This is a genomic window from Pseudomonas petrae, assembly GCF_021728295.1.
Classification (GTDB): domain Bacteria; phylum Pseudomonadota; class Gammaproteobacteria; order Pseudomonadales; family Pseudomonadaceae; genus Aquipseudomonas; species Aquipseudomonas petrae.
The window spans coordinates 115,344-168,384 of record NZ_JAKJXE010000011.1 but is presented as its reverse complement, the minus strand read 5'-3'; the positions used below and the strand labels follow the sequence as shown (position 1 = coordinate 168,384).

At 59.6% G+C, this 53,041-nt stretch carries 66 protein-coding genes and 2 tRNA genes (2 of these 68 only partly in view); 52 read left to right on the top strand and 16 right to left on the bottom strand.

Going from position 1 to position 53,041, the window contains the following annotated elements; all coding sequences use genetic code 11:
* The 11 genes in view from L4G42_RS19665 to L4G42_RS19615 are tightly spaced (each overlapping or abutting the next) and all read left to right on the top strand, a layout consistent with a single transcriptional unit that may run on beyond the window.
* Positions 1–223, top strand: the final stretch of a protein-coding gene (locus L4G42_RS19665) for a Cro/CI family transcriptional regulator (RefSeq protein ID WP_237261106.1). 239 nt of this gene lie to the left of the window's left edge; the window shows 223 of its 462 coding nt (coding positions 240–462); its start codon lies off the left edge, out of view; its stop codon occupies positions 221–223.
* Positions 220–471 (top strand): hypothetical protein, encoded by a 252-nt coding sequence (locus L4G42_RS19660; protein ID WP_237261104.1) that lies wholly within the window; start codon positions 220–222, stop codon positions 469–471. The genes L4G42_RS19665 and L4G42_RS19660 overlap by 4 nt, the downstream gene beginning before the upstream one ends.
* Positions 468–956 (top strand): hypothetical protein, encoded by a 489-nt coding sequence (locus L4G42_RS19655; RefSeq protein ID WP_237261102.1) that lies wholly within the window; start codon positions 468–470, stop codon positions 954–956. Before L4G42_RS19660 ends, L4G42_RS19655 begins: the two co-directional genes overlap by 4 nt.
* Positions 953–1,714: an ORF6N domain-containing protein gene (locus tag L4G42_RS19650; RefSeq protein WP_237261100.1), complete on the top strand. Its 762-nt coding sequence runs from the start codon at positions 953–955 to the stop codon at positions 1,712–1,714. Before L4G42_RS19655 ends, L4G42_RS19650 begins: the two co-directional genes overlap by 4 nt.
* Positions 1,711–2,022, top strand: coding sequence for a hypothetical protein (locus L4G42_RS19645; protein WP_237249941.1), 312 nt, complete (start codon positions 1,711–1,713; stop codon positions 2,020–2,022). The genes L4G42_RS19650 and L4G42_RS19645 overlap by 4 nt, the downstream gene beginning before the upstream one ends.
* Positions 2,019–2,615: a hypothetical protein gene (locus tag L4G42_RS19640; protein ID WP_237249940.1), complete on the top strand. Its 597-nt coding sequence runs from the start codon at positions 2,019–2,021 to the stop codon at positions 2,613–2,615. The genes L4G42_RS19645 and L4G42_RS19640 overlap by 4 nt, the downstream gene beginning before the upstream one ends.
* A complete protein-coding gene (locus tag L4G42_RS19635) occupies positions 2,612–3,439 on the top strand; it encodes a helix-turn-helix domain-containing protein (RefSeq protein WP_237261097.1) in 828 nt (275 codons plus the stop codon). The genes L4G42_RS19640 and L4G42_RS19635 overlap by 4 nt, the downstream gene beginning before the upstream one ends.
* Positions 3,436–4,218: an ATP-binding protein gene (locus L4G42_RS19630; protein WP_237261095.1), complete on the top strand. Its 783-nt coding sequence runs from the start codon at positions 3,436–3,438 to the stop codon at positions 4,216–4,218. Before L4G42_RS19635 ends, L4G42_RS19630 begins: the two co-directional genes overlap by 4 nt.
* A complete protein-coding gene (locus L4G42_RS19625; protein ID WP_237261093.1) occupies positions 4,215–5,591 on the top strand; it encodes a replicative DNA helicase in 1,377 nt (458 codons plus the stop codon). Before L4G42_RS19630 ends, L4G42_RS19625 begins: the two co-directional genes overlap by 4 nt.
* Positions 5,584–5,871, top strand: coding sequence for a hypothetical protein (locus L4G42_RS19620; RefSeq protein WP_237261091.1), 288 nt, complete (start codon positions 5,584–5,586; stop codon positions 5,869–5,871). Before L4G42_RS19625 ends, L4G42_RS19620 begins: the two co-directional genes overlap by 8 nt.
* Positions 5,868–6,251, top strand: a complete 384-nt coding sequence (locus L4G42_RS19615) for an antiterminator Q family protein (RefSeq protein ID WP_237255048.1) — start codon at positions 5,868–5,870, stop codon at positions 6,249–6,251. Before L4G42_RS19620 ends, L4G42_RS19615 begins: the two co-directional genes overlap by 4 nt.
* Before the next feature lie 836 nt (positions 6,252–7,087).
* Here L4G42_RS19615 and L4G42_RS19610 read toward each other — a convergent pair.
* The gene (locus L4G42_RS19610; protein ID WP_237255047.1) at positions 7,088–7,417 is read right to left on the bottom strand and encodes a hypothetical protein; all 330 of its coding nucleotides are present in this window, start codon (positions 7,415–7,417) and stop codon (positions 7,088–7,090) included.
* Between the two features lie 114 nt (positions 7,418–7,531).
* Here L4G42_RS19610 and L4G42_RS19605 point away from each other — a divergent pair, with 114 nt between their 5' ends.
* The 32 genes from L4G42_RS19605 to L4G42_RS19450 all read left to right on the top strand — a co-directional run bounded on the left by L4G42_RS19605 (position 7,532) and on the right by L4G42_RS19450 (position 32,461).
* Positions 7,532–7,903 (top strand): chemotaxis protein, encoded by a 372-nt coding sequence (locus tag L4G42_RS19605; RefSeq protein ID WP_237255046.1) that lies wholly within the window; start codon positions 7,532–7,534, stop codon positions 7,901–7,903.
* The gene (locus tag L4G42_RS19600) at positions 7,903–8,241 is read left to right on the top strand and encodes a hypothetical protein (RefSeq protein WP_237261089.1); all 339 of its coding nucleotides are present in this window, start codon (positions 7,903–7,905) and stop codon (positions 8,239–8,241) included. Before L4G42_RS19605 ends, L4G42_RS19600 begins: the two co-directional genes overlap by 1 nt.
* Positions 8,241–8,738 carry a DUF2514 family protein gene (locus L4G42_RS19595; protein ID WP_237261087.1) on the top strand — a complete coding sequence of 166 codons (498 nt, stop codon included), beginning with the start codon at positions 8,241–8,243 and terminating at the stop codon, positions 8,736–8,738. The genes L4G42_RS19600 and L4G42_RS19595 overlap by 1 nt, the downstream gene beginning before the upstream one ends.
* Positions 8,739–8,868: 130 nt before the next feature.
* Complete coding sequence (locus L4G42_RS19590) at positions 8,869–9,255, top strand: hypothetical protein (RefSeq protein WP_237261085.1); 387 nt, start codon at positions 8,869–8,871, stop codon at positions 9,253–9,255.
* A gap of 60 nt (positions 9,256–9,315) precedes the next feature.
* Positions 9,316–9,648: a hypothetical protein gene (locus L4G42_RS19585; RefSeq protein ID WP_237261083.1), complete on the top strand. Its 333-nt coding sequence runs from the start codon at positions 9,316–9,318 to the stop codon at positions 9,646–9,648.
* A 51-nt stretch (positions 9,649–9,699) separates the two neighbouring features.
* Complete coding sequence (locus L4G42_RS19580) at positions 9,700–9,984, top strand: HNH endonuclease (RefSeq protein ID WP_237261131.1); 285 nt, start codon at positions 9,700–9,702, stop codon at positions 9,982–9,984.
* Between the two features lie 215 nt (positions 9,985–10,199).
* On the top strand, positions 10,200–10,622 hold the full coding sequence (locus L4G42_RS19575) for a terminase (RefSeq protein WP_037015252.1): 423 nt from the start codon (positions 10,200–10,202) through the stop codon (positions 10,620–10,622).
* 27 nt (positions 10,623–10,649) lie between these two features.
* Positions 10,650–12,404 carry a terminase large subunit gene (locus L4G42_RS19570; RefSeq protein WP_237261081.1) on the top strand — a complete coding sequence of 585 codons (1,755 nt, stop codon included), beginning with the start codon at positions 10,650–10,652 and terminating at the stop codon, positions 12,402–12,404.
* Positions 12,404–13,672, top strand: coding sequence for a phage portal protein (locus tag L4G42_RS19565; protein WP_237261079.1), 1,269 nt, complete (start codon positions 12,404–12,406; stop codon positions 13,670–13,672). Before L4G42_RS19570 ends, L4G42_RS19565 begins: the two co-directional genes overlap by 1 nt.
* An 18-nt stretch (positions 13,673–13,690) precedes the next feature.
* Positions 13,691–14,353 carry an HK97 family phage prohead protease gene (locus L4G42_RS19560; protein ID WP_237261077.1) on the top strand — a complete coding sequence of 221 codons (663 nt, stop codon included), beginning with the start codon at positions 13,691–13,693 and terminating at the stop codon, positions 14,351–14,353.
* Between the two features lie 2 nt (positions 14,354–14,355).
* Positions 14,356–15,519, top strand: coding sequence for a phage major capsid protein (locus tag L4G42_RS19555; protein ID WP_237261075.1), 1,164 nt, complete (start codon positions 14,356–14,358; stop codon positions 15,517–15,519).
* Between the two features lie 37 nt (positions 15,520–15,556).
* A complete protein-coding gene (locus tag L4G42_RS19550) occupies positions 15,557–15,748 on the top strand; it encodes a hypothetical protein (RefSeq protein ID WP_237261073.1) in 192 nt (63 codons plus the stop codon).
* Positions 15,745–16,104 (top strand): head-tail connector protein, encoded by a 360-nt coding sequence (locus tag L4G42_RS19545; protein WP_237261071.1) that lies wholly within the window; start codon positions 15,745–15,747, stop codon positions 16,102–16,104. Before L4G42_RS19550 ends, L4G42_RS19545 begins: the two co-directional genes overlap by 4 nt.
* Positions 16,074–16,406 (top strand): phage head closure protein, encoded by a 333-nt coding sequence (locus L4G42_RS19540; RefSeq protein ID WP_237261069.1) that lies wholly within the window; start codon positions 16,074–16,076, stop codon positions 16,404–16,406. The genes L4G42_RS19545 and L4G42_RS19540 overlap by 31 nt, the downstream gene beginning before the upstream one ends.
* The gene (locus L4G42_RS19535) at positions 16,399–16,842 is read left to right on the top strand and encodes an HK97-gp10 family putative phage morphogenesis protein (RefSeq protein WP_237261068.1); all 444 of its coding nucleotides are present in this window, start codon (positions 16,399–16,401) and stop codon (positions 16,840–16,842) included. The genes L4G42_RS19540 and L4G42_RS19535 overlap by 8 nt, the downstream gene beginning before the upstream one ends.
* Entirely contained in the window at positions 16,842–17,207 is a 366-nt protein-coding gene (locus tag L4G42_RS19530; RefSeq protein ID WP_237261066.1) for a DUF3168 domain-containing protein, read from the top strand. Before L4G42_RS19535 ends, L4G42_RS19530 begins: the two co-directional genes overlap by 1 nt.
* A gap of 86 nt (positions 17,208–17,293) precedes the next feature.
* The gene (locus L4G42_RS19525) at positions 17,294–18,022 is read left to right on the top strand and encodes a phage tail tube protein (RefSeq protein ID WP_237261064.1); all 729 of its coding nucleotides are present in this window, start codon (positions 17,294–17,296) and stop codon (positions 18,020–18,022) included.
* A 9-nt stretch (positions 18,023–18,031) separates the two neighbouring features.
* Positions 18,032–18,466, top strand: coding sequence for a phage tail assembly chaperone family protein, TAC (locus L4G42_RS19520; protein ID WP_237261062.1), 435 nt, complete (start codon positions 18,032–18,034; stop codon positions 18,464–18,466).
* Positions 18,463–18,693 carry a phage tail assembly protein T gene (locus tag L4G42_RS19515; protein WP_074892756.1) on the top strand — a complete coding sequence of 77 codons (231 nt, stop codon included), beginning with the start codon at positions 18,463–18,465 and terminating at the stop codon, positions 18,691–18,693. Before L4G42_RS19520 ends, L4G42_RS19515 begins: the two co-directional genes overlap by 4 nt.
* A 3-nt stretch (positions 18,694–18,696) precedes the next feature.
* A complete protein-coding gene (locus L4G42_RS19510) occupies positions 18,697–21,603 on the top strand; it encodes a phage tail tape measure protein (RefSeq protein ID WP_237261059.1) in 2,907 nt (968 codons plus the stop codon).
* Positions 21,593–21,931 (top strand): phage tail protein, encoded by a 339-nt coding sequence (locus L4G42_RS19505; protein WP_133773234.1) that lies wholly within the window; start codon positions 21,593–21,595, stop codon positions 21,929–21,931. Before L4G42_RS19510 ends, L4G42_RS19505 begins: the two co-directional genes overlap by 11 nt.
* A gap of 7 nt (positions 21,932–21,938) precedes the next feature.
* On the top strand, positions 21,939–22,688 hold the full coding sequence (locus L4G42_RS19500) for a phage minor tail protein L (RefSeq protein ID WP_237261058.1): 750 nt from the start codon (positions 21,939–21,941) through the stop codon (positions 22,686–22,688).
* 2 nt (positions 22,689–22,690) lie between these two features.
* A complete protein-coding gene (locus L4G42_RS19495; RefSeq protein ID WP_237261056.1) occupies positions 22,691–23,446 on the top strand; it encodes a C40 family peptidase in 756 nt (251 codons plus the stop codon).
* A 32-nt stretch (positions 23,447–23,478) separates the two neighbouring features.
* Entirely contained in the window at positions 23,479–23,829 is a 351-nt protein-coding gene (locus tag L4G42_RS19490) for a hypothetical protein (RefSeq protein WP_237261054.1), read from the top strand.
* A 43-nt stretch (positions 23,830–23,872) separates the two neighbouring features.
* Positions 23,873–24,484, top strand: coding sequence for a tail assembly protein (locus L4G42_RS19485; protein WP_237261052.1), 612 nt, complete (start codon positions 23,873–23,875; stop codon positions 24,482–24,484).
* A gap of 57 nt (positions 24,485–24,541) precedes the next feature.
* Positions 24,542–28,159, top strand: a complete 3,618-nt coding sequence (locus L4G42_RS19480) for a TipJ family phage tail tip protein (RefSeq protein WP_237261050.1) — start codon at positions 24,542–24,544, stop codon at positions 28,157–28,159.
* A 47-nt stretch (positions 28,160–28,206) separates the two neighbouring features.
* Positions 28,207–28,548: a hypothetical protein gene (locus L4G42_RS19475; protein WP_237261049.1), complete on the top strand. Its 342-nt coding sequence runs from the start codon at positions 28,207–28,209 to the stop codon at positions 28,546–28,548.
* On the top strand, positions 28,548–29,267 hold the full coding sequence (locus L4G42_RS19470; protein ID WP_237261047.1) for a hypothetical protein: 720 nt from the start codon (positions 28,548–28,550) through the stop codon (positions 29,265–29,267). Before L4G42_RS19475 ends, L4G42_RS19470 begins: the two co-directional genes overlap by 1 nt.
* A 72-nt stretch (positions 29,268–29,339) precedes the next feature.
* Positions 29,340–30,503 carry a tail fiber domain-containing protein gene (locus L4G42_RS19465; protein ID WP_237261045.1) on the top strand — a complete coding sequence of 388 codons (1,164 nt, stop codon included), beginning with the start codon at positions 29,340–29,342 and terminating at the stop codon, positions 30,501–30,503.
* A 62-nt stretch (positions 30,504–30,565) separates the two neighbouring features.
* Positions 30,566–30,991, top strand: a complete 426-nt coding sequence (locus L4G42_RS19460) for a cell wall hydrolase (RefSeq protein ID WP_237261043.1) — start codon at positions 30,566–30,568, stop codon at positions 30,989–30,991.
* Between the two features lie 10 nt (positions 30,992–31,001).
* Positions 31,002–31,220, top strand: coding sequence for a hypothetical protein (locus tag L4G42_RS19455; RefSeq protein WP_237261041.1), 219 nt, complete (start codon positions 31,002–31,004; stop codon positions 31,218–31,220).
* On the top strand, positions 31,217–32,461 hold the full coding sequence (locus L4G42_RS19450; protein WP_237261038.1) for an SGNH/GDSL hydrolase family protein: 1,245 nt from the start codon (positions 31,217–31,219) through the stop codon (positions 32,459–32,461). The genes L4G42_RS19455 and L4G42_RS19450 overlap by 4 nt, the downstream gene beginning before the upstream one ends.
* A gap of 448 nt (positions 32,462–32,909) precedes the next feature.
* Here the strand turns inward: L4G42_RS19450 and L4G42_RS19445 are convergent, their stop codons facing one another.
* From L4G42_RS19445 to L4G42_RS19410, 8 genes are all read right to left on the bottom strand, one after another.
* The gene (locus L4G42_RS19445; protein ID WP_237261036.1) at positions 32,910–33,107 is read right to left on the bottom strand and encodes a hypothetical protein; all 198 of its coding nucleotides are present in this window, start codon (positions 33,105–33,107) and stop codon (positions 32,910–32,912) included.
* 109 nt (positions 33,108–33,216) lie between these two features.
* Positions 33,217–33,456, bottom strand: coding sequence for a hypothetical protein (locus tag L4G42_RS19440; RefSeq protein ID WP_237261034.1), 240 nt, complete (start codon positions 33,454–33,456; stop codon positions 33,217–33,219).
* 171 nt (positions 33,457–33,627) lie between these two features.
* A tRNA-Thr gene (locus L4G42_RS19435) sits at positions 33,628–33,703 on the bottom strand.
* Between the two features lie 294 nt (positions 33,704–33,997).
* The gene (locus tag L4G42_RS19430) at positions 33,998–35,203 is read right to left on the bottom strand and encodes a methyltransferase (protein WP_237259207.1); all 1,206 of its coding nucleotides are present in this window, start codon (positions 35,201–35,203) and stop codon (positions 33,998–34,000) included.
* A gap of 157 nt (positions 35,204–35,360) precedes the next feature.
* On the bottom strand, positions 35,361–36,050 hold the full coding sequence (locus L4G42_RS19425; RefSeq protein WP_237253328.1) for an ABC transporter permease: 690 nt from the start codon (positions 36,048–36,050) through the stop codon (positions 35,361–35,363).
* Complete coding sequence (locus L4G42_RS19420) at positions 36,047–36,742, bottom strand: ABC transporter permease (RefSeq protein ID WP_237253327.1); 696 nt, start codon at positions 36,740–36,742, stop codon at positions 36,047–36,049. Before L4G42_RS19420 ends, L4G42_RS19425 begins: the two co-directional genes overlap by 4 nt.
* A 67-nt stretch (positions 36,743–36,809) precedes the next feature.
* Positions 36,810–37,574, bottom strand: coding sequence for an ABC transporter substrate-binding protein (locus L4G42_RS19415; protein ID WP_133773601.1), 765 nt, complete (start codon positions 37,572–37,574; stop codon positions 36,810–36,812).
* Between the two features lie 13 nt (positions 37,575–37,587).
* Positions 37,588–38,361 carry an ABC transporter ATP-binding protein gene (locus L4G42_RS19410; RefSeq protein ID WP_237253325.1) on the bottom strand — a complete coding sequence of 258 codons (774 nt, stop codon included), beginning with the start codon at positions 38,359–38,361 and terminating at the stop codon, positions 37,588–37,590.
* Positions 38,362–38,857: 496 nt separating this feature from the next.
* On the opposite strand from L4G42_RS19410, the gene gabP reads away from it, so the two are divergent.
* The gene (gene gabP, locus L4G42_RS19405) at positions 38,858–40,249 is read left to right on the top strand and encodes a GABA permease (RefSeq protein ID WP_237253324.1); all 1,392 of its coding nucleotides are present in this window, start codon (positions 38,858–38,860) and stop codon (positions 40,247–40,249) included.
* 173 nt (positions 40,250–40,422) lie between these two features.
* Here the strand turns inward: gabP and L4G42_RS19400 are convergent, their stop codons facing one another.
* From L4G42_RS19400 to L4G42_RS19390, 3 genes are all read right to left on the bottom strand, one after another.
* Positions 40,423–40,974, bottom strand: coding sequence for a cytochrome b (locus L4G42_RS19400; RefSeq protein ID WP_237253323.1), 552 nt, complete (start codon positions 40,972–40,974; stop codon positions 40,423–40,425).
* 90 nt (positions 40,975–41,064) lie between these two features.
* Positions 41,065–41,559: a hypothetical protein gene (locus tag L4G42_RS19395; protein ID WP_237253322.1), complete on the bottom strand. Its 495-nt coding sequence runs from the start codon at positions 41,557–41,559 to the stop codon at positions 41,065–41,067.
* A gap of 64 nt (positions 41,560–41,623) precedes the next feature.
* Complete coding sequence (locus L4G42_RS19390) at positions 41,624–42,283, bottom strand: hypothetical protein (protein WP_237253321.1); 660 nt, start codon at positions 42,281–42,283, stop codon at positions 41,624–41,626.
* 310 nt (positions 42,284–42,593) lie between these two features.
* Here L4G42_RS19390 and L4G42_RS19385 point away from each other — a divergent pair, with 310 nt between their 5' ends.
* A complete protein-coding gene (locus tag L4G42_RS19385) occupies positions 42,594–43,010 on the top strand; it encodes a glycine zipper domain-containing protein (protein WP_237253320.1) in 417 nt (138 codons plus the stop codon).
* Positions 43,011–43,254: 244 nt separating this feature from the next.
* On the opposite strand, the gene L4G42_RS19380 is transcribed toward L4G42_RS19385, so the two are convergent.
* The 4 genes from L4G42_RS19380 to L4G42_RS19365 form a co-directional block, all read right to left on the bottom strand.
* Positions 43,255–43,330 (bottom strand) — tRNA-Phe (locus tag L4G42_RS19380).
* Between the two features lie 102 nt (positions 43,331–43,432).
* The gene (locus L4G42_RS19375; protein WP_122534024.1) at positions 43,433–43,705 is read right to left on the bottom strand and encodes an oxidative damage protection protein; all 273 of its coding nucleotides are present in this window, start codon (positions 43,703–43,705) and stop codon (positions 43,433–43,435) included.
* A complete protein-coding gene (gene mutY, locus L4G42_RS19370; RefSeq protein ID WP_237253319.1) occupies positions 43,702–44,769 on the bottom strand; it encodes an A/G-specific adenine glycosylase in 1,068 nt (355 codons plus the stop codon). Before mutY ends, L4G42_RS19375 begins: the two co-directional genes overlap by 4 nt.
* Before the next feature lie 171 nt (positions 44,770–44,940).
* A complete protein-coding gene (locus L4G42_RS19365; protein ID WP_237253318.1) occupies positions 44,941–47,169 on the bottom strand; it encodes an AsmA family protein in 2,229 nt (742 codons plus the stop codon).
* A 331-nt stretch (positions 47,170–47,500) separates the two neighbouring features.
* Between L4G42_RS19365 and L4G42_RS19360 the strand changes: the two genes are divergently transcribed.
* The 7 genes from L4G42_RS19360 to L4G42_RS19330 form a co-directional block, all read left to right on the top strand.
* Entirely contained in the window at positions 47,501–49,162 is a 1,662-nt protein-coding gene (locus tag L4G42_RS19360; RefSeq protein ID WP_237253317.1) for an OFA family MFS transporter, read from the top strand.
* A gap of 290 nt (positions 49,163–49,452) precedes the next feature.
* Positions 49,453–50,046 carry an imidazoleglycerol-phosphate dehydratase HisB gene (gene hisB, locus L4G42_RS19355; RefSeq protein ID WP_065987388.1) on the top strand — a complete coding sequence of 198 codons (594 nt, stop codon included), beginning with the start codon at positions 49,453–49,455 and terminating at the stop codon, positions 50,044–50,046.
* Complete coding sequence (gene hisH, locus L4G42_RS19350; RefSeq protein ID WP_237253316.1) at positions 50,046–50,684, top strand: imidazole glycerol phosphate synthase subunit HisH; 639 nt, start codon at positions 50,046–50,048, stop codon at positions 50,682–50,684. Before hisB ends, hisH begins: the two co-directional genes overlap by 1 nt.
* Positions 50,684–50,944, top strand: coding sequence for a DUF2164 domain-containing protein (locus tag L4G42_RS19345; RefSeq protein ID WP_237253315.1), 261 nt, complete (start codon positions 50,684–50,686; stop codon positions 50,942–50,944). The genes hisH and L4G42_RS19345 overlap by 1 nt, the downstream gene beginning before the upstream one ends.
* A gap of 77 nt (positions 50,945–51,021) precedes the next feature.
* Positions 51,022–51,759, top strand: coding sequence for a 1-(5-phosphoribosyl)-5-[(5-phosphoribosylamino)methylideneamino]imidazole-4-carboxamide isomerase (gene hisA, locus L4G42_RS19340; RefSeq protein WP_237253314.1), 738 nt, complete (start codon positions 51,022–51,024; stop codon positions 51,757–51,759).
* A 121-nt stretch (positions 51,760–51,880) separates the two neighbouring features.
* On the top strand, positions 51,881–52,651 hold the full coding sequence (gene hisF, locus L4G42_RS19335; RefSeq protein WP_237253313.1) for an imidazole glycerol phosphate synthase subunit HisF: 771 nt from the start codon (positions 51,881–51,883) through the stop codon (positions 52,649–52,651).
* Between the two features lie 125 nt (positions 52,652–52,776).
* Positions 52,777–53,041, top strand: partial view of a substrate-binding periplasmic protein gene (locus L4G42_RS19330; RefSeq protein ID WP_237253312.1) — the 5' portion only. It continues 491 nt past the right edge of the window; the window shows 265 of its 756 coding nt (coding positions 1–265); its start codon is at positions 52,777–52,779; the stop codon falls past the right edge of the window.

The window sequence follows — 53,041 nt, the reverse complement described above, 5'->3', positions numbered from 1 at the left end:
GCCAAATTGTGGCGCGGAGAGTGAGGTTGCCGGCGTATCGCTAGCTGACTTCGCTAAAGGCCGGCAGATCGCAGCCGCGGAGCAGCTCGGTATCACTCAACAGGCGCTGAACACAGCTCTCAAACTGAAGCGCCAGATCCGGGTCAATGTCTTCGATGACGGCCGTGTGGCCGCGGTAGAGGTCAAGACGTTTCCTTCACCTGGTCGGAGGAAACGCAAATGACAGCCAAAAAGCTCTCATTCGACGACTTCGACGACCTGGCTGAGCAGATGATCAATCTCGCTTTCGAGCACTCCACCAAAACATTAGAGCCGGTAGGGGCTGTTCTTGGGGGAGTGATGTACCACCTCGCCCTTGAGGTGATGCTTAACGACTGTCCCGAACATCTATTCCACGCACTCATTACCGTCGCAGCCGATGGCTACCGTGATCTCGGGCGCATGGCGATGGAAGCGGAGGTAGCTGAATGAACATTGGATGGTTTGTTCACGCGCCGACCCACAAGCCCGACAGCCGCTGGGGTTTGTGCGGTCCGTTTCTCATTTCGGAGGAAGGGCAGGAAGCGCTCAGGGTTTTCAAAGCCAATCGGCGCTTCTCAGGTCTTTCACTGGCTTACCGAGTTATCCCCGACATCAGCCAGGAAATTCTGGAGGACTTGTCATGGGCAAAAGCCTGTATGGAGCGCGAGCTAGTGCTTGTCGCGCGCCGCAAGTACACGCCTGACCCAGTGGCCAGCTTTGCCTATCACGCTTTCGTCGAAACGCTTGTCCAGCCTCAAGGGCTTGACCGCGCCGATGACGCATACCGCCGATTTTATCGCCGGCTCAATGGCCTCCTGAATGCAAACCAGATCGGCAAGCAGCAGTTCAATGACGTCGTGGATGCTGCCATCAATGATCAATCGGAACGGCGTCTTGCCGCTAAGCAATCACAGTTCGCGGAGGCCGGCCAATGAATATCGTCATCAACTCCACCGAGCTGCCCATCGTCGAGTACCGCGGCCAGCGCGTCGTTACATTCGCGATGATCGATGAGATTCATGGGCGCCCTGAAGGCACTGCAAGTCGGACGTTCACCACGCATAAGGAAAAGCTGCGTGAGGACGTTGATTACTTCTTGGCAGACGTAAGCCAAAAGGACGTTTTGCGTTGTTTTGGAATTGAAGTACCGAACCGCGGGCTTACCCTAATCGCAGAAGACGGTTACCTAATGTTGGTCAAGCCGTTCACGGACGATCTGGCGTGGGATGTCCAGCGTCAACTGGTTAACCGGTACTTCCGCCCAGCGCCGCCCGCCGAAATGTCCCGCCTTGAACTCTTGGAAATCGCCCTCTCGTCTGAGCGTGAAAAGCTCCGCGTGACGGCCGAACGTGACGAAGCTGTTCGGACCAAAGCCGAGATCGGCAGCCGCCGCGAAGCAACCGCGATGGCCACTGCAAGCGCCGCAGTACGACAGGTGCAAAAGCTCAAGGACGACCTGGGCCTCGGCACCCGCCAAGCCGCCGTGCTGGCGGTTGAGAAGGTTGCAGGACGGAAGTTCGGCGTCTCTGGTTACGTCCCTCTGCGACGCTGGTGCAAGGAGCGCGGCGTAACAGCCCCCAAAGTATTCCACCCAACTTTTGGCTTCGTTCGCTGCTGGCCAGCCGGTGCGTGGCTGGACGTTTATCAAATTGATCTGGCTGACCTGTTTGGCGGCGACGGAGAACAAGCATGAAATCGAAACTCACCCACGACCAACTGATGACTCTCATCGCCGAGGCTGCCATTGATTTCCAGATGGCCGAGATCCTGCGCAATTCCTTGAAGCGCGAGCTCAGCGATATGTACGCGACTTACTTCCAGGCCCACGGCCGTCCCGGCAATGGCGAGCGCGGGCGGTTCGACTTTGAAGACCCCGCCTATCAAGGCGTAGTTCGGTTCACTGAGGGCGCCTACAGCCGTTGGTTTGATCAGCGGACATTGACAACGAAGTTCAAACGCAAGCTGCGCAACCTTGTCGTGCGACTGGAGCGTGCCCAATGAGCAATGTCTTGAGCTTTACCCCGCCAGTTGTTGAAGTGATCGACGAGGAAAACTTCGAGAAGTATGCCGATGCTGCGTTGCTCCTCAAGTGCTTTGAAGTCATCAAAGACACCCTCGATGTGATCTGCGAGCCCGAATACACCATTGAGATGGAGGACGATACGCACATCGCCCTGATCGAGGCGTTCTGGGCAATCAAGGTCCTGTTCAAACGCAAGACCGGCCACGACGCCAAACAGGTCGCGCAGGAGCACTGGGAGGCTATGCGGCGGCACCTGCTGGAAGGAGCTCCTCTGCCAGAACAGCGCATTCCCATCGTCACCGTACCTGGCAATCCTCATCCGCCCAGCGCCTTCGATGACCTCACGAACCTGCAACTGGCGACCGCCAGCCTCAGTTATGCCCGGCGAGTTAGCGAGTCGATTATGACCCACTCGCCGCAGGCATTGGACATGGCGGAGGCGCGGTTGCTGTCGATTGACGCCACGACCGCCATGCACGTCTTGAAGCAGCGCCTGACCGGTGGATCAACCCCGGACGACGCGCCAGCAACGGTAAGGCGCGCTACGCCGGCTGGGGAGACTCTGCATTGAGTATTCAATCAATGGTCTGGGCCCTGGAACAACGAGACATCCAGGATTCCAGCTGTCGCCACGTTCTGCTGTGCTTGGCGAACTATGCAGGATCTGACGGTCGTGGAGCCTTCCCATCGGCGCTGACGCTGGCGAACGATACCGGATTATCCGAGCGCACGGTTCGTTACAAACTCGACGCCCTTGAAGATGCCGGCTTAATTCAGCGAGGGAATCAGGCGATCGCAGCGGCGTACATCGACCGTCATGATCGTCGTCCTGTGGTGTACGACATGGTCGAAAAACGGGGTGCAGCTGGTGCACCCCGCTCCGAACGGGGTGCAAATGAAGACGCAACGGGGTGCAACTCACAACAGAACGGGGTGCAAATAAAGACAGAACGGGGTGCAGAATCTGCACCCAATACGTCATCTATCCGTCAATTATCCGTTAATAAACCAAAAGAACGCGCAGACAAGTCTGCTGCTGATGACGGAACGATCAGGACGGTTAAGTTCGATCCCCTGACAGCAAAGCCTGAAAACGTCAGCGAACGATCATGGGCGGACTATTGCGAGATGCGTAAGTCGATCCGCGCACCTCTGACGGCAGGAGCCTGCAAGATAGCGGCGAAACAATTGGCGAATCACTCTGATCCAGACGCGGTGCTCGACAAGTCGACGATGAGTAGTTGGCGAGGCCTTTTCCCTGAGAGCGTATTGCCCGGCACAAGCGCCAAGAACGGCAAGCCATCCCGTCACACCGGTTTCGACCAGATCGATTACGAGGAAGGGCTCGAGCTGGACGATCAGGGTAACTATCGCATCGCAGGTAACGGCCAATGACCATCAAGCACACAATCGAAACCGCGATGCGTGAGTGCGCGGATCATGGGCAGTTCACTGATTCACTGGTTGAACAGTTCGGCGCTGAGCCGCACTGGTACGGCTGCCCGCGCTGTAACTTTGACAAGCGCCACTCAAGCGACGACGTTGTCCGCTCCGTAGGCGTGACGATCCACCGCGCCAGGCTGATGAACGAACGCCTGCTCGACGCTGGTATCCCGTTGCGCTTTCAGACCTGTTCCTTGGACACATGGGTTGCCGGGCAGGATCAGGAAAAGCTTCGCGCTTGGCACTACGCAACCGGCTACGTTGAGGCTTTCGCCGAAAACTTCCCGCTCGGGCGATCGATGATGCTGCTGGGCCAAGTCGGTACCGGCAAGACTCACCTGGCCGCTGGCATCCTGCAGCAGGTCATCCGCGAGTTTGCCGCCCAAGGGCTGGCAGGCCTCTACACCACTGCGGGCGGGATCATTCGCAGCATCAAAGACACCTTCGGCAACCGGGAGCGCACTGAGTCCCAGGTCTACGCTGACCTGATTGCCCCGCACCTGCTGGTGGTCGATGAAGTGGGTGTGCAGCACGGCACTGACTTCGAGCGAACCGTGCTGTTTGAGGTCATCAACGGGCGCTACGAGCAGATGAAACCCACCATCGTGGTGAGCAACCTGGGCATGGCGGATCTGCGCACTTGCCTGGGGGATCGTGCTGTCGATCGCTTGCGGGACAAAGGCGGTCTGGTGGTGCTGTTTCGCTGGGCCTCGGCGCGAGGTGCCGTATGAGTCGCGATCTGCATAGCATCCCTGCCGAGCACGGTCTGCTAGGCGCGATCTTTGTTGACCCGTCGTTGGTGGATGATATCGCCAGCAAAGTCAGCATCGAGGACATTTACGCGGAAGAGAACGCCGTGTTGTATCAGGCGATACTGGACTGTCATGCCGCCGGCGATCTGATCAACGTAGTGACGGTGTGCGAGTACCGCGAATGGCTGCCCAATGGGGATAGCTTACTGTCTCACGCCGCCCAGGTGCAGATGAACGCTCAAGGTACATCGAGCTGGAAGACCTTCGCCCGCGTGATCCGTGAGCGTGCGATTTTGCGCAAGGTGGTGGAAGCCGCCCAAGCCATCACCGAATCGGCCCGCGAGAATTTGCCTGTCGCCGAAATCATCGCTAGCGGCCAGCAGGCGATGGCCGACCTTCGCGACCTGGACGACGGCGAGCCCGATTACCACAAGGTCAGCGACATCCTGACCACCGTGATCGACGCCATCGACTCCAAGTTCACCGGCAATGCACCGAAAGGGCTGTCCAGCAGCGTTCCTGATCTGGACAAGCTGATTCGTGGCCTTCGCCCCGGCAACATGGTGGTAATCGCTGGCCTTCCTGCGTCGGGCAAGACGATCCTCGGTGTCCAGATGGCCCAGCACGTCACCACACAGCTCGCTGGCGCTGGTTTGGTGTTCAGTCTGGAGATGTCCAAGGAAGAACTCGTCACGCGCAACATAGCGTCTCTGGGGAGCGTTGATCTGACCCGGCTCGATGAGGGGGACACACTGCAGGACGACGACTGGCCGAAGATCACCGGCGCGGTGGACAAGCTTCACAAGGCCCGGCTGTACATCAGCGATCAGGTCGGTATGACGGTCGCCCGAATCCGTTCGATTGCGCGCCAGTGTCAGCGCCGCGAAGGACTGGACGTGATCGTGGTGGATTACATCACCTTGATCGCGGGCGCTGGCGGGCAGAACCGCACGCTCGAAGTCGGCAAGATATCCACTTCCCTGAAGAACCTGGCCAAGGAGCTGAAGGTGCCGGTGATCGTACTGGCGCAGCTGAACCGTGGGCCAACCAATCGCCCGGACAAGCGGCCACGCCCAAGCGACATTCGCGACAGCGGCCAGATCGAGCAGGACGCCGACGTCGTGATCCTGGTGCACCGCGATATGGAAAGCGAAGAGGGCAAGAACGGTGTCACCGAATTGATCGTCGGCAAGTGCCGTCACGGCAAACAGGGCACCTGCCTTGTGCAGCAGCAGGGAAAGTTCGTGCGCTTCGTGCCGTTCGGTGGCAAGCCGCCCAGCGACGAAGAGGTCGAGATGGGCAGGGTGCTGAAGTTCACCGGCCGCACCAAGGGGAGGAAAGATCATGAGTAACGTATCTGCGGACCTGCCGCGTAAAAACATGACGACCGTCGAGCGCAAGTTTCTGAAAGTGGGCAACCGGATGTTGCTCGAGGAGACCCATGGCCGGATCGCATCGGCAGCGCTGATGGATATCGTGTCTGACTGGCACGGAACACCCGGCCAGATAGGATTCGAGGCTTATGCAAAAGCGTGGGTGCTGGAAGGCAACGCCAAAAACAAACACGCCGACAAGCTGCTTCGCGATTTGCTTGGCCTGAATAGTGAACCAGATCCGAGGAAGGCAGCATGATGACTCGCAAACCGTTGGGGCGTCCGTTGGGAGACACCGAATACTTGCTCGAGCAGTGGGGGTGGTGGCGTATGGATGGGATGGGGATTCCCACCTATGTGTCGCCGATGATGGCTGTGATGCGAGACGCAATGCCTGTCGCGGCCAAGTCTTACTCCATCACCGACGACTGGGCGACGGCGATCGATAGCGCCCTGGCCAAGCTCATTGCGCGCGACCAGCAGATCGGGGAAGTCATCTGGTTCTACTTCGGTGCGAAGTGGACGATGGTTCGCGTTGGTAAGCGCTATGGACTGAGTGAAGCTAAAGCTCGGGAGTTGAAACAGGCGGGGGTGGCGTGGATTGACTGCGCCGTCAGGGAGGTCCGCGACGCAGCCTAATGGCGTGTAAAGCTGTCAGCGTGTCTGATAGCTTTACAGGCCCTCCGCGACGTGGCGCGTTTTGACGTCCATCAGTGGTAGTCCACTTGGAACACGAGTGGCTACCTTATATTTTTCGTCCAGCCATGCGACTAGGTCTTCTGCTCGGTAAGGCGCGCGCCCTGGTGTGGCCTCGAGCCGCACCGCAATACGGTCGCGGTTCGTGTCATCGACCTTGTACCCACGGAGCTCAAGGTATTGATCGATGAAGTGCTCAACGTCCCAAGCTTTAGTTACCGAAATGAAAATGCCCGGGAGCTTTCCCGTATAGCGCTTCCTGTCTGAACGATGCCACGGCATATAAATTATCTCTGTGATGTGTATCCGCCACTATGCCAGATTGAGGCTAAGTGCCACTACGCAATCCGATGGCCGGGCTGGTGGAACAGACGCCCAGCGAAAGATTTTCAGAAAACACTTTTCCGCGCGGAATAACTCTGTTTTCATGGCACGGTGTTCATCGCATTCAGCGCGACACGCACTAGAAGCCCGGCCAATGTGTCGGGCTTTTTTGTGCCCCTAATTCGCCGACGACGTGACGTTTTCGGCCTGGCTTGCTCGTGACGAGTTGGCCGCACCAGCCTCGGCTGGTTTTATTTGTTGCGGGACGCCATAGCCAGGGTGGTTCCTTCGGGAGTGGCCTGGACGCGATAAAGCCGGTAGTCACGCGTACGGAAAGAACACCGGCAGTCATTGGACCCTTTACCTCGAGTGTGCTGGGGGTGGCTTTGGCGGGCAGCGTGGGAAGACACGCGCAACATTTCAAGGGCTCGCCATCTCGGCGGGCCCTTTTGCGTTCACAGCGGCTTGCGACCCGATCGAACGTCGTGGATGTCGTTGAGAAGAAATTTAACGAACTCCAAACCGAGTACGGAGAAATAGATGGCTCCCAATATCTCCCATCGGCCGACCGGGTCATCCGTAACGGCGAATGAAATGATCTGGTACACGCACATAGCGAGGATGAAAAGGGTAGCCCCAAATCTAGCCGCAAAGCTGACCAGCTTCCTCATTACCTTCCCCATGTTCTGGGTGATGGTCGCAACGAGGTCGGACTGGTTGACCTGGTGCGTGATAACTCCTGCCGCAATTGTTGCAAGCATCGTGATCCATAGATCCTTTGGCATTCGATAGTCCTTTGAATGGTTGACCGGCGTGAGAGCCAGGAAGACTAATCCAAAAACTAGCGAATGCATTTTTTCCATTGCGCCAAAAGGCGATCAGTTCGAATCGGAGTAGCGATGGACCCAACCGACCTCGGCCCAGGCACAGCTACCTGGCTGGGTGGCACTGGGACTGTATTGCTCGGCGGCTTCTTGTGGCTGAAGCGGTTCCTCGCCAAGGAAGCGACTGAGCGGGCCATGGACAACGCCGACATTGGCACAGTCCGCCGCCTGAATGAATTGCTCGACTCGGAGCGAGCTCGTGCGAACGCCGCCGAGGCTCGCGCTGACCAGTTCGCCAAAGAACGAAACGACGCTGTCGCTGCTGTAGGACGGATGGAGGGGAAGATCGAAGCCCTGACGAGCCAGGTCGCCCAGCTCACCCAGCAGGTCACCCAACAAAGCGACGAGATCACTCATCTGCGAACAAGGTTGGGAGGAATCAACTGATGGAAGGATGCACATTCAACTTCATCGCCCGCCACTGGTGGAAGCGAGTCGAGGTATGGGTTATCGCCATGCTGATTGTCGTTGGCTCGTTCTCACTGGGGTTTGGCGCATCGCAGTGGTCGCTCGCCAGCTGGTACAGCAGCCAAGTCACCCAAGTGCGGACCGCTTACGACGAAGCGCTCAAACAGCGCGACCTTCGTCTGACCAAGCTTGCCGACAGCACGAAGGAAGCGGCGGGCAAGGTTGAAGCCGCCGCTGACAGTGCGAGCAAGGCAGCCGAGAAGGCAGACAAGGCCGCCGACAAAGTCAACGAGGCAGTTGACCGAGTCACGCCTTGATGGGTGCGCTCAAGCTGGTTCCTATCTGGGCATGGGTGCTGCTGGCCCTTGCGACTGCGACCGGCTATCTGTACCTGCGGCTGGACCACACAAAAACGGACCTTGCCGCCGTCACGGGCGAACGTGACGTTGCCAACGCCCGCGCTGCATCGATCGGCAAGACGCTGAGCCTGCAACGCCAACTCACTGAAGATTCGAACAAGGCGACAGACCATGCGACCGAACAGGCTGAACACGTTACGGCTGCCGTTGTTGTTGCTGATGACCGCGCTCGCAGCCTGCAGCAGCAAGTCACCGATCTGCTTGCCAACCGAAAGCGTTGTTCTACCGACCATGCCAGCACAGGCAAGACAAGAGACGACCTCGCCGCTGTGCTCGCCGACCTGCGTCGAAGCGCTGACGAAGAAGCGGGAAGCCTGGCAGCAGCGCTTGACCGAAGCCGAATAGCCGGTCAGCTGTGCGAGTCGATGTACTCGGCAGCGATGAAGGCCAGATGAAGAAGTCCTGGTACGTCACAGTGCCGGGCTACCCACCATTCCCCATGATCATGCAGGAAGACCACGATCACGCTGGTGCCCTGGCATTCGCGCGCTGCAAGTGGCCCACCTGCACAGTTGAGTAGATCCAATGACCGATATCTCCCGACATCCACTGCTTCAGCAGGCCTACGACGTATGTCAGGCGATTGAGGCCTGTGGCGCTTCCGTGCAGCTTACCCAGGCAGTGTGCAAAGCGAGTGTCCTGCTGCAAGCGCTCGACCAGCACATCAAGTCCGATCCGCCTGGAACTATCGCATTCAAGGTCGATATCGACTCGACCGGCATCGACGAAGCAATCGGAAAGGCTGAGACGCTGCATCGCCTTACGTCGAGCTATGTGCTCGATCCCCTGGAGCAGGCCATCGATCAAGCCGCCCGCTTGGTCGCGGATGCAGAGGGTGAGCTCGCGATCAAGTTGAGCCGCCACCTTGACGCCTTGCTGGCCAAGCAATTGCTGCAGGTCAGCGGCCGCTGATGGCCTGCTCAACCTGCGCAGCTGTACGCAACCGAGCCCTGAAGTTCATGAGGATCGCCAGTGAGCGAATCAACCAACTGCGTCAGCGTGGCGACGATCATGCCGGCGGACAGCCTGCACCCGAACAGCCCTCAGCCAACGATGGGCACGCGGGTGATGTTGACCGACGGCAGTGAGCTGACAGGCATCACGTCCATCACCATGACGGCAGAGCCGGGTGGTGTGTGGAAGGCGACCATCACCGTGATGCCGCATCGTGTTGAGCCGATCACGGCCGAAGTCGTGGTGGTGGAGACGGACGAGCCTCTCAGTCCTGATGATCAGCTCCTTGAGGTCACAGCACTAGGCGACTGTGTCCGCCGGTGCATACCAGCACCCAAGCGCATCGAGTAGCTGATGCCAGTCCGACCGAAGCGGCATCAACCGTCTGCGCCTTCCACTCCAATGCACAAGACACCTGAGCAGGAGCGCGGCACCAGCAGCCAGCGTGGGTACAACTACCGATGGCAGCAGTCGCGCAAGGGCTACCTTGCCAAGCATCCCCTGTGTGTTCACTGCGAGCAGCGCGGCAGGGTGGCAGCAGCCACTGACGTCGACCACATCGTGCCGCACCGTGGTGACATGGATCTGTTCTGGGACCGCACCAACTGGCAAGGGTTATGCCATCCATGCCACTCAGTGAAGACCGCAACAGAGGATGGTGGCTGGGGCAACCGCCGGAGTCGGTGAGGCATGATCGAATGAGAATGATTCGCGCGAAACGGATACGAAATCGACTCTTTTGGTCACGTTTCTGGCTATTTGATCGAAAATTGACCGATTTTGATAGGTTTTCGCTATCAGGGAGGGGGAGGGTTGAAAGTTTGGCCGTTTTCACTCCCAGACCGCGCCCGAGGCGTTTTTTCGCGCCGTCATAATTAGGATTTGAAAATCGAGGGTGACAAATGACCAGAGGACGGAAGCCGACGGCGCCGCACCTCAAGGTCCTGGCCGGTACCGATCGCCCGGATCGGGGGGAAGAAGACGCGCCAGAGTTCGACCTGATTGAAGATTTCCCGGACCCGCCCCAGCACCTGAACGCAGACGGCGCCGAAATGTGGCGGAACCTGGGCCGGCAGTTGGTGAGTGCGAAAGTGCTGCAGGTCGTCGACCTGTATTCCCTCGAGCAGCTCTGCCATGCCTGGCAGTGTTTCAGGAAGAAAGCCAAGGCCGACATGGAATCGACCGCCGCTGAAACGACGGCGCTCAAAGCGCTGTTCTCCGAATTCGGCATGACGCCCGCGAGTCGCCGGAAGGTTTCATCGGGCGGCACTGAGAAAAAAGGCAACGCGTTTGCCGGGAATGGCCGCAAACAAGTGGGGAAATAATCGAATACACAGGCTGTGGAGTGGGTCATGCGTGACTTTGTAAAGATCGCGACTGACTACGCCAAGGCCGCAGTAGCGGACAAGAAGCGCAAGAAGCACGGCAAGCTGATACGCCAAGCTGCTCAGCGCTTTCTCGATGACCTCAAACGGGCGAAAAAGAAAGACTGCCCGTTCATGTTTGACCCGTGGCACGCCAACGACCCCTGCGACTTCATCGAAAAACTGCACCACGTCGAGGGCAAGTGGGAGAAACCCACGATCGTGATGCACGCGTCTCACGTTTTCTTCGTCGTCCAGCTCTTCGGCTTTCGCAAGCGCGAGGCGGTGTTCACCGAAGGCTGGGGCGGCAACGGGATGTTCCATCCGCGCCGGTTTACCTCGGCACTGTTCGCAGTCGCGCGGAAGAACGCGAAGAGCACGCTGTCGTCGGCCATCCTGCTGTATTGCGAGTGCTGCGAACCGGAAGAGGGCGCGCAGATAGTCAGCGCGGCCACCACGTTCGGTCAGGCCGCGATCATCTTCAACGCCGCCAAGCGGATGACCGAGAAAAACGCCGACCTTCGAGAGTATTTCGGCCTAGAAGTCTGGGCTAAGTCGATCACTAGGGTGGAAACCGGTGCCAGCTTCAAACCAATCCACGCCAAGGCGTCAACTCAGGACGGCCTGAACCCGTCGCACGTTGGGCTCGACGAGATCCACGCACACAAAACGGCTGACCTGCTCAACGTATTGCAATCGGCGGCCGGCGCCCGAGGCAACCCGCTTTGGTTATTTACGACCACCGAGGGTTACACAAACCCCGGGCCGTGGGCCGAAATCAGGATGTTCGCCAAGAAGTTGCTGGCAGGGCTGTTCGGCCACACGGCTGACCACTATCTGGTCGTGTTCTACGCGGTCGACGACGAAGACAAGAGCCTCGGCATCAAGGCCGACGAGGAGTTCGACGAACGCTGCTGGATCAAAGCCAACCCGCTGATGGACGTGAACCCGCACCTGCTGGCCGCGATCCGCAAGGAGGCCGTGGAAGCGAAGCAGATGCCGTCGAAGATGGCCGAGTTTCGAATCAAGCGGCTCAATCGGCCGGCGTCTACTGCCGACGGCTGGATCGACCTCAACAAGTGGCAGCAGTGCGGCGGCGAGGTTGACCTTGAATGGCTGGCGGACTTCCCCTGCTGGGGCGGGCTAGACCTCGCATCGACAACTGACCTGACGTGCTTTCGTCTGGTCTGGAACGTCGAGGGCGTCATCTACACATATGCCTGGCGCTGGGCACCGGAGAGCGCGGTGGCGTTCCGCACCGAACGCGGCACGGTTCCTTATGCTTCGTGGGTGGAATCCGGGCTGCTCAAACAGACCGAAGGCGACGTCACGGACTACGCCGTGATCGAAGCGGACGTGAAGGCCGCAAACGAGCGGTTCAACATCCAGGCCATCGGCTACGACAAGTGGAACGCCTCGGACCTTGTGAACCGGCTTGTCGCCGGCGATATCCCCATGGTCGAGTTCATCCAGGGGCCGAAATCCTACCACCCGGCGATGCAGGTGCTCGAACGGGCCTACATATCAGGCCAGTTTGCACACGGTGCTGACCCACTTCTGAACTGGTGTGCCTCGAACCTGATCGCCCGGCGCGACGACAACATGAACATGGCGCCTGACAAGAAGCGGTCAGCCGACAAGATCGACGATATGACCGCTTTGCTTATGGCAATTGGTGTCTCGGGCGCCAGTCCGGACGACGTCAATGTCGATGACTTCCTCTCTAGACCAATGAGTATGTAATGGCCGATACCGACTACAGCATCGATCTGCGTACGCGCAGTCCCTTCTGGGCGCGTATGGCGAGCTTCTTTGTCGGTGGCCGCCTCACATCCCCGGACAAGGGCTCGCAAACCGGCCCGATATCGGCATCAGGGGTGGTGGGCGACTCGGTCGTTAACGACGAGCGCTCGCTGCAGATATCCACGGTCTTCGCGTGCGTGCGGCTGATCTCAAGCGTGACCGCCTGCATGCCGCTGGACGTGTTCGAAACAAACGGGGATGACCGAATCAAGGCCCCGCTGACCCACCCGCTCGCGCGGCTCCTGCGGTACATGCCCAACCAGTACATGACGGCCTTCGACTTCCGTGTCGCGATGACCATGCAGCTCTGTTTCTACGGAAACGCCTATGCGCTAGTCGAGCGCAACGCGGCGGGGGATGTGATCAGCCTGATTCCGCTGATGTCGGTGAACATGGATGTCCGCATGGAAGGGAAGCGGATCGTTTACCGATATCGGCGCGACACGGAGTACGCCGAATTCAAGCAAAGCGAGATTTTCCACCTCAAGGGCTTTGGCTTCAACGGCCTGGTAGGTCTGTCACCGATCGCGTTCGGAGCTAGAACCGCAGGTGTCGCGGTCGCTATGGAAGATCAGCAGCGGGACTTTTACGCCAACGGCGCGAAATCGCCGCAGATCCTGTCCACTGGCGAGAAGACGCTGAGCAAAGGCCAGCGTGATCAGGTGGAGCAGAACTTCAAGGAGATCTCCGGCGGTCCGGTCAAGAAGCGGCTGTGGATCATCGAGGCAGGTTTCACCACCCAACCGATCGGCGTCAGTCCTCAGGACGCAGAGACGATGGCTGCCCGGAAATTCCAGGTGAGTGAGCTCGCGCGGTTTTTCGGCGTCCCGCCGCACCTGGTGGGCGATGTCGAAAAATCCACCAGCTGGGGTTCTGGCATCGAGCAGCAGAATCTGGGTTTCCTTCAGTACACGCTCGATGCATACCTCGAGATCTGGGAGACATGCATCGTGCGCTGGCTGGTCAAGCCCTCCGATCTGGGCAAGCTCCACGCCGAACACAACCGCGACGGGCTTCTGAGCGGTGACTCGACGGCCCGAGCGAACTACATGAAGACGCTGGTCGATACCGGCCTGCTGACCATCAACGAAGGGCGCCGAGTGAACAACAAGCCTCCGCTTCCAGGTGGTGACGTGGCCACGCGCCAATCCCAAAACGTGCCCCTTGAGCAACTTGGCAAAACAAACCCCGCCCCTGGCGGGGTTTAGTTTTTCTGGAGTCAGTAAATGTCCAATATTCATAAGACCATCGCCTTCGAACAGGCTGAAATCAAGTTCTCCGGCGGGAGTACGCAGGGCGTCTTCGAAGGCTATGCCAGCGTCTTCAACAAGGTCGATGCCGATGGCGACATCATTCTGCCGGGCGCCTTTGCGAAGGCGCTTACGGGCCAGTCCCGAGCGGTGGCGATGTTCTTCAACCACCAGCGAAACGCCATTCCTGTCGGCAAGTGGCTGCATCTGGAAGAGGACAGCAAGGGATTGCTCGCGCGCGGCGAGCTCACGCCGGGTAATCCTCAGTCCGAGGCGCTCAAGTCCGCCATGCAGCACGGCACCGTAAACGGCCTGTCGGTAGGCTTTCTGGCTGGCGCTGCCGACTTCGACCGCATTGCGACCGGCATGGCCTTCAAATCCATGCAGCGGCTGCGTGAGATCAGCATCTGCACGGAGCCAGCCAACGAAGACGCATCCATCTCCTCGCTGAAGAGCATGGACGCCATCGAATCTATTCGTGATGCGGAGCACTGGCTGAGGGATTCGGCCGGCCTATCCAAATCCGAGGCGCAGGCGTTGATCGCCCGCATCAAGTCCGCAGTTCGGAGCGATTCCGAAGGTGGCGAAATCACCGCGATCCTGGATCGCATCAAGTCCTTCCCATCTGTAGGAAAATAAACATGTCCGAATTGGCCCAGATTCAAAAGGCTATCGAAACCGCGCAGGAGAACATGACCGCACTGTTCGATGCGCAGAAGAAAGAGATCACCGCGACCGGTGAGGTCAGCAAGAAAATTCAAACCGATCTGCAGACCGTGCAGGACGAGCTTAAAACCGCAGGTACTCGCCTGTTCGACCTGGAATCCAAACTCGCCGGCGGCGAACTGGACAACCCAGAGCACAAGAAGAGCTTCGCCGAGCGCGCGGCCGAGGACATCAAGAAAGGCTGGAACGGCTCCACCTCCGGCAAGGTTGACGTCAAGAGCTTCAGCAAGGCGCTGGGCAGCGGCGCTGGTTCCGCCGGCTCGCTGGTACAGGTTCAGCGTAATCCAGGCATTTTGATGCCCGGTATGCGCCGCCTCACCATCCGTGACCTGCTGGCGCAGGGCCGCACTACCTCGAACGCCATCGAGTACGTGCGCGAGAACGTGTTCACCAACGGTGCCGCGCCGGTTGCCGAGGGCGCGTTGAAGCCTGAAACCCAGCTCACCTTCACCAAGGAAACGGCGAACGTCAAAACGATCGCTCACTGGATTCAGGCTGCGCGCCAGATCATGGATGACGCGCCGATGCTCGAATCCTATGTGAACGGTCGCCTGCTGTTCGGTCTGGACCTGGTCGAAGAAGGCCAGTTGCTCAACGGTGACGGTACCGGTGACAACCTGCTGGGTTTGAACAAAGTGGCTACTGCGTATGACGCCGCGCTGAATGCAACCGGTGACACCCGGGCCGACATGATCGCTCACGCGATTTTCCAGACCAGCGAGTCCGAGTTCGAGGCCTCCGGCCTGATTCTCAACCCGCGCGACTGGCACGCGATCGCGCTGCTGAAAGATGCCGATGGTCGCTACATCTTTGGCGGTCCGGCTGCGTTCGCTGCGAAAGTCATGTGGGGCCTGCCGGTTGTGGCAACCAAGGCCCAGGCCCAGGGCACCTTCACTGTAGGCGGCTTCGACCTGGCCTCGCAGATCTGGGACCGCATGGACGCAACCATCGAGGTCAGCAACCAGGACCGCGATAACTTCGTCAAGAACATGCTGACCATCCTGTGCGAAGAGCGCCTGGCGGTGACCCACTACCGTCCGACCGCAATCATCAAAGGCACTTTCACCCCAGCGGCATAACGACAGGAGCGGGGCGGACAACCGCCCCGGTTTCACCATGAAAACTATTCGCGCATTGCGGCAGTTCTCGCACTACCACGCTGGCAACTTCGATCAGCATGAGAGCCGACCGGTTGCTGACGACATCGCCGACGCTCTTGTCGACATGAAGCTCGCCGAGGTGGTCGACGGCGATGGAACTACCCCGGCTGATGGGCAGCCCAAGGCGAAGGAAAAGGTCAAAAAATGACCGTTGCCCTTGCCGATTTGCTGGCGATGGACCTCATCAAAAAGCATTTACGGGTCGATTCGGCGGATGAGGATGATCTGATCGAGCTTTACGCGGAGTCGGCGCTGGCCTGGGCTCTCTGGTACTGCGACAACCCACTACTGGTTGCCGCAGCGGACATCCCGGCGAGCTTCAAGTCGGCGCTTCTGCTGCTGATCGGCCACTCTTACACGAATCGTGAAGCTGTGCTGGTCGGCACCTCAGCGGAAGTTCTGCCGATGGGCGTCATCCCGCTTCTATGGTCGTCCCGCAGCCTGGCAGACAGCAAACCGCAGGAGGAATACCCATGCGAGCCGGCGATCTTCGTCATCGGGTGACCTTCGAGGAGAAGGTCGTCACCAACGATCCCGTTTCCAACGAGGAGCTGGTGACGTGGGTTGAATTCGCCACTGTCTGGGCGGCAGTTAAGGATCTGAGCGTGCGCGAGTTCATTTCGGCACAGTCGACCCAGTCCGAGGTCACCTGCAGGATCGTGACGCGTTACCGTGACGGCTTTGACGCGACCATGCGTGCTCGTCATGACGGCAGGATCTACAACTTGCACGGCATTTTGCGTGATCCGGTGTCCGGCAAGGAGTACCTGACCTTTCCGGCGAGCCAGGGAGCAAACGATGGGTGATCGGATCGAGTACAAGCTCAAGGGTGCCGACGAGTTGTCCGCCCGTTTTCGGGGGTTGACCGAGGAAATGCGTCGCAAGGTCGTCACGCCGGCGGCCAAGGATGCGATGGAAATCGTTCTCGCGGATGCGAAGGACCGCGCAGCGCGGATCGATGACCCCGAGACCTCGAACTTCATCCCGAAAAACCTCGCGATCGTTGAACGCAAGGCGATCGGCGTTGAGGTGGGCGCAGTTGTGATGTCCGTCGGTGTGCGTAAGCGTAGCGGGGGGCAGGGCGGCGGCAATACGTTCTATTGGTGGTGGGTTGAGCTCGGCACCGAAAAGAATCGCGCAAAGCCATTCTTGCGGCCCGCCCTGGCCAACAACCGCGAGGCCGTTTTCAAGGAGTTCCTCGGCTCGGCCAAGTACCAACTGATCAAACTCGGGGTGAACTGATGCTCGCGCCCATTACACAGGTGTGCAAAGCCGATCCTGCTGTGACCGCGCTGCTCGGCGACACCCCGCTCCGGCTATACCCGCATGGCGAAGCACCGCAGGACGTCGCCAGGCCGTACGCGGTTTGGCAGGTGGTGAGCGGCTCGCCCGTGAACTACATCAACGGGCAGCCAGAAATAGATCGGTACGGCCTGCAGATCGATGTCTACGCCACAACAGCGGTCTCTGCCGATGCGGTGGTCTCTGCCATGCGCAAAGCGATCGGGAAGCGGGCCTACATCACCGGCTTCGGCGTGGACACCGTAGACAGCGCCACCAAGAATTACCGCAAAGGTTTCGATGTTGCCTGGCTGGTGAGTCAGTAGCCGGAACACCTGAAAGAACGACCCGCTCCGGCGGGTTTTTTTATGCCCGCCATTTATGATTTCGCAGGAAATCGGGGAGTACCAAATTGACCATTAATGTCCAGGGCACGGAGCTTTTCGCCATCGACCCGGCTAACAACACCATCCTCGATGTGGGCTGCTTCACCACACTGGATGGTATCGACACTTCGGTAGCGCAAGTTGATGTGACCTGCACCAAATCGAAGGGCCGCGAGTACGAAGCTGGCCTTGCTGAGCCCGGTTCCGCGACCTACGGCCTGAATATCGACCCGAAAAACCCGGTTCACCTGCGCCTTCACCAATTGAAGATCGCGGGCACCAAGCTCAAATGGGTGGTCGGTTGGTCGGACGGCTACAACTTTGAAACCGAGGAAGGTATCCAGCCTCTCGTCGGCGCTCCAGGCGCGCTGTCTGCGCTGGTGTTGAATTCTGCGGGTACTGGATACACCACTGCTCCGACGGTCGCCATTACTGGTGGCGGCGGTACTGGCGCGGCAGCAACGGCCCAGGTCGCGAACGGCAAGGTCACTGGCTTCACCATCACCAACGAAGGCAGCGGCTACACCAGCGCACCGACCGTGGCGCTCACTGGCGGTGCTGGTAACGGCGCATCGGCTCGCGCCTTGGTGGCCAACGATGTCGATTTCGAGCTGCCAAACACCCGCACCTGGCTCACCTTCGAAGGCTACATGAACAGTTTCCCGTTCACGTTCGGCCTGGGCGACGTCGTTAAATCCACCGTTGGCATCCAAGTCTCGGGCGAGCCCGTGCTGATCGCCAAGACCGCGCCGTAAGGAACCCTCATGGATCTGAATATTGCTTCGCTCAAAGCGGCCGGCGCTTTCATCTCGGAACCGCAGAAAAAGGAAGTCAGCTGGCACGCGAACGGAAAGCCGCAGAAGGCCACCGTGTACGTGCTCCAGGAGTCGTTCATTTCGCTGACTCAGCGCTGGGATGCGCAAGACCGTGGCGGTGACTTAGCGGCCCAGCGCATCGCGTCCTGCATCACCGACAAAAACGGTGTGCCGGTCTTCACCGTCGAGGACGTGGTTGGCGGGCCAGAAACAGGTCACGGCCCGCTGTGCGCCGAGCTGGCGATTGTGCTGCTCGCCGCGATCGGTGAGGTCAACAAGGTGCCGGAGGGCGCGCTCGAAAAAAAATCCAACCCGAGGAAGAGCTCTGGCACGAGCTCGCGATCGTCCTCGGAACGACGATTGCCGAAGCCAAGCAAAGAATGACCTACGTCGAGGCGATGGACTGGATGCGTTACCGGCTTCAAACCGGTTCGCTGAATCTGGGCCTTCGCCTCGATGAGGGTTTCGCCTTGCTGGCCACGGTGTTCAACAACGTCATGGGCGGTAAAGCCAAGTTTTCGGATTTCATGCCGGATCGCGGTTTTAAAGACGCCCCGAAGGCTGCCACGCCGCAGGATCTGTTGGCGCTCTTGCAGCGCGTGAAGGGGTGATTTATGGCTGTTGATTCGCTCGGCCAGTTGACGGTCGATCTGGTGGCGAACACTGGCGGCTTTGAAAAGGGGATGGATCGTGCGCAGCGCGCGCTCAAGTCGGCGACCAAGGAAGCGGCTTATCAGGCTGGCCAGCTGGACAAGCTGGTCGGGCAGATTGACCCGGTAGTCGCGGCTTACGGCCGGCTCGACAAGATGGAAGACCAGTTGCGCAAGCACCGCGCTTCCGGGCGCCTGGACAAGAGCGATTTCGATGATTACCTGAAAAAGCTCAACGACCAGCGCGACGCCATCGGCAAGACCGACACGGTCATGACCAAAGGCACGATGTCGGTCAAAGCTTACAACGCTGCGCTGCGCGGCGTGCCTGCTCAGTTCACCGATATCGCGGTCTCGCTGCAAGGTGGCCAAGCCCCGCTGACGGTCTTTTTGCAGCAGGGCGGGCAGCTCAAAGACATGTTTGGCGGCATCGGTCCTGCCGCCAAAGCGTTATCGGGCTACGTGATGGGGTTGATAAACCCCTTCACCGTTGCCGCAGCTGCGGCCGCGTTGCTGGCACTGGCCTACAAGCAGGGGAGCGAGGAGGCGACGGCGTATAACGCAGCCCTCGCGATGACGGGCAATACCGCCGGCACCAGTGCAAGCGGGCTGGCAGACATGGCGCGTCAAGTCGCTCAGTCGGGCGGCACTGTCGGCAAGGCGGCGGAAGTTCTGGCGCAACTGGCCAGCTCGACGCGGATTCCTGTCACTGCCTTCGAGTCGATTGCGGCGGCTGCGATCAAATTCCAGTCGGCCACGGGGGTCGCGGCTGACGAGACGGTTAAGAACTTCGAGCGCATCGCCAAGGACCCGGTCGCGGAAATTCTGAAGCTCAACGAGTCGATGAATTTCCTGACGGCGACGACCTACGAGAACATCAGGTCGTTGCAGGAACAGGGCAAAACTCAGGATGCAGCCGCGGTCGCTACAGCAGCCTATGAAGACGGGCTGAACCGGACCTCAACGTCCATCAAGAACAACCTCGGCACTCTTGAAACGGCGTGGGCGGGTGTAATGTCCGCCGCCAAGTCGGCATGGGATGCCGCGCTCAACGTCGGTCGCGAAGACACGCTCGACCAGCAGATCAAAAAGCTGGACGAGCAGCTCGATGCAATTGCGGCCAACGCCGCGAAACGCAACCAGCGCAACGCCAAAGGCCAGCTCGTCGACCCGATGAGCAACCTGACCCCGGATGACTCGTTCCGCAAGGAAGCGCTCGAGCGAGACAAAACCGACAAGCTTGTTCAGAAGGCTGAAGAGGATCGTCGGTCCGCAGCAAAGGGTTTTGCTCAGCAGCAACAGCAGCAGGCTCTGGACGATCAGCTCAAGCTGGACAAACTCCGCAAGGAAACCGAGAGCAACGCCGACAAGCGCGCCCGGGAGCTCGCCGATTACCGGCTATTAGTAGAACGACGGATCGTCCAGGCCCGCAAGACCGGCGACAAATCTCTGTTGCTCTCGTCAGATCAGCAGGCGAAGGACGTCGCCGCGATCAACGACAAGTACAAAGACCCAGCAACGCCCAAAACACCGCAGTATCGCGAAGACGCCGGCACTAAGGCATTGGACGCGGCACGGCAGCAATATGCAGCGCTTCAGCAGCAGGGCGCACTGATCGGCGACCAGAACGCGGCCAGTCAGACCTTGGGGGCGAATGCCAAAAAGCTTGTTGAGTGGGAGCAGCAGCTCGCCGATATCAAGAACAAGCAGACGCTGACGGCTGATCAGAAATCCCTGCTGGCGAGCTCTGACCTCTACACCGCCCAGCTCAAACGCAACGCAGCGCTCGAGGCTGAGAACACGCTCCGCGAAAAAGGTCTGGAGACGCAGCGCAAGCTCGCCGCTTTCGATGAGAACTTGCGCGGTCAGCTCAGCAGTGCGCAACAGGGCCTGGACAACAACCTCGCTGGCGCTGGTCTGGGCGATGTGCAAAAGCAGCGACTGAACGAGCAGCGCAACATCCAGCAGTCCTACCAGTCGCAGATGGACAAGCTGACGTCCGACTACAACAAGAGCAACAAGGACCAGTTCAGCACCGATCTCTACGACAAAGAGACGGCGTCGCTTAAAAGCGCGCTGGATCAGCGCCTGGCCATGCAGCGGCAGTATTACGTCGACGTCGACAAGGCCCAAAGCGACTGGACCGTCGGCGCCTCGTCTGCCTATCAGGACTATCTGCAAAGCGCCAAAGACGTCGCCGGCCAGACCAAAAGCCTGTTCACCGGCGTGTTCAGCGGTCTTGAAGACACCGTTGTGAATTTCGCCATGACGGGCAAGGCCTCGATTGCGGACTTCACCAAATCGGTGCTGGCTGACTTAGCCCGCATCGCCGCACGGCAGGCGATTGCGTCAGGAAGCAGCGCGCTGCTGGGCGTGGCGACTACAGCAGCTGGCGCACTGTTCGGCGGCGGCTCCGCTGGATCGACTCAGTCGGGGTACACCGGCGCAGCGTATCAAAGCTGGCTCTCCTCGCAGCACTGGGATGGCGGCTACACCGGCGACGGCGGCAAGTACGAGCCGATGGGCGTCGTTCACGGCGGCGAGGTGGTGATCCGCAAGGAAGTGGTTCAGCAGCCCGGGATGCGGCAGTACCTCGAGCGCCTGAACAAGTCCGGAAAGCCTTATGCAGACGGTGGTTACGTGGGGCTGGCTTCGGGCGGTTCTGCGGCCACTGGCCCGGCCAGCGCCGCCGGATCTGTGGTCATTCAACAGAACTTCACAGTGCCCAGCGCGGCGAACGACTCGTCGGCCAAGGATATGCAGGCGGTCGGGCAGGCCTATGCCGACACCGCCAAGCGCGGCGCCCAGCAGGCAATCGCTGAAGAGCTTCGCCCAGGCGGCGCAATTTGGAGGGTCATCAATGGCCGTTGAGACATTCACCTGGTGTCCGAAACTGGAGACGACCAGCGCGCCCGAATATCGGACCAGATCGAGCAAATTCGGCAACGGTTACGAGCAGGTGGTCGGCGACGGGCCTAACAACAAGGTCGACGTGTGGCCTCTGACATTCGTTGTGCGCGAGGCCGTGGCGCTTGAGATCAAAGCTTTTCTTGATCGGCACGCCGGGTTCAAGTCGTTCTTCTGGACGCCACCACTCGGCGAGATGAGCTTCTACCGGGCATCAGCCCCCACTGTCTCGCCGAATGGCGCAGGCTTTTACACCCTGACGACCACGTTCACCCAGTCATTCATCCCATAGGTAAAACATGCCGCTGATCAAAGATATCCAGGTGCTCGAGCCTGGTAGTGAAGTGCTGCTGTTTGAATTGGATGGATCTGATTTCGGCGCGGATGTGTTGCGGTTTCACGGTCACTCCATCCCGTACACAGCCGCTGAGTTGATCGCTGCTGGCGCCGATGCCGATCAGCTGCCTGCTAAGGCGATCTGGTGGCAAGGGGAGGAATACGGCGCCTGGCCGATGCAGATCGACGGAATCGAGGCGACCGGCGACGGCACGGCTGTTCGCCCAACGCTGTCTGTGGGCAACGTCAATGGCCGCATCACCGCGTTGTGCCTGGCGTTTGAAGACCTGCTGGATTTCAAGCTGACTATGCGGCACACGCTGGGCTCGTATCTGGATGCCGAGAACTTCCCCGGTGGGAATCCTGACGCGGATCCCTCGCAGGAGACGATCGAGGTCTGGTTTCTCGACCAGAAGACTTCCGAGAACGGGTCAAGCGTAGCGTGGGAGCTTGCGAGCCCTGGCGATGTTGGCGGCGAATCCATCGGCCGGCAAATGACGACGCTGTGCCATTGGTGCCTCACCGGCGGTTACCGCGGACCGAACTGCAATTACACCGGGCCTTACCGCGACAAGGACGGGAATCTCACCGACGATCCAGAAAAGGACGAGTGCGACGCTACGCTGGGCCGCGGGTGTGTGCCTCGCTTCGGTGAGGGCAACTCCCTGCCGTTTGGCGGCTTTCCTGCTGTTTCCCTGATCGCCAGGAGCTGACCATGCTGAAACACATCCTCAAAGCAGTTCAGGCGCACGCTGCCGAGCAGTATCCGCGCGAATGTTGCGGGCTTCTGATCAGCATCGGCCGCAAGCAGCAGTACATCCCGTGCACGAACACTGCCGCCGACCCCAATGAAGAATTCCGCATAGCGCCGGAGGATTACGCCGCCGCCGAAGACTTGGGCGAAGTGATCGGCATCGTCCACTCGCACCCTGACGCCACAAGCAGGCCGTCTCCGCGTGATTTGGCGATGTGCGAGGCCACGGAGTTGCCATGGCACATCCTAAGCTGGCCAGAAGGCGATCAGCGAACGATTGTTCCCACCGGCAATACGCCGCTGCTGGGCCGACCGTTTGTGCATGGCGCTTGGGACTGCTGGCAGATCTGCGCTGACTGGTACAAACGCGAGTGGGGTCTGGAGTTCGAAGCATTCAAGCGTGAGGACGGTTGGTGGGAGCGCGCGGACGGACCGAGCTTATATGAGCAGGCCTATGAGGCAGCGGGATTTGAGCGTGTAGGCACACCCCGGCGCGGAGACATGGTCGTCATGGAGATCGGGCGCACCAAGCATCCAAACCACGCCGGGATTTTCCTCGGTTCAGATCCTAAACTGCCGGGCGAACCGGCTGCTGTGCATGGCGCTGGACCTTTCCTGCTTCATCACATGCACGGCAAACCCTCCGAGATAATTGTGTTCGGTGGCCCTTGGCATGACCGGACGCGGCTGATACTTCGCCATCGCGATGCGCGGTGATACGCTCGGTTCTTTCTCAATGAGGGACCATCATGCGAATTTTAGTTGGAGCGCTGGCGTTTGTTTTACTGGCGGGGTGCATGGCGCGCCCTATGAATGAGGTTCGGCAAGACGGTCCTTTTAAGGTTCTGCACTCCAAGAAAACCGATAAAGCTCTTGCCGAATGTGTTCAGTACGAATGGCAGAACCAGTCTCTGTTCGGTGTCACTCCCCAAGCGACAATGCAGCCCGGCAGAGACGGCGGTTACACGGTATTCACGGCGGCTTCTGAATATTTTGTGGACATTAAACAGGGCGCAACCGGTACGGATGCCAGGTATTACGTGATAGCCAAAAACTGGATAGCCAAGGCACGGTTAGAGAAACTCCAATCTTGCCTCTAACAGACTCGACCCGCTTAGGCGGGTCTTTTATTGGGAGACACTTATGTCGGCCACCTACACGCCGATGACGGTTATCAAGCTCTCTGGGTCGCTCGCAAAGCGCTTCGGAAGAGAGCACCGAAGGGCAATCGATAGTCAAAGTGTTTGGGAGGCATTTCGAGCGCTCAAAGCGACACTGCTCGGGTTCGACGAGGAAATCCGGCGACTGGATCGCTTGGGCCTTAGGTTCGCAGTTTTTCGAAACAGGAAAAATTCTGGCGCAGAAGCTTTCGATCTCGCGGGAACACGAGAGCTCCGAATCGTCCCTGTGCTCGATGGGAGTAAGCGCGCTGGTTCTTTGCAAACAATATTGGGCGCGGTATTGATTGTCGTGGGCTTGGTCATCACCGGCGGTACGTTCGGTGCTGGTGCGCCTTTTGGGTCCGCGCTGATAACTCTCGGCGCTTCAATGGCCGCCGGAGGCGTGATTCAGATGCTCAGCCCTCAAGCCAAGGGCCTGAGTCAAAGCGCCTCACCCGACAACTTGCCTTCCTACGAGTTTGGCAGTGCTAAAAACACCACTGCCAGCGGCAACCCGGTCGCGATCTGCATCGGCGAACGCCGGTGGGGCGGTGCGATCATCTCCGCATCGATTCTTGCTGAAGACAAAACCTAATCCTGAACTGAAACACCCGGCCGCCGATTGGCGGTTTTTTTATGCCTGGAGAAAAGCATGGGCGCAGCTGAACAAATCGACATCCGTGGCGCCAAAGGCGGCAGCAGCACCCCAAAGACGCCAACCGAGGCAACGGACAGCCTGCGCTCCACAAACTTGGCGAAAATCCTGATCGCGGTAGGTGAGGGCGAGTTCGAAGGCGTCCCGACGGCGGCCGACATCTATCTGGACAACACACCTATCAGCGATGCGAGTGGCAACGTCAATTTTCCCAATGTGAAGTGGGAGTGGCGCTCCGGCTCCGTTGAGCAGGACTACATCCCCGGCATTCCATCGGTTGAGAACGAGACGACCGTCAACGTTGAATTGCGCAGCGATAGCGCCTGGGTCCGTTCAATCACCAACACTCAGCTCTCCGCTGTGCGTGTCCGCCTCGCGTGGCCGGCACTTCAACGGCAGGACACTGAGGGGAATGTGGGCGGGTACAGAATCGAGTACGCCGTGGACTTGGCTACGGATGGCGGGGCTTACCAGCAGGTTTTGGCCGAGGCCGTGGACGGCAAAACCACTACTCGGTACGAACGATCTCGTCGAATTGATCTGCCTACCGCCACCTCTGGCTGGCAGATCCGCGTCCGCCGTTTGACGCCGAACCAGAACACCAACCGGATTGCCGACACGATGCTCGTGGCCGGGCTGACCGATGTCATCGATGAAAAGCTCCGGTACCCGAATACCGCACTGTTATTCATCGAGTTTGATGCCGAGCAGTTCAGCAACATTCCGGCCGTGACCATCAAGTGCAAAGGGCGGAAATGGCAGGTCCCGAGCAACTACGATCCTGTGGCTCGCACTTACAGCGGCGTCTGGGACGGGACTTTTAAGCAGGCCTGGACTAACAACCCTGCGTGGGTGACGTATGGCATCTGCACTGTCGACCGCTTCGGTCTCGGCAAGCGCATCAAGCCGTTCATGGTCGACAAATGGGAACTGTACCGAATCGCCCAGTATTGCGATCAACTGGTGTCGGATGGCATCGGCGGGCAGGAGCCCCGCTTTCTCTGCGACATGAACCTTCAGGGCAAGGCGGATGCCTGGACGCTGCTGCGCGACATCTCTGCGATTTACCGGGGCATGACTTACTGGGCGCAGGGTCAGCTCGTGATGCAGGCGGACATGCCGCGCGCGCAGGATTTCGACTATGTGTTCACCCGGGCCAACGTGATTGGCGGGGAAATGAACTACGGCAGCGCCTCGGCAAAGACACGCTACACCCGCGCAATTGTCAGCTACGACAACCCTGCCAACAACTACGACACCGACGTGACCGCCTATTCGGACCTGGCGCTGCAGCGTCGTTTCGACGACAGACCCACCGAAATCAGCGCGATCGGCTGCACCCGGGCGTCGGAGGCTCAGCGCCGCGGTAAGTGGGTGGTGATGAGCAACAACCAGGACCGGACTGTCACGTTCAAGACCGGCATGGAAGGCGCGATACCGCTGCCGGGCTACATCATTCCGGTAGCTGACTCGCTGCTCGCCGGTAGCGAGGTTGGCGGCCGTATATCTGCCGCTGCTGGCCGCGTGGTGACGTTGGACCGGGACACCATGGCCAAGGCCGGCGACCGGCTGATCGTCAACCTGCCAAGCGGCCAAGCGCAAGCGCGCACGGTCCAGTCCGTGAATGGCAGAGCGATCACGGTCACCACGGCGTACAGCCAGACGCCAGGCCCTGAGCTTCAGTGGGCGCTCGACGCCGATGATCTGGCCATCCCGCTGTTCCGTGTTTTGAGCACCAAGCGGACCACCGAGGGCGACTACGAGATCTCAGCGCTCCAATACGAGCCGAGCAAGTTCGCCTACATCGACACTGGCGCGCGCCTTGAAGAGCGCCCGACCAGCGTGATTCCGCTCACTGTCGTTCCGTCGCCGGCGAGCGTGACACTGACCTCGACAACTGCGATTGCGCAGGGCTTGGCCGTCACCACCATGACGATCGCCTGGCCCGCGGTGAATGGCGCTGTCGGCTATGACGTCGAATGGCGCAAGGACAATGGGAATTGGATCAAGGTGCAGCGCACCGGCGCAAACAGCGTCGATATCGTGGGCATCTATTCCGGCTCATACCTCGCGCGCGTTCGGGCTGTCAGCGCCTACGACATCTCGTCGGTATGGCGCAGCTCGATCCTGACCCAACTCAACGGGAAGGAGGGCCTGCCGCCGGCGGTGACCTCGCTGACGGCTACGGCTTTGATTTTCGGCATCCACCTAAAGTGGACTTTCCCACCAGGTGCTGAGGACACCCAGCGCACCGAGATCTGGTACGGCCCGACCACGGACCGGGCTGCGGCCACAAAGCTCAGCGACCTGGCTTATCCGCAGTCCGAGTACAACATGCAGGGCTTGCGAGCGGGCGTGACGTTCTTCTTCTGGGCTCGCCTGGTCGATCGCACGGGCAATATAGGGCCGTGGTACCCGGCCGGAATCTGGGTTATGGGGCAGAGCAGTTCCGAAGCGGCGCCGATTCTTGAGCTCATTGAGGGGGAAATCACCGAGTCGGAGCTCGGGCAACACCTGCTGGAACGCATCGACCTGATCGACGGGAATGGCCCGGGCTCGGTGAATGAGCGGATCAACGAGATCAAGGACGAGATCGGTGATCTGGTCGACGCGCTGGCGTACGTGCCAACCGATCCCTACGTTCGCGACAACACCGTCAGGGTTGGCAACAACCTTTGGACCGCCATATCCGATGTTCCGGCCAAGTCGGACGGATCGAACGGCCCACCGAATCCCAATTACTGGGTGAACAGCGGCCAGTCGATCAGGACCGCCAACGGCCTCGCCGCGCAGGTCACGAAGAACACGACTGACATCACCAGCATCGACGGCAGGACAACGTCGACGGGAACACAACTGCAAGCGATCCTGGCTTCAACGCGCGACGATCCGATCGCGGGTTTGATGGCGGATGCGCTTAAAGGGTGGGACGCCACGGCCAGCTATGCGCAGGAGGTGAAGGTCAGAGCTGAACAGGATTTGGCCCAAGCCCAGCGCACAACCGTCCTCGACGCGCGGGTGGGAACCAACGAATCTCGTGTGACAACGGTGGAGACGACAGTCGCGAGCACTACCACCGCTCAGGCATCGGTCAACCAACAACTCAACACCAGTATTGGCAATAACAAGACGGCTATAGAGACGCAAGCCGGAATCGTCAGCGACGTTAACGGGAAGATCAACGCCAGTTACAGCGTGAAAATGCAGTATGTCTCTGCCACTGGACAGTACATTGCCGCGGGCATTGCGCTCGGGATATCCAATGACGCTGGTTCAGTACAGAGCCAATTCCTCGTCTCGGCTGATCGTTTCGCGATCGTCAACACTATCGCCGGGGGCGCGGTATCCGTCCCGTTCGCTGTGCAGAACGGGCAGGTGTTCCTGGGGTCGACTTTCATTCAGGACGGCACGATCACCAACGCTAAAATTGGCAGCTATATCAGCTCCACCAACTATGTAGCTGGGCAGTCTGGCTGGATCTTGAACAAGAACGGGACGCTTGAGATCAATGGGGCAGTAGCCGGCGGCGGGCGCCTGGTCATCACGAACCGGTCTGTGCGCGTCTATGACGCCAACAACGTGAAGCGCGTGCAATTGGGAGACCTGACCGAATGAGTTTCGGAATTGAGGTTTCCGACGGGGCTGGCGCGAGGACTCTGGGGATGGATGACTTCACCATCCAGCGTCTGGCTTCTTTCGTCGTGGCTGGATCAAAGACGTCAGGCACCGGCGTGCGAACCGACTCCTTGGTGTACAACATCCCCGGCTATGACCCAGCCACCTGCTTTGTCATGATCACGCCGAGGGTATATGCCAACTATGCGCAGCCTGGGTACGACGATAACTGGGGGTACACCCCAACTTACAAAGACTTGGGAGGGACCCAGATCGGGATCATTCGCTATATGAATTACAAGCAGCCCACCGGTGTTGGCGGTAACACGGGAGACGCCTGGATCGAGAAGACAGTGGAATGTGTTGTTGAAGTTGTGAAGGTGATCTGATGGCTGACTATGGCTTATCGGTGACCAACAACGGCGGTTCGGTGATCATCAGCAATCTCTACAAGATCATGGTCTTCTCAGAGCGCGGCTCATTCCGGATTACGTCATCTTTCACGGACCGCGGCGGACAGGGATCTTATGTATTCGCCAGGCCGATCAAGACCCAAGAGCCCCCGCAGCTCTTTTTTGGCAACCTGAGCGGCCTTCACCCCAAGGTGAGTGTGTACATCACGCTTATTGGCGGGCCCGGCAACTGGACCGGCTTTGTTGCCAACTCCGCGATTGCAGGTGGTAATAACCTGCAGAACACCTACGTAGAGTTCGTGGCCTGCAAGTATTGCGACACACCAAACCCGAATCAGTACGGCATGAATCAGTGGGATGCTAACGGAAACATCCTCTACAGCTCCGAGGATCGGGTTGTTCGTTACTCCAAGTTTGCCAAAAACTGGACCTTTGTATCGGGTAACGAGGTGTTCACCTACCGCAGTAACGTCACTTTGGATGCCGACGATTTCGTTTGCATCTCTGCCTTTGACCGAGGTGTGACCTGGTTCATCGGTTTTGATTTTGCAGGTATGACGATTCTTGATAATGGCGTGCCGACGCTGAACATCACGGTCAACGTGCCCGGCGGGGGTAACGCTTACCCCTACGGCGCCAACACCAGCTTTTGCGTCCCGGTGTGCAAGTTTCCTGTCGACAGGTTTCACAACTAATCACCACAGCCTTGAGGTTTCCTCCCCGGCAACTTCGCTCTGCTGAACACTAACCAAATTTGGAGATATCTGATGCCTTGGCTCAGAGGTGGGACTGTGTCCGTGACGAACGGATCGACTGCTGTGACTGGCGTGAACGCGGCGTTCGATGCCAACGCGCGGGTGGGTGACGCATTCGTCGGCCCGGACGGCTTGAACTATGAAATCGCGAACGTGGCCAGCGCTACTGTTATTTCAATCTTGCCTGCTTATAAGGGCCCGACGGTCAGCGGTTCAGCCTATGCGATCATGCCCGTACAGGGCTACCCCAAGTTGCTGGTGGACGCCTTCAACCAGCTGCGCTTCCAGTTCGGCGATAAGATGGCTGCGCTGGGTACCACTGGTAACTACGACATCCTGCCGCTCAATAAAGGCGGTACCGGCGCAGTTGACTCGCCGACGGCGCTTAACAATCTCGGTTTAAAGGGCGGCGGCAACGATCTGCTCATTAAGAGCATTGGTTTTCGCGGTGCCCCGATAGGCTACAACGTGCAAGGTTTGTATTCGGGCTGGAACGGCAACGGGCTGGGCGAGGCAAATTATATTTGTAATAGGGGCGGGGGGATCGGCGGCCACTACTGGTGGTCCGTCAATGCCGACAACACTGCCGCTGGGCCCGTGATGACGTATTCCTACAGCGGGGAGCTGCGGGTCTCAACCCTATCCGTGTTTGGCGCACCCATTCCAATGAGTTCAGGTGGTACCGGCACCTCTTCCTCCGACTGGGCGCCGCGTAGCATTTGGTGTCGCGCCGGGGTAAACGCAGGCCAGGGCACCACCCGGCATAACTTTAACTGGACGGGCTCTGCAATCGACTGCTGGATCGACGCCAGCTACGTCGGATCGATCTCGCTGTTCACATCGGACTATCGGATCAAGAAATTCGTCAAGGACGCCGCCGTTCCGTCGTTTCTCGACAGGATCGATAAATACCGAATTGTGAACTTTCAGAAGAAAGTCTTCGGCGCGGTGTTCCGGGGTGACGGCACCACGTATCAAGGTCTCATCGCCCATGAGGTGCAAGAGATCAACCCGCTCGCAGTCAGTGGCGAGAAAGATGGCACGGATGCGGAAGGGAACCCCCTGATTCAGCAACTTGAGCCGATGGCCTTGATCACCGACCTGATGGGTGCGATCAAGGAGCTGCGCGCCGAGGTGAACGCGCTGAAACTCGCAGCCCAACCTGCCGCTGCATAACAGCAGCACAGCAAGACCGAAACCCGCCATCGAGCGGGATTTTTTATGCCTGGAGAAAAGTTATGACCGTGACTGAAAAAGATCGCGATGTGCTGGCGCGCACGCTGTGGGCCGAAGCACGCGGCGAGGGACTGGCCGGGATGGTGGCCGTGGCCTGGACCATCCGCAACCGCGTGGACGATGGGAAGGACAAGTCGTGGTGGGGCGAGGGCTACGCCGGCGTCTGCCAAAAGCCGTACCAGTTCAGCTGCTGGAACCGCAACGACCCGAACTATCAGTTCCTAAGCGGTGCGCGGCAGATCCCGTTCCGCGAGCTGGCGCAGTGCCGGATTGCTGCTGACCAGGTGATCGACGGCAAGGTGCCGGACCCCACCGGCGGGGCGACCCACTATTACGCGACCACCATGCCCAAGGCACCGGACTGGGCTGCCAAGGCCAAGCGGACGCTGAAGCTTGGCAACCACGTTTTCTTCCGCAACGTGCCCTGAGGTCTTATCTGTGCAGACGACGATAAAAGAAGAAGCCTTCACCCGCGCCCTGCGCGTGACGTTAGGCGTTAAGGCTAACGGCGGCTCGGTCGCGATTCAGGTCAAGATGGGCGATAACTGGGTGACCGCTGATACGCTCTGGAACGATGGGGCTTACCAGCTCAATATCCCGCCGGCAACGGTCCGATTCGTTCCGGCCGGTGGCGCTGCGTTCGAGGTGTTCGCATGAGCCTGCTCGCCGAGGTTCAGCCAACACGCCGCCGCATCCGTCGCGGTCTTGGGTTGCTGGGCGACAGCTTCAGTGCGAACTGTCACACGATTGATCCGAAAGCCTTCGGTACCGAAGCGTATGGATACGCCGGTGCGATCGCGGCTCAAACCGGCCTGTTCCCGAGCTACCTGGACAATCAGGGGAAGGTGGGCGACCACTCTGGCCAGTTCATGGCGCGGCTACCGTCCTGTTTGACGTCACTCACCGCGGATCTGTGGATGCTGCTGTCGCGCACCAACGACAGCACCACGGCAGGCATGACGCTGGCGGACAGCAAGGCGAACGTCATGAAGGCGATCACCGCCTTCCAGAACACGCCGGGCAAGTACCTGATCGTCGGCACCGGCACGCCGCGCTTCGGTACCAAGGCGTTGACCGGCCAGGCGCTGGCCGACGCGATCGCGTACAAGGATTGGGTTCTGAGCTACGTCAGGCAGTTCGTTCCGGTGGTCAACATCTGGGACGGCTTCACCCAGGCCATGACCGTTGACGATCTGCACCCGAACATGATCGGCGCGGACTTCATCCAGTCCCGCTGCGTGCCGATCATCAACGCGAACTTCGAGTTCTTCGGCGTGCCGCTGCCAACGGATGCGACCGACATCTATTCGGCCATCCGCCCGTTCGGCTGCCTGAACCTGAACCCTCTGATGACGGGCAACACAGGGGTCATCAACGCATCGGCAAACCCCGTCGCGGGCTCGGTGCTGGCCGACAGCTACAAGGCGTCGGGCTCAGGCCTGACCGGCATCACCACGCGCTGGTACAAGGAAGCGGCGGCCTATGGCGAGGCGCAGTGCATCGAGCTCGGCGGAACACTAGCGGCGGCAGGCGGCTACCTCTATTTGCAGCTCAACTCGAACATAACCCTGGCTAACCTGCTGTCCGGCGACATCATCGAGATGGTTTCGGCCCCCGAGATTGTCGGCAACAGTCGCGGCATCCTCGGCTGGGAAGCTGAATTGATCATCACCAAACCGGTGTCGGGGGCGTCCACCACCATCTATTACCGGTCGATGGACAAATACCAGGAACCGTTCACATTCCCAGCGAACTGGAAGGGTGCACTGGAGACGCAGCGCTATACGTGCGATGTCACGGAAACAGTCGTCACCGCGCGCATGGGACTGTACCTGGCTGCGGGGGTTGCGCTCGACTCCAAGGTCAAGGTCGGTCAGATCGGCGTAAGGAAGATCTGACACGTCATCGGGCGATCCTCTTGCACATGGAACTTCCTATCCCGCTTTAATTCTAGAAGGTAAGGACAGATAGGGAGAGTGATATGCCGTCGTCGGATCTCGAAGACTGGAGCCGCCGTTGGCGCCTGCTCGATGACAATGTGCGCTGCCGTAATTGCCATGCCGAACAGCCAGCGCACATGGGAGCAGAGCCATTTGAGCATTTGCCGTCTTGCCCATACCGAAACTATAGTGGGTTGCCGTGGAAGCAGCTGGATCTCGCGCTCCACGCGACGGGTGCTTCATGGCATTAAAACCGGCACGAGCGCCGTTCCCGACTCTGCGCGGCGAACTCGTCTGGCCGGGATGTACCACGCCGAAGGCATTGGGCTTGATTCGAAGCTCAAGTCCGGTATATCTAAGTCAGAAAAATTTGAATCGCCACCGGTAGCTGCGGTGTTGACAATATTCAAATTGACGAGGGACGGGTCCACTTGCGCAGACTATCGCTGGCAGTGCGGGTAAGCGCATTGAACTCTGTCCTGTTAAGCCGCCCGTCGTTCAATGCTTGGGTGAGATATGCTCCGACCATAAGAGTATTGAGCTCGGCTATTTCCGGGGAAAGCGCCGACTCAATGTCTTCGATCAAGATTTTGGCTTGGGTCATGACGGCTTCCGATACAACCTGCATATGAATCTAGTCCTCGACTTAGTGCGGATAGAACTCGGTCGCGTAGTGTGCGGGGAGTTGTCCACTGGCAGCGATTGTGAGGAGGTCACGCCTGCGCTGCAAGCTCGCCGACGCGTATCTCGACGGACTGCTCTCCCACGAGGTAAAGCGCCTCGATTGATGCGGCGTTCAGTGCTTTCGAGACATCAACACCCAGCACGAAACCTTCACAGCACGCAGGCCCGCTCGTTCTGCTTCGCCACTGTATCGAGTGCTTGATCGATGCGAGAAGGCGGTCGAGCTCCTGCCTTACAGCTGCGGGCATAGTGATGTCGTCGTGGGTCATGGATCACCTGATATCGGCTCATATCGCCTGAGCATAGACGTAGGAGAGAGCGCAGGCGGCAGCCTGTGGATAAGTCAGGAAATAGCAATTACACGTATTTGGATTGTACGTGCAATTGTACGTAGAGCAGATAAACGAAAGGCCCGCATCGCTGCAAGCCCTTGTTTTGTATGGTGCCGGCACCAGGAGTCGAACCCGGGACCTACTGATTACAAGTCAGTTGCTCTACCAACTGAGCTATACCGGCGTTGTGGGCGCTGATTATAGGGATTTGATCTGCCGAGTAAAGCCCTAATTTCAGTTTTTTCGCCGCCCTTATGCCGGAAGGTGATTACCGTTATGCACAATCGGCACAAAGCAAAGGTGACAATCGGTCGAATTTCGGAACCATTCTCAATCGTTCGCAAGCTACTGTTTTAGCGCCAATTTTACGCTGCCTAAAAAATGAACAAATGTTACATCCCTCTCAAAGCAGGATTTCCGGGCGTTCGCTGGAATTTAATCAACAGACTTATCCACAGGAACAGGCGTCAAAAAACGCTCACTGTCGCTCGGCAAGAATGAGCAGATTCCGGGGAGTGACTTTGCTGTCGCAGAAGGTGCCGATGTGCACGTCGTACCCGCACTCAGTCAGATAAAGCGCGCGGTCGAGGATGAGCCACATTTCCATCGGTCGACGGAACAGGTTGCGCAACAATTCGAGGTTGCGCACTTCGGCCAGACGCGCCCAGCCCGCTGCTTCAAGCGCCGCCCAGTCCTGAGTGCCGGGGGAGGGCAGTTGTTTGAGTTCAGCCAAGTCGCGGCAATAGTCGGCGAAGGGTTTGTCGAGCCAGGCGCTGGGCAGCGAGAGTGTTGGCAGGTAGTCGTCGACGCCGCTTAGCTCTCGCTGCAGCAGGTCGAAGCCGAGGCGTCGGGCCATGGAGGTATCGCGCTGGCGGCGCACGCGGGCGCCGGCGGTGACGGTTTCGCTGAGGGGCAGGCCGAGGTCATCGATGGAAAGCGTAAGCGCTGACGCTTTGCCCAACTGGGAGATCGGCACGTAGCGCTCGCCGGCGATGCGGTTGTAGCAGCAGGGCGCGATGGCCATTTGTTGGCAGTGGGCGTCGCTGGCGAGGTGCATGAGGCGCACATGAAGGTCGCCGCAGGCGTGGAGGGCGACGGGCGTGTGATGCGCTTCGAGGCGCGCGCCGGCATCGTCGGCCATGACGTCTTGATGCAGATGGTTAGCGGTGATGCCCAGTTTGTTGCTGAGTTGCCTTCCCGATTCAACCAAGTGCCCATCGTATTCCAGGCAGGTCAGGGCTTGGCCGCCATGGGCGAGGCGTCGACCGAGGTGGCCTTTGCCCGAGCACCAGTCCAGCCAGTGAGTTGGCTGTCGCTGAAAGCTCAAGCTGCCGGCGAAGGCTTCGATCTGTTGCCACTTGCGGCCGGGCACGTCGACGCTCATGCGCGACGACACAGGCTCCAGGCTAACGGGCGGCAGCGCCTCGATCTCGCTTAATGCCTTCGACAGCGAGGCCAACTGAGCAAAGGGCTGCGGCGCCTCGAGCTGTTCGGGATGGTTGTGTGCCGCTTCCGCCTCTTCGAGCGAACGTTGCCGCAGCCAACTCGCCAGCTCCGGATGCTGCGACTCCCACGGCAGGTGGCGATGAGTGAAGGGGCGCGGGCGCCACAGGGCCTGATGCCCCAGCAGGAAGGCATCGAGCGCGGCGAATCGGGAGTGGAGTTGTGTGGGTGTGAGTGGCATTGGGTTATGGCAGTTGAGATGTGCGGTGCAGCATACGGTGAATCATGGCCAGAGCGCGCTGATCAGACACGGCAATGTTTAGCGGCTGAAATACCGCTTTCGCGAGCAAGCTCACTCCCACATGGACCGTGTTCTCTGCGGGAGTGCGCGGCGATCCTCAGCGCCCTTGGCTGGCGTCCACCCGCAAATAGCGCTCCAGCAGTTTGAAGCCTTGCACCAGCACGAACGACATCATCAGATAGATCAACCCGGCGATGAGGAAGGTCTGCTCCGGCATGTAAGTCCGCGCGTTGATGGTGCGGGCCATGCCGGTGATGTCGAGCAGGGTCACGGTGCTCGCCAGTGCGCTGGCCTTGAGCATCAGGATGACTTCGTTGCTGTACGCGGGCAGGCCGATGCGTGCGGCGCGGGGCAGGATGATGTACAGCAGCGCTTTGCCTCTGGACATGCCCAGTGCGCGAGCCGCTTCGATCTCGCCGGGCGGTACGGCCTGAATGGCGCCGCGCAGGATCTCCGCGATGTAGGCGGTGGTGTGCAGCGTCATGGTCAACGCCGCGCAGAAGAACGGGTCGCGCAGGTAAGGCCACAGCGGGCCTTTAGTGACGACGTCGAACTGCGCCAGGCCGTAATAGACCAGAAACAGCTGCACCAGCAGCGGCGTGCCACGGAAAAAGAAGATGTAAGCGTAGGGCAGCGCGCGGACATAGGCGTTACGCGAAGCGCGGGCGATGCCCAGCGGAATGGCGAGAATGAGGCCCGCAATCACCGCAACGGCCACCAGCTCCAGCGTGACGGTGGCGCCGTGCAGCAGTTTCGGCAGCCATTTGAGGACGAATTCCCAGCTCATGACGCGCTCCTCGCAAAACCCACCGAAGCGCGCTTTTCCAGCCATGCCAGGCCGATCATCGACAGCGCGGTCATGCACAGGTACATCAGCGCCGCAACCATATAGAAAGTGAAAGGCTGCTTGGTGGACGTGACGGCGATCTGCGCGTGACGCATGACTTCCTCAAGCCCGATGACCGAGACCAGCGCGGTGTCCTTCATCAGGATCATGAACAGGTTGCCGAGACCCGGCAGCGCAATGCGCCACATCTGCGGCATCACCAGCTTGAAGAAGATGCGCGAGCGCGACATGCCCAGCGCCAGCCCCGCCTCGCGATGGCCTTTGGGGATCGACAGCATGGCGCCACGAAACACCTCGGTCGCGTAGGCGCCGAAGCACAGGCCCAGGGCGATGACCCCGGCGGCGAACGCGCTGAGCGACAGGTTCGGGATGTCGAACAGCTTGCCGATCGCCCGCATCGAGCTGACCGTGCCGAAGTAGATCAGCAACACCCACAGCAATTCAGGGATGCCGCGCACCAGCGTGGAATAGGTGCCGCCGAGCCACTGCAAGGCGCGATTCGGCGAAGTCTTCGCCAGCCCCCCGAGCAGGCCGAGGACTAGCCCCAGGCAGAGGGCCGACAGCGCGAGTTGGAGGGTCATCAGCATGCCGGCGGCCAGGGCCGGGCCGAATCCATAGAGATCGAAGTTCATGGCGTTGTTTGTCTAGAGGACAGACGCCGCCGCCTGCATGGGCAAACGGCGGCGATGGTCAGGCAGGTCAGAGGATGCTGAACGGGAAGTACTTGTCGTTGATCTTCTTGTAGGTGCCGTCCGCGATGATTTCTTTCAGCGCTTCGCTCAGCTTGTCGCGCAGCGGGTCGTCTTTACGCACAGCGATGCCGATCTTGTCGTCAACCGGAAGCGCATCACCCTTGAACTCGAAGCTCTGGCCTTCCTTGCCTTTGAGCCACTCGTAGCTCGCGTATTTGTCGCCGAGCAGCGCGTCGAGGCGGCCCGAAGCCAGGTCGAGGAATGCGTTTTCCTGGGAGTCATACAGCTTGACCGTTACGTCGTCGCCCCAGTTGTCTTCCAGCCACGAACCGGACAGGGTCGCGCGTTGGGCACCGATGGTCTTGCCCTTCAACGTTTCCTTGATGGCGGCCAGGTCGCCGCTGAGGTTGGTGGTTTTTGGCGCGACGAACTGCAGCTTGTTGGAGTAGTACGGGATGGTGAAATCCACGGCCTGCTTGCGTTCTTCGGTGATCGACATCGAAGAAATCAGGAAGTCGAACTTCTGCGCATTCAGCGCCGGAATGATGCCGTCCCAATCGGATGTGACGGTTTCACAGGTCACTTTCATCTTGGCGCACAGCGCGTTGCCGATCTCCACGTCAAAGCCCACCACTTGACCGCTGGCGTCCTTGTTGTTGAACGGCGGATACGCGCCCTCGATGCCCATTTTCAGGGTGTCGGCGGCAAAGGCGCTGGAGGCCATGGCCAGGGTGGCGGCAGCGGCCAACAGAATGTTTCTCAGGGTCTGCATCGATGTTGCTCCGTTAGCGATTGCTGGACATGAATTGTTTGCAGCGCGCCGAGCGCGGGTCGTCGAAGACCTGCTCTGGCGATCCTTGTTCTTCTACCAGCCCTTGGTGCAGAAAAACCACTTCACTGGACACCTGGCGGGCGAAATTCATTTCGTGGGTCACCATCAGCATGGTCCGGCCTTCTTCGGCCAGGCCACGAATAACACTAAGCACTTCCTGCACCATCTCGGGATCGAGGGCCGACGTGGGCTCATCGAACAGAATGACCTTGGGCTGCATCGCCAGCGTGCGTGCAATGGCGGCGCGTTGTTGCTGACCGCCCGACAACTGTGCCGGATAGGCATGACGCTTGTCCGCAATACCCACTTTGGCCAGCAATGCTTCGGCAACATCGGTGGCCTCGGCCTTGCTTTGCCCCAGCACGCGACGCGGCGCCTCGGTGATGTTATCGAGGACAGTCATGTGCGGCCAGAGATTGAAATTCTGAAAGACGAAGCCTATCTCGCTGCGCAGGCGGTTGATCTGACGGTTGTCGGCGGCGATCAGTTCACCTTTGCGGGTGGCTTTGAGCTTGAGCTCTTCGCCAGCAATGAGAATCTGGCCCTGATGAGGGTTCTCCAGCAAATTGATGCAGCGCAGCAGCGTCGACTTGCCTGAGCCAGAGGAACCCAGAATCGAGATCACGTCGCCATCGCGCGCACTCAGCGAGATGCCCTTGAGCACGTCGAGTTCGCCGTAGCGCTTGTGCAGATTGCGGATTTCCAGGGCGGGCGTGGCCTCGGCCATGTTCAGTCCTCGTGTGTTCGGTGGGCTCATCGGGTTGGCCAGTTGGATGCCACCTGGCAGTCGCAACAGGCGCACTGCGCGAAGGCTTATGAGGATGAGCTCGATGAGCGCCGGCATGGAATGCCGTTGCGCAAAAAGGGCGCGATGGTGCCAGCTTTAACCGCCGTGGGGAAGGGTGTTTCGGCCATGCGCGCAATCGGCGGCCGTTCTTGTGCGCTTATTTGGTGCCATTTCGACTTAAGTGTGTATTTTCGGTGCGGCCAGTCGTCTCCCTCCTGTTGCGCTCGGTAACGTTTCCTACATGACTGGCGAATTGCTATTGCATTCATGGACTTGCGGAGATCGTCTAAAGCGGCCGTATCTCGGTGCGACGTCGTATCTGAAACATCCTGGCGTAATTCTTGCGTAAAAAATAAATAACAGAACTGTTGTGTTCTCTTTACGAAGAGCCGCCACACGTCCTGATCCGTACAAAAATCCTTCTAAGGTTGGTTCCATGAGCAGTACACCCAACGCTTCAAACCTTGAACAAGGGCTCAAACCGCGTCACATCACCATGCTCTCGATTGCCGGCGTAATTGGCGCCGGCCTTTTCGTTGGCTCCGGCCACGCGATTGCCGAAGCCGGTCCGGCCGTGCTTCTGGCCTACGGCGCCGCAGGTACGCTGGTGGTGCTGGTGATGCGCATGCTGGCGGAAATGGCCGTCGCTTCGCCGGACACCGGTTCTTTCTCGACTTACGCCGACCGCGCGATCGGGCACTGGGCCGGCTTCACCATCGGCTGGTTGTACTGGTGGTTCTGGGTGCTGGTCATCCCATTGGAAGCCAACGCCGCCGCGACGATTCTGCACGCGTGGTTCCCGAACGTGGCGATCTGGGCGTTCACGCTGGTGATCACCCTGCTGCTCACTGCGACCAACCTGTTCAGCGTGAAGAACTACGGAGAGTTCGAGTTCTGGTTCGCGCTGATCAAGGTCATCGCGATCATTGGCTTCGTGCTGCTGGGCATTGCGGCGGTGTTTGGTCTGCTGCCGAACAGCCAGGTCAGCGGCGTCAGTCATTTGTATGACACGCAGGGTTTCCTGCCTAACGGCATGGGTGCGGTGCTGGCGGCGATGCTGACCACCATGTTCTCGTTCATGGGGACGGAGATTGTCACCATCGCGGCGGCAGAATCGAAGAATCCCGGCCAGCAAATCACCAAGGCCACCAACTCGGTGATCTGGCGGATCTGCCTGTTCTATCTGCTCTCGATCTTCCTCGTCGTCGCACTGGTGCCGTGGAACGACAGCCGTCTGGCTGAAGTGGGTTCGTACCAGACTGTGCTCGATCTGATGGGCATTCCGAATGCCAAGCTGATCGTCGACATCGTCGTGCTGGTCGCAGTGACCAGTTGCCTGAACTCGGCGCTGTACACGGCTTCGCGCATGCTCTTTTCTCTCGGCAAACGTGGCGACGCGCCTGCTGTTTCCCAGCGCACCACTAAGGCTGGCACGCCTTACTGGGCGGTGCTGCTGTCGACCGGCGCTGCGTTTGCTGCCGTGTTCGCCAACTACGTTGCACCCGCGGCGGTGTTCGACTTCCTGCTGGCAAGCTCCGGCGCCATCGCGCTGCTGGTGTATCTGGTCATCGCCGTGTCCCAGCTGCGTATGCGCCGCAAGCGTGAAGCAGAAGGCCAGGCCATCGACTTCCGCATGTGGCTGTTCCCGGGCCTGACCTGGGCGGTGATCGTGTTCATTGTCGCTGTGCTGACCATCATGTTGTTCCAGGAAGGTCACCGCATGGAAATCATCGCCACCGGGCTGCTGAGCGTCCTGGTCGTGGCGGCCGGTTTGATCGTGTCGAACCGTCGCAAGGCGGGGAAGGCTGGCAAGGTTGTGATGAATTGATGGGGGCGTGAGTCGGTTTTGATCGACCGCTGTCCGAAGGCCGCTATCAGGGATGATGGCGGCTTTTTTTATCTCGATGATCTGGTCGCGGTGAGAGCGGGATTGCTCGCGATTGTGGCAGCGCAGCCTCATCCCTATCGAATTCGGATAAGTCATCGCGGGCAAGCGCGCTCCTACATTGTTCCGCGCATTCTCCCTAACACTGATTTCCCACGCACTTGATGCAGCACCACTGCCGCCAGATGCAGCGCCATCAACCCTGCCAGCGCCGCGCACAGAGCGCGATGCACCTGATGCAGCTCCAGCAGCGCGATCTTTGAATGGATGAACTGTGGCAGCGGCACCAGCGCGAGGAGCATGACCGGGTGGCTCATCATCAGCACACCGGTAATCAGCACGCCCGCCACCGCCCCATAGATCGAGTTGTGCGCAGCGCTCGCCAGGCGTGCCTGAACGTTTTTAGCTGTGGAAGGTGAGGGCGCCTTGACCGCCAGCCACAGACGCCAGACAAAGAACGGAATAAACAGGCTGGTGAGTTGGGGATTGAACGACTCGACCCATTGCCGAATAGGGTTGCTCTGATCGAGCAATGCCACGCCGAAGCCGCTGAACGTCGCCCACAGGATGACGGCAGCAGAGAGCCAATGCAGGAAAATTCGGGTTCGGGAGTAAGCGCTCGTTTCGCCTGAAGCCGGTTCAGGCAAAGGAGTGTTTGGGAGTGTCAAAACGGCCAGCCTTTAGTTGAGAAGGAGTTGCATTCTCGTAATGGCGCAAAGCTACCGTTTTGACCGGGGTCATGTAAATCAAAAAACGTTTTACGAACGCCCGCCGGCCCCGCGCGCGTTCTTTTTCTGCAGGATCACCGACGCTTCGTTGTAGGCGGTCTGGAATGTATCGCTTCCTAGCCACTCGACGGCTGAGTCTTCGTCTTCCTCATGGAAGAGCCCGCGGTAGGTGATCAACAGGCCCATCATGAAGTCGGTCGCCGGCTCTTCGTCTTCTTCGGCGATCACAAGCTCCAGCACCGGGTATTGCAGGAACACCACGCACAGCGCCAGCAAGCTTATCGATTCGGCTTTTCTCATGGCTTCGAACAAGTCGTCGAAGTCCGCCGGGTCAAAGCCGTTTTCTTCGATGTCTTTGAAATCGAACGTGCTCAGGTCGATCTCGACGTCATCGAAAGGTTCGTTGACGAAGGCATGGTTGAGCACCGGGTGAATGACGCTCGGCCTGGCTTTGCCGGAACGATTCTGCTTGGCCTTGGCTTTTGCCCGCTGGGCGCGTTTTTGCTGTTTGTCGGGGGAGGCCATGACGGCGGTTCCTTGTGCGGTGCAGCCATTCGCATGGCCCAGGATCATCGGGCGCGTATTGTATTCAGTCTTGTGCCTGTTCGTCGTGCTTGTTGCGGTCGATCCCCAGCATCTCCAGTGTGGACTCCATCTCGATCTCGCTGAGAACGGCGCGGAAGGCCTCATAGAAATCATCGTCGTGGATGCGCGCCCGAACGGTCGCCTCATCCAGTCCGTGGGCCCACACCCAATAGGCGCCGAGCGTGCTGACAAGGATGTCGAGGTAGTTGTCGAAGTCGATGTCGTAGAAAGCGTGGGCGGCTATCGGACCTCTGGCGAAGGCATCGAGCAAGTCCAGGAACCCTTGCTGCTCGGCAAGCTTGAGCACTTCGTAATGGGCGAGGCGTTGCTCCTGAGACAGCGGTGGCGCAGGGGACTGGTAAACCTCCATCAACAGCATCTCGTCTTCAGTGAGCGACATCCCGATGTCCTCGCCCCTGATCACCGCCGCCATCGCCTCCCGCTCTTCTTCGTCCATGGTTTCGAGGATGTCGGGCTCTACGAAATTCTCTAGCAGGGTATCGTCGTCCAACAGCGCTGCTTCGTCGTCCGAGAAGAAATCAGGCATGAAGTAATCCGGGACGATCGGGTCGGGAGTCTGCGGGTGCTGGCGAGCGACACGCTGCTCTTTGGCTTTGGTCTTGGCGCGCTTGGCCCGTTTCTCTTGCTTGCTGACAGATGCCATCACGAAGTTCCTTGGTCGGCTCAATCCTGCGATGTTAATAAATCGCGCCCAATAAAAAACCCCTGAATCTTTCGATGCAGGGGTTTTTCGGTATTTGTGTTGAATCTTTTGTGCCTGTCCATCCCGGCGCTGGCCACCCGCCAGTAGTTCTACCCTATCAAGATTTATCCACGGCAGCCGATGTGTATGGGCATGAGCGTCCCGCTGGACATACTCAGAGTTGAATCTCCCTAGCCCAGTCCAGCACCGTTGTTTTAGTCCTGCTCGATGCTTCTCCGAGAGGCTACTTCACCCACTTGAGATTGAATCCATGCGAATAACTATACCGGTACTACTTTTAGGAATGCTTGGCGCTCAATGCGCGCTGGCGGCTGGGGATGGAACATCCGCAGTGGGCGGAGGCATAGGCGGTGCGCTTGGGAATGTCATTGGACAGCAAATGGGTGGAAGCACCGGCGCGGCGGTTGGTGCTGGTGTCGGCGGAGCCGCTGGCGGAGCTTTAGGCGCGAAAAGAGGAAGCAAGACCGAAGCGGCTATCGGCGGGGGGCTGGGATCAGCGGGGGGGTCTGTAATTGGTAACCAGTTGGGTGGCTCAACAGGGTCAACCATAGGTGCCGGCTTAGGCGGCGCTGCTGGAGGCGCAGTGGGTAGCAACCTGGCAGATGACGGCGGCGACAATCGATCTCACGGCAAGCGACATGGACACAAGAAAAACAAGCATGATTGATAGCCCGGCGATCTGCTCCCATACCTCCAATCGAGCGATTTAAGCGACGACACGCGCGCGTTTGTCGGAGACGTCGGCCACCACCTGGGCGTCTTCACGCATATACGGCTCTGAGCTCACGAATCCATTCACGTCTAGCCGGGCTTACATGGAACGGTGGGGAACCATGGAAAGCAAAAAGCCCGCACGAGGCGGGCTTCTTGTGTGCATTCGGGTGTGCTTGGCATCACCTGAAAACGAAAGGTGGTGCCCAGAGACGGAATCGAACCGCCGACACGGGGATTTTCAATCCCCTGCTCTACCGACTGAGCTATCTGGGCAACGGGGCGCATTAAACGTGTTTTTCAGAAGGTCGTCAAGCACGGCGTCGAAAAAAATCTGAATTATTTCCTCCGCTTACGACGAACACTGTCTTCCAAGGGTTATTCGGCAGGGGGAACGTAGCCGTCGGCCTTGGCGTATTCCTCGCCGGACAGGTATTTGTCCATCTCGGTCTGCAGGAATTTGCGATCTTCGGCGTTCATCATGTTCAGGCGGCGCTCATTGATCAGCAGGGTCTGGTGTTTCTGCCAGTCGGCCCAAGCCTTCTGCGAGACATGGTTGTAGATGTCTTCACCTTTGGCGCCCGGATACGGCGGACGGTCCAGGCCAGGCAATTCTTCTTTGTATTTGCGGCACATCACGGTGCGGGTCATGAGGACTCTCCTGCATTCAATACGTCGGCTGCGTGTTTCAGCAATTTCTTCACCGGGGCGGCAAGGCCCAGGCGCGGCGGGGTGGCGAGGTTATACCAGAGCCAGTCGTCCTCGGCCACGTGATGGGCGGACTCACGGACCCGGACCAACCAGGGCTCGATGCTCAGCTGAAAGTGGCTGAACGTGTGGATCAGGCCCGGCAAGGCTTGATGCTCGCCCAGCTCAAGGGCGTGCTGATTGGCCAAGTGTTGCATGTCGTTGAAGTCGTCCAGTTCCGGCAGGCTCCACAGCCCGCCCCACAGCCCGGTCGAAGGGCGGCGATACAGCAGAATCGCGCCTTCGTGGTTGGCGAAGATCGGCATCAAGGTGCGTTTTTGCGGCACGACCTTGCGCGGTTTAGGGATTGGATAGCGGGTTTCCTGGCCGAGCATGTGCGCCTCGCAGCCGCGCTCAAGGGGGCAGAGCAGGCAGCTGGGTTTGGTCCGGGTGCAGAGCGTGGCACCCAGATCCATCATCGCCTGGGTGTAGTGGTTGACCCGGCTGTGCGGCGTGTAGCGCTCAGCCGTGGCCCACATCTGCTTCGCCACTTTGGGCTCGCCGGGATAGCCTTCCTGGGCGGTGAAGCGGGCGAGCACGCGCTTGACGTTGCCATCGAGGATCGGCGCGCGCAGGCCCATGCTGATGCTGGCAATCGCGCCTGCCGTCGAGAGGCCGATACCGGGCAGCGCGACGAGCTTTTCCACGTCGCGGGGGAATTCACCGCCGTGCTCGGCCACCACGATTTTCGCGGCTTTTTGCAGGTTGCGCGCGCGGGTGTAGTAACCCAGCCCGGTCCACAGATGCAGGACCTCATCTTCCGGCGCTTCGGCCAGAGCCTGCACAGTGGGCAGCGCTTCCATGAAGGTGTCGAAATAGCCAAGCACGGTGCTGACCTGGGTTTGCTGCAGCATGATTTCCGACACCCACACGCGGTATGGGGTGATGTCGTGTTGCCAGGGAAGATCGTGACGGCCGTGGCGGTCGTACCAGTCGAGAACGGCGGAGGAGAACTGCTCGGGTTGCATCAAGGGTTCCGGTGATCAAAGAGAAAGTTAGGGGGATCCTGATCCGTAGGAGCCGGCTTGCTGGCGAAGGCACTGTGTCAGCACCTCATGAGGTACTGACACAGTGCGTTCGCCACCGTCGTAACCTCCGCCAGCTCCTACAGCTACTTGCGGCGCGCTGTCCCGTCGAAGTTAACGCTTGAACAATCCCTTGATCGCATCCTTGAGCTCGGGACTGACCTTGTCCCCCAGCTTTTCATCGATCTTGTCGCCAATCCGGTCGCCTGCCAGCTTCGTGGCGACCTTGCCCAGGCCGTCGTTATCCAGACGACAGGCCTTGGCGCCCATTTCCAGCGGGCCACGGCAGAGCAATGGCCATTCGATGCCGACAAAGCGCGAGTTCACCTCGCAGGCGGGGTCCGGCATGTCGCCCTTGTCGCCTTCGATAATCACGCCAACGCGGTAGTTCATGCCCATGACGCGCAGGTCGATGTCGCCATCGCCGTTGACGGTCAGGCCCGGCGTGCGGACTTTCAGGTCCGGGTTGCTGGCCACGCCATTGCGGAACACCAGGTTGCCATTCAACTGCTGGAACGGCGTGTCCTTGCCGCGTGGCTCGCCACTCAAGCTCTTGCGGTTGAGCGTCGAGATGCCACGGCAGAGCTGCTGTTCGAGGTTGGCGTTGACCAGCACGCCGTCGTTCAGCGCAAAACTGGCGGTACCGTTAAGGCTCTCGACCAGCGCCTTCTCGCTATTGCCTTTGGCGGTCACATCGCTGTTGAGGTTGAGCAGGCCGCGCAGAGGCGGCGTGGTGCCCTGGCTCTGAATGAAATGCTCCACCGGCACCTTGGCAATGCGCGTCTGAACGCTCGCCAATGGCATTTCGGGGCGCGCGTCGAGATCGCCTTTGACCTCGAAATTGCCGTTGTACAAATCGCCGCGCAGGCTGTTGACCGTGATCACGCCATCGAGCGCTGAAGTCTTCAGCGCCGCATTCTGGATCGGCAGTTTTTCAAGGGTCAGCTTGCCGAAGCTCAGATCAGCGTCGACATCCAGTTTGCGCAGGCGCTCGAGCGGCAGCAGCTTCGCGTCACTCCATGCACCTTGGGTCGGCTGGTTCGGCAGTGGCGAGGTGCCCGAGGCCACCATGGCTTCGGCCTCGGCGCCCTGAACTTCGGCTCTGCGAGCAGCGCCCGCGCCCTTGGCTTGTTCGCCCTCGGGCATGCGATAACGGTCGGCGTTGAACGTATCAGCCTTGAGTTGAAGACGAAGGGACTGCTTGGCGAAGTCTTCCACCGCGACGTGGCCGGTGATGGTGCTGTCGTCGAGTTTCACCGTGAGGTCATCCAGCGAGACGCTGTTGGGCGTTGCCGCGATGCGGGTGACCAGTTCCAGTTTGTTCAGGCTGCCATCGCCAAGGGTCGGCGCAGGCTGGCCGATGTTGTCGAGGAAGTCGCGCAGGTTGAACTGGGCAATCGAAATGCCGCCCGTGAGCTGCGGGGTCTTGTCCAGATCACGCACATGCAGCTCGCCGATGGCGCGCAGTTGGTTGGCGGACAGCTTCAGATTGGTCCATTCCGCCACGTTGGCGGACATGTCTGCCAGCAACTGGCCCTGGGCCGAGAACGTCAGCGTCTTGCCCTGCAGCGGATCGCCCGTCACATCGCCGGAGAAGCGCATGTCATCAAGCTGATAACGCTTGAGTGCGCGGTCGAAACGCAGCTTGCCGGTCAGTTCGGTTTTGGTGCGCACGACGGGTTGATTGGTGCTGAGGAACGCGGTCAGTTTCAGCGGGATATCGGTCGCGTTGTGGATCGGGCCGGTGCTCAGCTGGATGCTCTCGGCGGTGAACTGCCGGGCCTTGGGAATATCGTTGAAATCGATGCGCGCGTTGTTCACGGTCAGGCTGTCGATGTCCAGCTTGAGCGGCTGCCACGGCTTGTCGGGCTTGGCCGACGCGGTATCGGCCGGCGCATTCGGCGTGGCCGGCGGCTGGGCAGGATTGACTGGGGCAGTCGGCACCTTGCCGATGTCTTCCCAGTTGCCGTGGCCGTTTTCGTCGCGGGTCAGCGTCAGGTTCAGGCCCTCGACCCGCACGTCGCTCATCTGCACTTCCTTGCGCAACAGCGGCAGCACGCGCACGGACAGCCCAAGCATTTGCAGGTCGGCGAAGGGTTTTGAAGGCTCGCTCAAGGTGGCGACGCTGGCGTCGTGCAGCTCCAGGCCCAGCCACGGAAACAGGCTCCAGCCGATGTCGCCATTGAGCGTCAGCTCGACATGGGCGCGATCGCGAACCAGTTTTCGAATCTCGTCTTTGTAGTCGTTGGGATCAAACAGATGGGTCAGGGCAAAGCCAAGAGCCACGATGATCAGCAACAGCCCGAGAAGGGTGAGCCCCAGGATTTTGCCGAACGCTTTCATGGGCGAGTCCTTGTGTCGAGTCGTTCAAAATTTAGCCCGCGAGTATAGCGTTCTCACGCAAGCACCGGGTTTTGGATCGCCACCGACGTCGCCGATCGAATCGGCAGGCGTCCTGTACGGTGACAGACGGCACGAAAAAGGTAGTAGCAGAGTGCTTTCTTTTCAGCGGCAAATGGTAATCTCGCGCCACTCGCCAGCCTTGCTGCGTCGAATTGTCACGTAAAGAGATGTTCTGCCGATAAACCACCGAGGCCTGCGTGCTTTAAGAGTGGTGGCGGAGCGATGTCGCTGTTCTTGCGGGATACAACTATAAATTGGGGGCAACAATAAAATGACTACGAGCACTGCTCTGGGCGGTACTGCCGCTCAGCCTGCGTTCTTGTCCAAAGAGCGCATTATCGCCAAAAGCGGTTTCAACCGTTGGCTGGTTCCGCCAGCTGCATTGGCAATCCACCTGTGTATCGGCATGGCCTACGGCTTCTCGGTGTTCTGGCTGCCGCTGTCCAAGGCAGTCGGCATCAAGACCGCTGTCGCCTGCCCGGCTGACATGGGTTTCTTCGAGCAAGTCATTTCGTCCAGCTGTGATTGGCCGATCTCCATGCTCGGCTGGATCTACACCCTGTTCTTCATTTTCCTGGGTTGCTCCGCAGCCATCTGGGGCGGCTGGCTGGAACACGCAGGCCCGCGCAAGGCCGGTGTTGTATCGGCACTGTGCTGGTGTGGTGGTCTGCTGATCTCGGCGCTGGGCGTTTATACGCACCAGATCTGGCTGATGTGGATCGGCTCGGGCGTGATCGGCGGTATCGGTCTTGGCCTGGGTTATATCTCGCCGGTCTCGACGCTGATCAAGTGGTTCCCGGACAAGCGCGGCATGGCGACCGGCATGGCGATCATGGGTTTCGGCGGTGGCGCGATGGTAGGCGCTCCGCTGGCAACCGCACTGATGAGCCACTTCGCCACGCCTGACAGCGTTGGTGTCTGGCAGAGCTTCGTGGTCATGGCGGTGATTTACTTCGTCTTCATGATCGGCGGCGCACTGTCCTATCGCGTTCCGCCGACCGGCTGGAAACCTGAAGGCTGGACCGCTCCGGCGAAGAAAGCCAACAGCGCGATGATCACCAACCGCCACGTGCACGTTAGCGTTGCGTGGAAGACTCCACAATTCCGTCTGGTCTGGCTGGTGCTGTGCCTGAACGTTTCGGCAGGTATCGGTATCCTTGGCATGGCTTCGCCCCTGCTGCAGGAAGTGTTCGGTGGCAAGCTGCTGGGCACCGATCAAGCCTTCAACCAGCTGGAGCCCTCGCAACTGGCGGCCATCGCGGCCATCGCAGCGGGCTTCACCGGTCTGCTGAGCTTGTTCAACATCGGCGGTCGTTTCTTCTGGGCATCGTTCTCGGACTACATCGGCCGTAAAGCCACCTACTTCGTTTTCTTCGCGCTGGGCTTCCTGCTCTACGCGTCGGTACCGACCCTGGGTCACTTGGGCAGCGTTGCGCTGTTCGTGGCGGCGTTCTGCGTCGTGCTGTCGATGTACGGCGGCGGTTTCGCGACCGTTCCGGCTTACCTGGCCGACCTGTTCGGTACGCAAATGGTGGGCGCGATCCACGGTCGCCTGCTGACCGCCTGGGCTGCCGCTGGCGTGCTTGGCCCTGTGCTCGTGAACTACCTGCGTGAGTACCAACTGAGCCACGGCGTTGCACGCGCCGATGCTTACGACATCACCTTGTACATCCTCGCGGGTCTGCTGGTGCTGGGCTTCATCTGCAACCTGCTGGTGCGTCCGGTGGCCGACAAATACTTCATGACCGACGAGCAATTGAAGGCTGAACAAGCCATCGGTCACGATGCCGGCGCTGATCACAGCACTTCGCTGGAATGGAGAGCGGACCCAGGCACCAAGCCACTGGCGATTCTGGCCTGGCTGGCAGTAGGCATTCCGTTGGCGTGGGGCGTGTGGATCACTCTGCAGAAAACTGCGGTGTTGTTTCACTAAAACCCTGGCGGTGTCGGCCTGACCATCGTCAGACCGACCCCGCACCTTGTAGGAGCGCGCTTGCCCGCGATTGCGATTCGTCTGCCACGCATGTATTGCCTGGCACACCGTCATCGCGGGCAAGCGCGCTCCTACAGTTTGGCGGCGGCTTGTACTGGCTTGTACGCACATGTCTAACGCATGTGGCCCCGCATTCCCCTCGGTCTGGCATTGCTCGCTTCATGTTTCTGTTTCCCCGCCACACGCCTATAATGGCCGCCTTTTCGCCCAATGATTTTGCGGAGCTGGTGATGGCCGAACGTATGGTGTTCGTCGAGCGCGACACCCTGGAAACCCAGATCAAAGCCTCGATCAACCTGGATGGCACAGGAAAGTCCCGATTCGATATCGGCGTTCCTTTTCTTGAACACATGCTCGACCAGATCGCCCGTCACGGGCTGATCGATCTGGACATCGAATGCAAAGGCGACCTGCATATCGACGATCACCACACCGTGGAAGACGTCGGCATCACGCTGGGTCAGGCGTTCAGCAAAGCCATCGGCGACAAAAAGGGCATCCGTCGCTACGGCCACGCCTACGTCCCGCTGGATGAAGCGCTGTCGCGCGTGGTCATCGACTTCTCCGGTCGGCCTGGCCTGCAAATGCACGTCCCGTACACCCGCGCTACCGTGGGCGGCTTTGATGTGGACCTGTTCCAGGAGTTCTTCCAGGGCTTCGTCAACCACGCCAATGTCACGCTGCACATCGACAACCTGCGCGGCCACAACACCCACCACCAGATCGAAACCGTCTTCAAGGCGTTCGGCCGTGCATTACGTATGGCAGTAGAGCTCGACGACCGCATGGCTGGCCAGATGCCGTCGACCAAAGGCGTGCTGTAATGCAGACCGTTGCCGTAATCGACTATGGCATGGGCAATCTGCACTCGGTGGCCAAAGCGCTGGAGCACGTCGGCGCAGGTCGCGTGCTGATCACCAGCGATGCCGACGTCATCCGTGAAGCTGACCGTGTCGTGTTTCCCGGTGTCGGCGCGATTCGCGACTGCATGGCGGAAATTCGCCGCCTGGGCTTCGATACCCTGGTGCGTGAAGTCAGTCAGGACCGTCCGTTTCTCGGCATATGCGTAGGCATGCAGGCGCTGATGGAGCGCAGCGAAGAGAGTGGCGGCGTCGATTGCATCGGCGTATTGCCCGGTCAGGTGCGCTTCTTCGGCAAGGATCTTCACGAAGACGGCGAGCACCTGAAAGTCCCGCACATGGGCTGGAACGAAGTGGCGCAGGCCGTGGATCACCCGCTGTGGGCCAACATTCCGGACATGGCGCGGTTCTATTTCGTACACAGCTACTACATCGAATCGCCGAACCAGCAGCAGATCGTCGGTCGCGGCCACTACGGTCGTGACTTCGCCGCCGCATTGGCTGATGGCTCGCGCTTCGCCGTGCAATTCCACCCCGAGAAGAGCCACACCCATGGCCTGCAGTTGCTGCAGAACTTCGCGGCGTGGGACGGCCGTAGGTAATGAGCAAGAAGACCAAACCGCCGATTCTGACCCTCACTCCCGAGCAGGAGAGCGAGGCGTGCCACACGATCAAGCGGTTCATGGAAGACCGTTTCGAGCTGGAGCTGGGTTCGTTCGAAGCGGCTGAAATTCTGGAATTGTTCACCCGCGAGATCGCGCCGCATTACTACAACCGGGCGATCTTCGATGTTCAGACGCACCTCAAGGAGCGTTTCGAAAGCATCGAAAGCGACTTGTGGGCGTTGGAGAAGAGCAGCTAGAAGCTTCAAGCCTCAAGCTGCAAGAATTAGTAGAGATGCCACTTGCAGCTGGCAGCTCTTTTGACGAAGGAAACAGAATGCTCATTATTCCCGCGATCGACCTTAAAGACGGCGCCTGCGTGCGTCTGCGCCAGGGCCGGATGGAAGATTCCACCGTGTTCTCCGATGATCCGGTAAGCATGGCTGCCAAATGGGTCGAGGGCGGCTGCCGTCGCTTGCATCTGGTGGACCTGAACGGCGCGTTCGAGGGTCAGCCGGTCAATGGTGACGTCGTGACGGCGATTGCGCGTCGTTACCCCAATCTCCCGATTCAGATCGGCGGCGGGATCCGCTCGCTGGAAACCATCGAGCACTACGTCAAAGCCGGCGTGAGTTACGTGATCATTGGCACCAAGGCGGTCAAGGACCCTGACTTCGTCGCCGAAGCCTGCCGCGCGTTCCCGGGCAAAGTGATTGTGGGCCTGGATGCCAAAGACGGCTTCGTCGCCACCGACGGCTGGGCTGAGGTCAGCACGGTGCAGGTGATCGATCTCGCCAAGCGCTTTGAAGCCGACGGCGTCTCTGCCATCGTTTATACCGATATCGCCAAAGACGGGATGATGCAGGGCTGCAACGTCCCGTTCACCGCCGCGCTGGCCGCCGCGACCCGCATTCCGGTGATCGCCTCGGGCGGCATTCATAACCTGGGCGACATCAAGGCGCTGCTCGACGCAAAGGCACCGGGCATCATCGGCGCAATCACCGGTCGCGCGATCTATGAAGGCACGCTGGATGTGGCCGAGGCCCAGGCGTTTTGTGATCAGTACTCGGTCTGATTTGTAGGAGCGCGCTTGCCCGCGATAGCGGTGTGTCAGGCGCTCAAAATAGAGGGGCTGCTGACGCAATCGCGGGCAAGCGCGCTCCTACAGGTGGCCAATATTTCGGAGATTGACCCTCATGGCCCTCGCCAAACGCATCATCCCTTGCCTCGACGTCGACAACGGCCGTGTGGTCAAGGGCGTGAAGTTCGAGAACATCCGCGACGCCGGTGATCCGGTCGAGATCGCCCGGCGTTATGACGAGCAGGGTGCCGATGAGATTACCTTCCTCGACATCACCGCCAGCGTCGATGGCCGCGACACAACGCTGCACACTGTCGAGCGCATGGCCAGTCAGGTGTTCATCCCGCTGACGGTGGGTGGCGGCGTGCGCACCGTTCAGGATATTCGAAACCTGTTGAACGCCGGTGCAGACAAGGTCTCGATCAATACCGCCGCGGTGTTCAACCCCGAGTTCGTCGGTGAAGCTGCTGCCCGCTTCGGCTCGCAGTGCATTGTCGTTGCCATCGATGCCAAGAAGGTCTCGCTGCCCGGCGAAACCCCACGCTGGGAAATCTTCACCCACGGCGGTCGCAAGCCGACTGGCCTGGACGCGGTGATGTGGGCCAGGAAGATGGAAGACCTCGGTGCCGGCGAAATTCTGTTGACCAGCATGGATCAGGACGGCATGAAGAACGGCTTCGACCTGGGCGTGACCCGGGCGATCAGCGATGCCCTCGGCATCCCGGTCATTGCTTCCGGTGGCGTCGGCAATCTGCAGCATCTGGCAGATGGCGTGCTGGAGGGTCATGCCAGCGCGGTGCTGGCGGCGAGTATTTTTCACTTCGGCGAATACACCGTGCCGGAAGCCAAGGCGTTCATGGCGAAGCAGGGGATTGTGGTTCGCTAAACGGCTGCGTGGTCCGGAGCGACGAGGCACGTCCGCGCTGAACACGATCATCCCCACCGCCGAACTGGACTTTGCAGGCCGTTAGCGGCACTCTTTTGCCGTCGTCAGGATCAGGTGCCAGGGATATGTTCAAAGGTGTTTTTCTCGCACTGGTCAGCGTCGCGACATTGCTGTCAGGAGCCGTCCGGGCCGACGATACGCCAGCCTATTCAATGGTGCTGCTGACCGAAAACTTCCCCCCTTACAACATGGCTACCGACGGCAAGAATTTCGCCCAGGAAGCCAACATCAAGGGCATTGCGGTTGAGGTGGTGCGCGAGACCTTCAAGCGCGCCGGTATCGGCTACAACCTGACCCTGCGCTTCCCCTGGGATCGCATCTACAAACTGG

Coding starts and splice junctions, on each gene's coding strand:
- L4G42_RS19545 (WP_237261071.1), top strand. CDS start 15,745: ATGACCGTTGCCCTTGCCGATTTGCTGGCGATGGACCTCATCAAAAAG.
- L4G42_RS19475 (WP_237261049.1), top strand. CDS start 28,207: ATGGATGACTTCACCATCCAGCGTCTGGCTTCTTTCGTCGTGGCTGGA.
- L4G42_RS19575 (WP_037015252.1), top strand. CDS start 10,200: ATGACCAGAGGACGGAAGCCGACGGCGCCGCACCTCAAGGTCCTGGCC.
- L4G42_RS19410 (WP_237253325.1), bottom strand. CDS start 38,361: ATGGCCGAGGCCACGCCCGCCCTGGAAATCCGCAATCTGCACAAGCGC.
- L4G42_RS19480 (WP_237261050.1), top strand. CDS start 24,542: ATGGGCGCAGCTGAACAAATCGACATCCGTGGCGCCAAAGGCGGCAGC.
- L4G42_RS19470 (WP_237261047.1), top strand. CDS start 28,548: ATGGCTGACTATGGCTTATCGGTGACCAACAACGGCGGTTCGGTGATC.
- L4G42_RS19425 (WP_237253328.1), bottom strand. CDS start 36,050: ATGAGCTGGGAATTCGTCCTCAAATGGCTGCCGAAACTGCTGCACGGC.
- L4G42_RS19640 (WP_237249940.1), top strand. CDS start 2,019: ATGAGCAATGTCTTGAGCTTTACCCCGCCAGTTGTTGAAGTGATCGAC.
- L4G42_RS19590 (WP_237261085.1), top strand. CDS start 8,869: ATGACCGATATCTCCCGACATCCACTGCTTCAGCAGGCCTACGACGTA.
- L4G42_RS19645 (WP_237249941.1), top strand. CDS start 1,711: ATGAAATCGAAACTCACCCACGACCAACTGATGACTCTCATCGCCGAG.
- L4G42_RS19415 (WP_133773601.1), bottom strand. CDS start 37,574: ATGCAGACCCTGAGAAACATTCTGTTGGCCGCTGCCGCCACCCTGGCC.
- L4G42_RS19510 (WP_237261059.1), top strand. CDS start 18,697: ATGGCTGTTGATTCGCTCGGCCAGTTGACGGTCGATCTGGTGGCGAAC.
- L4G42_RS19450 (WP_237261038.1), top strand. CDS start 31,217: ATGAGCCTGCTCGCCGAGGTTCAGCCAACACGCCGCCGCATCCGTCGC.
- L4G42_RS19440 (WP_237261034.1), bottom strand. CDS start 33,456: ATGACCCACGACGACATCACTATGCCCGCAGCTGTAAGGCAGGAGCTC.
- L4G42_RS19365 (WP_237253318.1), bottom strand. CDS start 47,169: ATGAAAGCGTTCGGCAAAATCCTGGGGCTCACCCTTCTCGGGCTGTTG.
- L4G42_RS19555 (WP_237261075.1), top strand. CDS start 14,356: ATGTCCGAATTGGCCCAGATTCAAAAGGCTATCGAAACCGCGCAGGAG.
- L4G42_RS19620 (WP_237261091.1), top strand. CDS start 5,584: ATGAGTAACGTATCTGCGGACCTGCCGCGTAAAAACATGACGACCGTC.
- L4G42_RS19610 (WP_237255047.1), bottom strand. CDS start 7,417: ATGCCAAAGGATCTATGGATCACGATGCTTGCAACAATTGCGGCAGGA.
- L4G42_RS19505 (WP_133773234.1), top strand. CDS start 21,593: ATGGCCGTTGAGACATTCACCTGGTGTCCGAAACTGGAGACGACCAGC.
- L4G42_RS19570 (WP_237261081.1), top strand. CDS start 10,650: ATGCGTGACTTTGTAAAGATCGCGACTGACTACGCCAAGGCCGCAGTA.
- L4G42_RS19565 (WP_237261079.1), top strand. CDS start 12,404: ATGGCCGATACCGACTACAGCATCGATCTGCGTACGCGCAGTCCCTTC.
- L4G42_RS19490 (WP_237261054.1), top strand. CDS start 23,479: ATGCGAATTTTAGTTGGAGCGCTGGCGTTTGTTTTACTGGCGGGGTGC.
- L4G42_RS19520 (WP_237261062.1), top strand. CDS start 18,032: ATGGATCTGAATATTGCTTCGCTCAAAGCGGCCGGCGCTTTCATCTCG.
- L4G42_RS19395 (WP_237253322.1), bottom strand. CDS start 41,559: ATGGCCTCCCCCGACAAACAGCAAAAACGCGCCCAGCGGGCAAAAGCC.
- L4G42_RS19550 (WP_237261073.1), top strand. CDS start 15,557: ATGAAAACTATTCGCGCATTGCGGCAGTTCTCGCACTACCACGCTGGC.
- mutY (WP_237253319.1), bottom strand. CDS start 44,769: ATGCAACCCGAGCAGTTCTCCTCCGCCGTTCTCGACTGGTACGACCGC.
- L4G42_RS19615 (WP_237255048.1), top strand. CDS start 5,868: ATGATGACTCGCAAACCGTTGGGGCGTCCGTTGGGAGACACCGAATAC.
- L4G42_RS19650 (WP_237261100.1), top strand. CDS start 953: ATGAATATCGTCATCAACTCCACCGAGCTGCCCATCGTCGAGTACCGC.
- L4G42_RS19595 (WP_237261087.1), top strand. CDS start 8,241: ATGGGTGCGCTCAAGCTGGTTCCTATCTGGGCATGGGTGCTGCTGGCC.
- hisH (WP_237253316.1), top strand. CDS start 50,046: ATGCAGACCGTTGCCGTAATCGACTATGGCATGGGCAATCTGCACTCG.
- L4G42_RS19655 (WP_237261102.1), top strand. CDS start 468: ATGAACATTGGATGGTTTGTTCACGCGCCGACCCACAAGCCCGACAGC.
- hisB (WP_065987388.1), top strand. CDS start 49,453: ATGGCCGAACGTATGGTGTTCGTCGAGCGCGACACCCTGGAAACCCAG.
- L4G42_RS19485 (WP_237261052.1), top strand. CDS start 23,873: ATGTCGGCCACCTACACGCCGATGACGGTTATCAAGCTCTCTGGGTCG.
- L4G42_RS19375 (WP_122534024.1), bottom strand. CDS start 43,705: ATGACCCGCACCGTGATGTGCCGCAAATACAAAGAAGAATTGCCTGGC.
- L4G42_RS19345 (WP_237253315.1), top strand. CDS start 50,684: ATGAGCAAGAAGACCAAACCGCCGATTCTGACCCTCACTCCCGAGCAG.
- L4G42_RS19465 (WP_237261045.1), top strand. CDS start 29,340: ATGCCTTGGCTCAGAGGTGGGACTGTGTCCGTGACGAACGGATCGACT.
- gabP (WP_237253324.1), top strand. CDS start 38,858: ATGAGCAGTACACCCAACGCTTCAAACCTTGAACAAGGGCTCAAACCG.
- L4G42_RS19430 (WP_237259207.1), bottom strand. CDS start 35,203: ATGCCACTCACACCCACACAACTCCACTCCCGATTCGCCGCGCTCGAT.
- L4G42_RS19390 (WP_237253321.1), bottom strand. CDS start 42,283: ATGGCATCTGTCAGCAAGCAAGAGAAACGGGCCAAGCGCGCCAAGACC.
- L4G42_RS19580 (WP_237261131.1), top strand. CDS start 9,700: ATGCACAAGACACCTGAGCAGGAGCGCGGCACCAGCAGCCAGCGTGGG.
- L4G42_RS19445 (WP_237261036.1), bottom strand. CDS start 33,107: ATGACCCAAGCCAAAATCTTGATCGAAGACATTGAGTCGGCGCTTTCC.
- L4G42_RS19515 (WP_074892756.1), top strand. CDS start 18,463: ATGACCTACGTCGAGGCGATGGACTGGATGCGTTACCGGCTTCAAACC.
- L4G42_RS19605 (WP_237255046.1), top strand. CDS start 7,532: ATGGACCCAACCGACCTCGGCCCAGGCACAGCTACCTGGCTGGGTGGC.
- L4G42_RS19420 (WP_237253327.1), bottom strand. CDS start 36,742: ATGAACTTCGATCTCTATGGATTCGGCCCGGCCCTGGCCGCCGGCATG.
- L4G42_RS19660 (WP_237261104.1), top strand. CDS start 220: ATGACAGCCAAAAAGCTCTCATTCGACGACTTCGACGACCTGGCTGAG.
- L4G42_RS19600 (WP_237261089.1), top strand. CDS start 7,903: ATGGAAGGATGCACATTCAACTTCATCGCCCGCCACTGGTGGAAGCGA.
- L4G42_RS19500 (WP_237261058.1), top strand. CDS start 21,939: ATGCCGCTGATCAAAGATATCCAGGTGCTCGAGCCTGGTAGTGAAGTG.
- L4G42_RS19540 (WP_237261069.1), top strand. CDS start 16,074: ATGCGAGCCGGCGATCTTCGTCATCGGGTGACCTTCGAGGAGAAGGTC.
- hisA (WP_237253314.1), top strand. CDS start 51,022: ATGCTCATTATTCCCGCGATCGACCTTAAAGACGGCGCCTGCGTGCGT.
- L4G42_RS19630 (WP_237261095.1), top strand. CDS start 3,436: ATGACCATCAAGCACACAATCGAAACCGCGATGCGTGAGTGCGCGGAT.
- L4G42_RS19535 (WP_237261068.1), top strand. CDS start 16,399: ATGGGTGATCGGATCGAGTACAAGCTCAAGGGTGCCGACGAGTTGTCC.
- L4G42_RS19460 (WP_237261043.1), top strand. CDS start 30,566: ATGACCGTGACTGAAAAAGATCGCGATGTGCTGGCGCGCACGCTGTGG.
- L4G42_RS19530 (WP_237261066.1), top strand. CDS start 16,842: ATGCTCGCGCCCATTACACAGGTGTGCAAAGCCGATCCTGCTGTGACC.
- L4G42_RS19625 (WP_237261093.1), top strand. CDS start 4,215: ATGAGTCGCGATCTGCATAGCATCCCTGCCGAGCACGGTCTGCTAGGC.
- L4G42_RS19360 (WP_237253317.1), top strand. CDS start 47,501: ATGACTACGAGCACTGCTCTGGGCGGTACTGCCGCTCAGCCTGCGTTC.
- hisF (WP_237253313.1), top strand. CDS start 51,881: ATGGCCCTCGCCAAACGCATCATCCCTTGCCTCGACGTCGACAACGGC.
- L4G42_RS19495 (WP_237261056.1), top strand. CDS start 22,691: ATGCTGAAACACATCCTCAAAGCAGTTCAGGCGCACGCTGCCGAGCAG.
- L4G42_RS19385 (WP_237253320.1), top strand. CDS start 42,594: ATGCGAATAACTATACCGGTACTACTTTTAGGAATGCTTGGCGCTCAA.
- L4G42_RS19560 (WP_237261077.1), top strand. CDS start 13,691: ATGTCCAATATTCATAAGACCATCGCCTTCGAACAGGCTGAAATCAAG.